Below are 51,184 nucleotides of genomic sequence, written 5' to 3'. Positions count from 1 at the left end.
CACTTCCTGCGCTTATGTTGCACAGAAGGAGTAAGTACGGAATCTCTTGTCTTTTTTCGCGCACGGGTTATACTCCCATACAGAAGCAACAACTTCTGCATGATTTGTTAAGGACCCCGTTAATCTCGCGATGCCGCCAAGTATCTAAGATTATCGGGGTTTTTGCTTTTCTGGGCTTTGCTAACTAACCACCCAGAACCTGCCACCTTCTTCGGCGTGACAACCTAATAAATTCATTTAGAACAATAAGTTCTCCGACTTTATCACCACAACAATGCAGGATCAATTTTTAGGATCTATCCGGCAGCAGGATCAAACATCACCTCTGGAGCGATGCGCTTCTGCGTCTCGTTTTAAGCTTTCGAACAGCTCAAGTGGTACAAGATAAAATGCCGGCGCGCTACGGTTCAGAATAGCAATAGCATCACCCTCTGCTGACTCGACAGTCCCTAACGGATCCCTTTTGAACTCCGTGATACCAGCGACTTTCGTGCAATGTATCGGATGTGCCATAACTCCTCCTGATTTACAGATAGCACCTACGAATTATTGTATCGTAGCATACAATCAGACACTTAAAAGCATCATTAACTAATATTATGATCGCAGATCAAATCCAGTTAAGTGTCGCCTTACATGATATAGTACATCAACACACAGAATATATCTCTAAATTTCAAATACATACGGCTCTTAGTGGATGATGTCTAAACTCGTTTCTTCAAAAAAAAATTCCAACTCGCTCCCCAGGTTTTAAACCTGATATCCAACAGCAGAGAACCGATGACAATCAAGAACGGCAATCTGCAGTATGTAGCGGTAAACCAAGCTTTTCTTCGATTATTAAAACTCCCCAACGATTATCCGATTGTAGGAAAAACGTTGGACCAGCTCCCTACCTCCTTAGCTTACCTCTCACAACGAATACATAAGCAGGAGGAACTCGTTATGGAACATGAAGATAAGTTTTCTTCAATCGTTACGCATCCAATAGGTGAGAGCAACTCCATACATGCCCTATGCTTCGAATCTAGACCCTATTACGACGATGACGGGATCTGCTCAGGAACGATGCTTCAAGTTAGGCCTGTTGATATTTTTGGGCCAGACAGCTTGCTATCGGGAGACGTTCCCAAATCGTTGGTATACAGGGTACCGTCTGAGATATTCACAAATGCTGAATGGGAGGCCATCTTCTTAATCTCTCTAAAATACAGCAGGAAAATGATGTCTCGAATATTAGGAACCTCTCTTAAAGCGGTAGAACACAGAATCAGCCGATGCCTGCAGAAAACCGGGACCTCGTCTGGAGCCGAACTATTAGACTTTTGCAAAAAGAATAACTGGGATGCATATGTTCCCCCTCGTTTTTTAAAGCCTCGGTTTCGACTATTCAGAGCTGCTCCTGATGCGTATCTAGTTGACTCATCACTAAGCAGACAGTAGTCTTCAAAGGTCACAGTAAATCCTGTGATCGGGCGTGAGAACCCGTATCTACACGTGCACATAGACACGCACAAGCGTGTTTTTTTGTGTACTGAACCAGCACATCTTCGTAATGGCGGTTCAGGTAGGGCAACCGTAAGGTTGGCCGGTACCGTGTAGGCCGGTTTCTCACCCCTGCCTGGGCTGCCACCAGAGCGTGAGAACTCCTTGGTAGCCGACATAGTATCTACACGGGAGCTTCATCTATGATGTGCAAGAACCTATCAAAAATTTCTATATCCCCCTTAGCAAATGAACATGCCTTTATAGGCCTAGCTGCTAAAGCTCACCCTCATCAGAAATCCTTCGCCCATACCACATGTCGCGACAAGGTCCATGGGGTTTCTCCCCATTAAAGGGGATGCATATTGCGCGTAAATTTACTACGTATAGATTTGCTAGGGGACTTAACGATGATTAATGAAAACACTATTAACGCCCTGCATAGCGTATTTCCTGAGCTTTCCAGAAAACAGTTAGAAATCGTTACTCTGTATGCTCACGGTAATGCATATGAGACAATCGCTGACATTTGCAATATTTCTGTTGAGACAGTCCGCTCGCATCTGAAGCGAAGTACTAAAGCTCTGAACTTAAAAAGTAACGATGCAATGCGTGCAGTTATATTGTCACGCTCATACTTTTTCATGATTTCATTGATGATCACAAATTAATCAAAAAATGCACCCTTGAGGGTGCATTTTTAGGATTCAGCCTATTTACACTTTACTTCATTATACAGAGAAACAAAAATACGCACAGTTCCTTAAGTATTGCCGCCAATTTTACTTAAGGGACTAACCTACAAGAGCATCCTGAGCCATGAAGGCGCTCGAACTACAGCATGCAAACTTAAGTGTTTGTTAGTAAGACTGTTTCGCCTTCATGGTTGAGTATGTTCGACCCCATTGAACTTGAATTATCCTTTCATGGATCAATTCTGCGCGAAGCGTTCAAAAATGAATATTGAGACTGTATGTAACCAACAATGGTATCTTGCTCTCTATATTACCGGGGGCAAAAACCGCGAGAACTTATTCGACTGGCTACACGACAGGAGAATAACTCCATGGACACCTTTATCCTTAACGCAAATACGGCGTGCGGATGCCCCGCATGTTTTCAGAAAAAGGATCTCGGCCGTTTTCCCAGGATATTTCTTCCTTAAGGCAGATTTCGAATCACAGAAAATAGATATGATTCGGGCGCACTCTGCATTCTGCGACTTTGTGAAATTCGGCAGTAAAATTGCCCCTGTGAATACAAGGGTAGTCGAAGCATTAATGAAGAAATACCCCGACCCGACTCATCACCCTGCTGCAAGAGCTGAACTCGAAGCGGCATCAGATATCTGGCTGACAAAAAGCCAATACAAACGCCTTACGCAGTTAGATAAAACGGATCATCCCATATCCCGGACTGCAATGCTGTTCGATATGATCACCCATGCTGATGCGTGGGGATTTTAAAATGTACTTAACCGAGCCTCTTAAGCTGGTTCAAACCAGTTTTACACCATCCCTTTAGTTTCCCCCGTTCACGGGGGCTTTTTTTCACCGTTTTCCGGCAATGACGTCTGGGCTGGCCCTGCCCAATGAACACCCTCTGTTCCTGTAGCCAGCCTGCTTTCAGGCTTCTTTCATTCTGGCGGAATGAAGGTACAGACGTCATTGCCAGAAACCGGAACCAGAGAGAGACAAACCATGCAATCCACCCAGGAACAGGTCAGCCATCTCTTGTGGTGCATTCTCGTAGCCTTACGTACGGCAGTCGAAAACCATCACATAACCTCAGAGCGTGGCAAACGTAGATTCATCACAGAATGGCTAAGCGGAGCACGAAGAATACCAACATTCAAAGGGATGAGTAGCGAGTTTATGACTATCCGGCAGTTGCTCGAAAACGAACGAAATCGTCCCATTGATGACGTCCTGACTGCGCTCTGGACCAACGCTGTTTCAACCGGGAACTGTGATCTGTTTCGTTTTCGGGCAGTTCTTAATTCACTTCTCGGCCTTGGCTGGAAGCACTGCCTTTGCCCCTGGCCTGAGCAGGTTGTAACTGAAATCATGGAACGCCAGCGAAATCGTAAGAACCACATCCTACAGTTCACCCGTATGGAAGAAGCATTTACCGCGACAGGCTCAATGGCTTCCCCCGTCACGCTTCAACTCCTCCTGAAAAAAAATGAAGATGATGAGGTAGAAAAGTCTTTCTATCTCGATCGTTTCTCTGTTGTCCGTGGCCGCGATATCTCACTACCCAAAGCCACTCTTCGCACACTCTATATCGGACATCACACACTGCCGGAGTCAGCATGGGGTGCCCGTGAAGGCGTCCGCTACGGAGATGTATGGCGCCCTGACCTTCATTAATCTTTTTGCCGAGGCTTAATCATGAAAACGCATACATTGGGCGTGCTATGTTCCCTGCTGGCGTTATATGGCTGCAACGGAGCTACTACTTCAAACCAGGCTCATCACCGTAATGAAATCGGGCAGTATCAGAAAAACGAAACTGCATACATTCCTGTCAGAGCCAGTATTTACGAGCTTTCCACTCCCGTAACGCCTGAACTAAAGGAATTGCTTGAACAGCCAGGTGCAAAAATATCTTTAAGACCGGTCAGCGCTTCACTGGGAGACGAACTCACGGAACTGGTCGCTAAAGGGGACGTCAGACTGCTCTACGATATGTCAGGAGTCACAACCAACAACAAGGCATTACTTTTCTCTGTTTCAAATTACTCCGCTCAACAACACGCAACGACAGGGGAGAAGAAGAAAGAAAATGTCGTGGATGATCTCTCATTAGTGATAACGCCGGCTCTTTCCGCAGACTCTGCATTAATGCAGATGACCGTAGAGCTTTCCCGGACCACTGGCAGCTCAAAAAATGAATATTCCCGTTACGCTATCAACTTCCGACAACTTCTCAGATTAAAAGGTGGACAGAAGCTCAGTGTTGCTCTTCCCCTCAATGACGAAACGAACCGCCTCATTATCATCTCTCAAAAAACATAACCGTCCCGACTCGTCACTTCCTGCTCCCTTTCATACCTGTATTTCACTAACAACTAACTCCGGAGTAAAAAACATGAAACATATTACCCTTGCCGTATTGCCGCTTATCCTGAGCGCCTGCTCATCCTCACAGCCCGATCAGCGTATTGACATTACTCACGGCAAACCAGCCTCTGTCCAAAAAGTGGTTTCTCTCAGGATGGATGCGCCGCTCAGCCAACCTGTTACTTTCGACAACTCAGACAGCGTACGCTATGTAAATTCGGTCACTACGGAAGATGGGAAAATCGTCAGTAAGGAATACCGCACTCTCTCTTATGGAACCACGGTCAGGGCTGTCGTCAGCGATGCAGGGGATGACAAACAACTCGTTTCACTGGCGGTACGACACGCCTGCCATCCCGAATTATCAAAACTCTCAGCTGGCTCAGCCGAGGAAGGGATAGACCTGCCCTCGCAAAATTACATAACTCAACAGCAAAAAATTCTGATAGCGCGCGGAGACGATGTTCTGATCAGCGGTATCGGTTTTGACGCGAACTGTGCTTTTCCACGTATTACCGTTCACCCCACCGAATAACCCCGGGGATCATCATGAAAAAACTTGCCCTGCCCCTGTTAATACCGTCGCTGTTAAGCAGTTGCGCGGGATTTAATAACCGTAACATTGCTCCTGACACACCTGCGCTCGTGTTTGTCGACGGCCAGATCAGCGATAGTGCCGATATCATTACACAGACACAGCGGCGAATTGCGCCTCCGGCGGCCACTCCCGTTCCCGTACGCCAGCCGACATCTGTAGCGGTAACATCGCAGACCTCCCCGCTGCCGCAACCAACAATGATGGCCTCCTCCGCAAAACAAGTCAGCTCAGTGAGCCCCATCATGAATCCAGCGCTGCCGGCACTCACATTTACCGGCACACCAGGTCCCGTTGCCGTTCTGTCATTATCACAGGTGCGTAACCTCACTTTCGAACAGTGGGTCAGGCGCATCATTCCGACTGGCTGGACGCTGAACTATGAGAATGCCCTGCGACCTGTACTGAATACCCGTATCGTCTCGGTCGACACCAATGACCAGTGGACCAGGGTGCTCAACCGTCTGCTGACAGAGCAATCCATCCAGGGTCAGCTGGACTGGGATCGTCATGCCGTCACATTGCAGCGAAAGGGGCAAACCGCTCAGATGACCGTCCCTGCACTGTCCACTGGAAACCTCCCTGCGCCGCCACAGGCGTCTGGCGCGCCGAGAAATCCGTTCAGCGGACCGGAGGTGACCCAACCCATACCGACGGCAGCGGTTAAAACCAGCACATCCTCTGTAACAACAAAACCGATGAAGGCACCAACAGCGGTAGTTAAAGCACAACCAGCCACCGGGGAACCAGTCGCACCTGTGGTTCAGGGTAAAACCTGGCTGGCGCCATCGGGAACGACTCTTCGGGAAATGTTGATGAAATGGGCGCAGGATACCCGCTGTGAATCAGGCGCATCATCGCACTGGACGGTTATCTGGCCAGTATCCGTGACGGATTATCGGCTTGACGCACCACTGACCTTCCGCGGCTCATTTGAAACCATGCTCGGTCAGATGTTCGACCTTTACCGTTCAGCACAGAAACCGCTTTATGCTGAAGCTTCCCGCATGCAGTGCGTGGTATCTGTCACAGACACTCCGGCAGGTCGGTGATGGGCTGGGTCATACTGGCAATCAGCATGATATTTTTCCTGATTGTCGGTGATATAGATTCGCAACAAAATCAGACCAGCCGGACTGCAATACAGACGCAGAGCGGCCAGCTTTATGCCTCCCAGATCCTGACTATCGCCAACCGCGTTAACGACTGGCGTTACAAAACTGGCCAAACGAATGGCACAGTTCCAGTTGACCAGCTGGGTCTTCCCTTTACTCCCGACGCCCGGATCCAGTACCGGTTACTTCAGAGTAGATTGTGGGTCTGGATGCCGGAACAAGCTGGACTCGTTGATGCCTTACGGGCACAGAGTCGCGGTTCGGCACTCATCGGCACCATGAGAAGCGGCCAGTTAATCTGGCTTTCCGGTCTGGCCACCGGGCTCACGGCTCCACAGGGCGTTCCTGAAGGCGCTGTGGTTTACCTCAACTAATCCGGATTTCCCCCATGAAGAAAACCCTTTTGCGGCGCCTGCTGATGGCGTCCTGCTTTGCCATGCTCGCAGGTTGTACCTTCTCTGAAATCAACAAAATGCAGACTAAGGCACAATCTGACGCCACGGTAGCCCGCGCACAGGCACAGCTCCCGCGAACACAACATCAACAACCACTGACCTGGACGGAGCGTCAGTGGATTAATCCGAGTCCTATCCCGGTCGCCGTTCGTGAACGGAACCACCAGGCTCCGTCATGTAATATCACCCAGGCAAAAAATACTATTACGCTACAGGAACTGGCACAACGCATCACCGCGCTGTGTGGAACCCCCGTTATTTTTACTCCTGACGCCCTTGATATCAGCCAGAGCAGCGTCAGTACCGGCGTCACACGCCAGATGAGTGGCACACTACCACCACCTGATGACAGCGGTCGGACGCCACTGGCCAGTCTGGGGGGCGTAACTTCTTTGCCGACTGGAGGAACCAGCCAGCCCCTGAACCTTACCGGACTGATGTGGCAGGGAGACCTGGGCGGACTTCTGGATCTGATGGCCAGCCGTAGCGGTCTCTACTGGCGAATGGATAATGGAACTATCGTGTTCTATCTGATGGAAACCCGGACCTATTCGCTGGCCATGCTGAACACTAAAACGTCCAGCACGTCGAGCGTCAGCTCAGGGACGACCAGCAGTATGGGAGCCACCAGTGGTACAGATAACTCCGCCTCCGGCGAATCCACAACCTCCCAGAGCACAACCACGGGGCAGGAATACGATTTGTATGCTGATCTGCGAAAAGCTGTGGAGTCGATGCTGACCCCGAACAAAGGTCGCTACTGGCTGTCCTCCTCCAGCTCATCACTGATTGTGACAGACACGCCGTCAGTACAGGCCGCTGTGGCCCGTTATGTGAACGAGCAAAATCTCATCATGAACAGACAGGTAGCCCTGAATGTTGAAGTCCTGAGCGTCGGTAACTCACGAAACGAAGATTTCCGGATTGACTGGAACCTGGTGTACAAGTCACTGCACTCTGCTGGCGCCACGCTTAACAACGCGACAGGGGATCTCACTGGTGGTATTTCTGCCGGCGCGTCCATTCTTGATACCGCTACTGGTAATGCCGCGAAGTTTGCTGGCTCCAGCCTTCTGCTGAAAGCATTGTCAGAACAGGGCGATGTCAGCGTCGTCACTTCTCAGTCCAGTACCGTGACTAACCTGACGCCCGTGCCTATTCAGATGGCAGATCAGACGGTCTATGTAGCGCAGTCGGCTACAACGACAACCACCGATGTCGGCGCCACCACAACGCTGACGCCTGGGATGATCACCACCGGTTTCAACATGACCCTGTTACCGTTGATTCAGGAAACAGGTAACGTTCAGCTACAGGTAAACTTCAACCTGTCAGATCCACCGACCATCCGTAACTTCACGTCAAAAGACGGGAACTCTTACATCGAGATGCCATATACCAAACTGCGCTCTCTGAGCCAGAAGGCAAATCTCCGGGCCGGGCAATCGCTGATCCTCACTGGTTTTGATCAGAACAATACCTCCGTCAATAAATCCGGCACCTTTACGCCAGGGAACCCGCTCCTGGGCGGAAGTCAGTCAGGTAAAAACGAACGGACCACTCTGGTCATCGTGATCACACCGACATTCCCGCAAAGTTCCGGAGGCTGAAATGAAGGATGAGGATTACCTGTTTACAATCCGGGATGGAAAATCCCGCAGCCGTTACTGGCTGGCGGGGATGGACTGGGCGCCAACGGAAAGACAAAAATTTCGGCTGCCGCCATTTCAACCAATAAAATCACGTTCCGGAAGAACAGACGGCATCGGCGTCCACACCTCAACAGGACAGTTCAATAAACGGGACACAGGGCAATCAGTCGCTGGGAGTGGCAGATTGCCCGTCCGTCATCGCCGTCACCAGCTCTTTTCGCTGGCACTCGCGTTCTGTGCCAGCACACGAAATGGATACGGCATTTATCGGTTGAGTAGTACCGACTTCGTGTTTCTGGCCAGTATTAATGGTGTGCCTGCCGTCACTGCCGATAAAACAGGGAGTGCGGACAAAATGCAGGGGCTGCTGACACTGTTCCTGAGCATGAACGAACCGCCCCCAGAAGGCTGGGTCTGTCTGGCATCAGTGGAAAACCCCCTTGATGCTAACAGCCTCTTTGCCGGACTATCTGCACGCAGGCGACAGCAATGCCGTGTGCATGTAGATGGACTCCGGAGGCAGCGCTGGTTACTGGCTTGCGCGATACTGCTGCTCAGCACAGGCGCCATTGCCTGGTGGCAGACGGCCACACCACCGGAGGAACCGGTACTCACCGCTGAAGAAATACAGGCCAGGGCGCGCGCAATGTTCGCCAGTCAGGCAAAACCTAAGGTTTTGCCTCATCCCTGGGCACGCGAGGTAACAGCCCAGGCTCTGATTGATGATTGTCAGAGAAAGACCGATCCGGCGCTACATGTTCTGGGGAGCTGGAAACTGGCATCCGGGACCTGTTCTCCTGACGGTATAACCCTTTTGTACCAGATTATGCCCGGTGGCACAGTCGAGGGGTTTCTCGCTCGCAGTCAGGAAGTCTTCGGTGTCACGCCAGTATTCAATCTTAAGGAGGGGGGGCGGGAAGCCCGAATTTCATTACCGCCCCCGGACAGACCACTCAGGGATGAAGCAGTGCCTGACAGTTCATTGCAGCTCATCCGCATCCTATCCTGGTTCCAGCGTCAGCAAATCACACTCAACATCACCGATGTAGCCATGCCTCCAGTCCTGCCGGGGTCGAACGGAGAACCGCCTCCTGTGCAGGACTGGCAGGAATACGCGTTTAGTTTTTCCGCGCCCCTCCCCGCCATCATCTTATTCGACGGTCTGGATGAAACTGGTATCCGACTTACCCGTTTAACATTCGAGCTGAACGGAAGTGCGTTCAGCTATACCACTGAAGGTAAAATTTATGCGTCAGCAAAGTAAATTTCTTCGGCAGGCGACACTCTGGCTCCTGCTGCCAATATTCGGGCCTTTACCCGTTCAGGCCTCTCAGTCCACGAACCAGCAGGTATCACCGCCAGCAGGGAACGTGATACCCGGTGTGACAAAGGGACAGCTTGAACAGCTGCATATCCGAAACGTCATTCTTCAGGCAGAAGTTCAGGGCGCGCAACTGCAGCGCCAGCTTGAGGAAAATCAATCCAGCGTCGGCACTCCTGCCACCGCTCTTCCCGGTGCCTCCTTCGGCGATACTTCACTGCCTGGCCAGCCTGCACGTCCGGTTACTGTGAGTAATCGCCCTGTCGTGCTGGAGATTAACGGCCGCGATAAAAACCTCCGCGCCACACTACAACTGCAATCAGGACTGTCATTGGTCGTATCACCCGGAAGCCGTATTCCAGGAATGGAGAGCACAGTCAAAAGCATTACCTTAGCCGGAGTCACACTCAGCGATGGCACACTGCTTGCCTTTGGGGACTAACCATGAGCGCTATTACTGCAGAATCTCTTCTGCTGTTTGATGACGGTGACAGGAAAGAAATCCTCATTGATACCAACCAGCGAGTCGACCCAGGTGTACAGGCCGCGCTGATGGACTTAATGAACAAACATCCGGGGATCAAACATCGGTTTGTCACTCTCTCAGACTTACGAGAGGCGCGAAAAAAGCAGGAAGCTCAACCTCAGGCCAGCGATAAGACAGGATTAACTCTGGCAGACCTGGATGGAGACAGCAGCCAAAGTGAACAACGGATCCTGAACTATTTTTCAGTGGCCAAAAAGCTCGGTTCCTCAGATATTCACTTTCTCATTTCAGATTCACTCTTCCAGGTCAAAATGCGCGTCCACGGCTATTTGCATGTGGTGGATGAACGTCGGCGGGAGGAAGGTATATCCCTCTGTGCCACCTGTATTCTCTCGATGTCGGATGTGTCAGAAACCAGCTTCTACCCACACCGGGAACAGGATGCACGACTCTCCCCGGCAATGATGCGGAAAATAGGTCTGTTTGGTGCCCGCTACAGTCACCGCCCAACTGGCGATGGGCTGATTGCGGTTATGCGACTTATTCCGGATGACGGTAACAACGTACCTGACTTCCTGCAACTGGGTTATCTACCCGAACAAATCAAGCTGCTTAAACGCATGATTGACCGACCTGAAGGTAAGATCATCCTCTCGGGGCCAACTGGTTCCGGTAAATCCACCACGCTCCGTACCGCCTGCCGTGAATATCTGGATACCAACCCCGGGCAACACCTTCTGACCATCGAAGACCCACTTGAGGGGCAGGTCGTGGGAGCTGTTCAGACGCCAATCATCTGCGACAAATCAGATGAGGAAGCAGTACGTATCGCCTGGGGAAAAGCTATCTCGTCAGCGCTGCGACTGGATCCGGACGCCATTATGGAGGGTGAAATGCGTGACCTTGTCTCGATGCTGGCCACCATTTATGCCGCCCAGACCGGACACCTGGTGATGACAACCCTGCACACAAACTCAGCACTCGGCATCCCGGAGCGTATGGTTACGCTCGGTGTTAACGAAAATCTGTTGTGTGATGCCCAGCTTTTAATCGGATTAATCAGTCAGCGTCTGGTACCCACACTATGTCCGGAATGCCGTATATCCTGGCAGGATAAGGTCAACACCTTAAGTGACGAGGAAAAGAACTGGCTGGAGAAATACTGCAATATTGAAGGCGTCTGCTCGACCGACAGGCTCTATTTCCATAACCCGGACGGGTGTGAAGCATGCACACAGGTAGTGGAGATCAACGGCCAGGTGCGTGGCAAAGTCGGTCAGGGTATCAGGGGACGTACCGTCATTGCTGAGGTTATCGAGACCAATAACCGTCTTTTTAAGCTGCTGAAAACTGACGGCAAGGTTGCGGCTCGCCAGTTCTGGATAAACAACATGCAGGGGATCAGCCGTGTCCGGCACGTTCTGCATAAAATCAACGAGGGGCTGGTCGACCCGCTGATGGCCAACCGGATCATTCCACTCGATGAAGATGAACGTCTGGAGGTGGATGATGCGTGAAATGCACTTCCTGAAACGACTCCGATATAACCTGGTCCGTAAGACGTTCAGCGGTCAGTATCGTGTTCAGTTCTATGATGCGCTGCGGTTTCTGATTGAAAACCGACAGAAACTAAAGCCTTCACTGGAGAAAATGCGCAATGCATGGACGAACTTCGGCCAGAACTGGCATCCCTACGTTGAGCTGACGGACGACTGTATTGATGCGTTAAGGGAAAACAGCGGCGAAAAAACGCTGGAGCGCACCCTCACCCGGTGGCTACCTGCCGCAGAAGCTTCCGTTATAAGCGCCGGCATACGCAGTGAGTCACTTCCACGCTCACTAAGATACGCCTGTGCCCTGACCCACGCGGGTAAGCGTATTCGCGCAGCTGTATGGCAGATGGCCATCTATCCGATTGGTTTTGCCATCATGTTGTCCAGTTCCATCTATGTACTGAATGCCGAACTACTTCCTACGCTGACAGAAATCAGCCCGCCAGAGAACTGGACCGGGGCGCTAGGGTTTCTTTACGGGATCTCAGTGTATTTCAGTGAGTATGGAGTGATAACCGGCATCGCCGCCACCGCTTTAATTATCTGGACGGTCTGGTCACTCCCGCGCTGGCATCGCCCTGACAGGCTTCGTCGTATATTCGACGGGCTGATGCCATGGTCGGTTTATAAGGATATTCAGGGCGCGACCTTCCTGTTGAATATCGGTGCACTGCTACAGTCCGGCGTAAGAACCAAAGACGCGCTGGAGATCCTGCTGGAAACGGCATCCCCCTGGCTTGCTGTGCGTATTGATGCGATTACCGAACATGTGCGTGAAGGTAAACATTTCGGACTGGCCCTGAAGGACTGTGGTTACGATTTTCCGTCGCAGGAAGCGGCCAACTTCCTCTCCCTTTTGCAGGGTGATGGAGACGATGAAATCATCATTAACTACGGACAGCGCTGGCTTGAACAAACCCTGGAGCGCGTAGCAAAGCGCGCTGTTGTAATCCGCGGACTCATGTTCCTGGCAATGATCCTGATGCTTCTGCTTCTGGTCCTTGTCGTTATGGATATTAATGCCCTTAACAGCTCGTCGGGCTCTTTTTAAATGAGGAAACATCATGCAATTTAATTCTGAACCAACTTCTCAGCCATACAAACCAACTAAGGCGCTTTCGCAACACCGCGGCTGGGGCTTCCTGGAGCAGGGCAGCATCGCGCTAATCGTACTGGTCGTCATCGGGATCGTCCTGGCGGGATACTTCGCCCTCAAAAATAACGTCAACGTAGGTAAGGAGTCGTCGAACATTCAGTCGCTCATCACAAGCACCCAGAACATGATGAAAGGAGGAGATGGATACACATTCACTTCCGGTGCCAAAATGATGGGCTCGCTTATCCAGATGAAACTTCAGCCTAAAAGTATGACTGTACGTGGTACCCCCTCTTCCGGCACCGCCACGCTTTATAATGGATGGGGTGGAGCCGTGACACTGTCACCTGTCACAGTCTCCGGGTTCTCAAATGGATTCTCTTTGACCTACGAAATGGTTCCTCAGGGTGCCTGCGTCTCGCTCGTCACAGCACTCAGTCGCGCCAAAATTGCTGATGCGATCACCATCAACTCCACGGCGCACAGTGATGGGGTTGTGACAACTGAAGAAGCCAGCGCGCAATGCACAGCTGACAATGGCAGCACAGGTACCAACAAGCTGATCTTCACGATGAACAGCTAAGGAGACAACATGCGGAGAGAACGCATTCTCTCCTGCCGCCTGGTAATGACGCTGCTCATTCTGTCCTTTTCCTCCGGCCCATTGATGGCCAGCACGAACTCCCCGCCTGCGACTTTTGATGCCTGCTTTAACAATGCCGGTGCCCGATACCAGATCGAGCCACTGCTGCTTAAGGCAGTGGCCAAAGGGGAGTCTTCGTTCCGTCCATGGGTCACAAACACCAACCGGGATAAAAAGGGTAATCCGGTCAGCACGGACTATGGGTTGATGCAGATTAACTCAACCCATGTTCCTAAGCTCGTCCGGATGGGTGTCATCCAGGGGGCAGAAGACCTGCTGAAGCGCCCCTGTCTGAACATTCAGATAGGGGCGTGGATCCTGGCCAGCCACTTTCAGGTATGTGGTGTGACCTGGAATTGCCTCGGGTCTTACAACGCTGGATTCCGTAAGGATCGGCACGAAACCCGTGAGCAATATGCCAACCGTATCTGGGGGTTCTATCTGGAGCTGAAAGGTCTTCGAGTCTGTCGACAGGTGAAAGGAAAGCGAATATGCGAACCATCATAGTTACGAGTCTGACGACAGCATGGAGTCTGCCGTTACTACTGGGGTTCGCAATCATTGGCAGAGTCCTGATGTGCCGCGTGCTCGAATTTCTGGAGGAGCACCCGATAAACGTTAAGGAACAGAAAACAACCTTGACGGCAGGGATTTGGTTCTTCGCTACTTTCAGTATGATCGCTGCCCTTGCACCGGTTCCTGTTGCTGATCGGGCAGCTGCCATAGTGATGATGGCCTTCCTTCTTCAGGCCGGGAGCACAGACGCAGTCAGTGGATATCTGCCACGAACCTTCACAGTACGGCTGTTACTTGGGGGATTGCTCTGGGGAGCAGCATCAGACGTTTCAGTTGAAAGTATATCTACACAACTGGCGGAGATCGCAGCAACAGTCAGTCTGATGGCACTACTGAGTGTCCTGGTAAACCGGGGCACTCAGCGTCTGGGTCAGGGGGATTTATGGCTGATAACTGGCCTGACTGCCTGGATGGGTGGGAAAGATGCTGCACTGGTCACTCTGTTTGGAGCAGCAGCCTTTGTTCTCTGGCTGCTAACCTGGAATGTATCGGGGAAAAAAGAGGGACCGCTGGGACCCTGGCTTTGTCTTAGCGGGAGTATTTTCCAGCTCACTCTTCTGTATCAACCTGTATGGATATCGATTCTATGAAAAAGCATGATCGTGGCTGGGCAAATCTTGATGTCGCTCTGTCGCTCCTTGTTGTGATGGCAATGGCCGTCTTTGGACTCACTAAATACAAGGACTGGCAACAGGAGAAAAACTGGCAGGTTGAAGCAGCCCATATCAGTACCTACGCAGCAGCTGCGCGTGGCTACGTCGGGCGAAACTATGCCACGCTGTTAAGTGCAACCAGCACTACCGCGCCGACAGTGATCACCACAGCCATGCTTAAAAATACCGGTTTTCTGCCGTCCGGTTTTACCGAAACAAACAGCCAGGGTCAGCGTATGAACACGTACCTGGTCAGAAACGGGCAAAACACGGAATTGTTGCAGGGAATGGTGGTATCAAGCGGTGGAAGTGTATATCCGGCCAAAGCATTGAGGCTGATATCGAGGGACATCAAAACCGGATTCGGAGGATACATCGATGACGGTAAAACTGCCACCGGTGCCTTGCGGACTTGGAAAATCCCGCTGAGTAGCTACGGAGCTACTTCCGGAAATGGACATATCGTCGTGCTCCTCTCAACAGATGAGTTATCTGGTGCACAGGAGGATAACGACAGGTTGTACCGTTTTCAGGTTAATGGCCGCCCCGACCTGAATAAAATGCACACAGCAATAGACATGGGGGGAAATAATCTGAACAGCGTCGGTACCATTAATGGTAAGACAGGAACATTCAGCGGAAATGTGAGTGGTTTAAATGGTATTTTTTCCCAGAATATTACAGCGGGAGCACAGGTAAAAGGAGCTACAGTCCGTGCTGACAGTGACATCAGCGCCGGACGCAATATTACGGCAACAAACGAGGTCTCTGGTGCCACAGTTAAAGCAACAGGCAACCTTTCAGCTGGCGGTGTTTTGCAACTGGGTCAGGTAAACGTTGCAGGTATAGCCTGTTATCCGAATGGGCTGATAAGCCGTGATGCCAGTGGTGGCGTACTTTCCTGTCAATCCGGTGTGTGGAAGGGTACAGGCATAACCGAGGGTAATTACACTGTTCTCGGGACATTTAAAGGTTCTTACTCCGGTACGAATAATACAGGAAAGCAATATCGCCTGTACGTAACAGGCGGCAATCCACCTAGCAAAAAAATCAACTATGGAGATGCTGATAACTGCGTTAATACATACTCGCTCGTCGCTGAAGTTGGGGGGCTGTACGTTGCAAGAGATTTAAATGGCAACTCTCAGTGGCAAAAATCAGGGACAGTGAACTTTGAAGTCCCGGATGGGTCTTCATTTTCTATTGTCTCAAATGGAATGATGTCTTACGGCTGTGACTACGGATCGTTCACTGTCTTTCGTTTCCAATAACCTTGACAGTCTGATATGAGAAATGTGCTGGTTGTGTAACGTGTTGCAGATTATTTACCTGTACTCTGTCGTCTTAGCTTACCAACAGTCAAACTCCACAACTCTGAATGTTAGTGGGATTTAGCGATAAATAACGGCAGTTAAGCAGCCTTTTGATCAGTGGTAGGTGACGAGATTGAAACTCCCAGGTGAGCATCCGTAAGAGGGTAAGGGGTTTGACGTTACACTAAACGTCGATCCCGCTGGGATAATGAAGTTTATAGTTCCGGATTTACTCCAATCTGAGTTAGCGGTACCAGCCGATGTAATGATACGTCCGTCAACCATACCTTTAAGATCCCATGTATTACGGCAATTGTCACCGTCTTTAATTCCTCTATCTATAGTGGAAACGCCGCCGGAAGCGTAAACCGTCATCGGGCGGCCAGTATCGTTAACCGATGTGTAAGTGGAAACAAATGCCCCTAGCGAAGAGTAACTACCGTTATAAATGGAGCCGGAAATCCACACACCGGATTGACAGTGTTATTGCATTTTTCGCACAAGGCTTTATTTTCTTCGCCTTTTGGGAGTAATGATGTCTTCTGTTGCGCGTATTAGAAAAATGTCTCTCAGTCGGGGCCTCGATAAGTATTACGAGTCGGTATCAGTTCACAAAAAGGGACATCTTCAGGAATTTTACCGGGTCAACGTCATTAAGCGTCACCCACTGGCTAACCGGAACATGGATGAGATCACCACAGTTGATATTGCAGCCTACCGTGATGAAAGGCTGATGCAGTTCAACCCAAGGACTGGGAACCCTATCACTGGCAATACAGTAAGGCTTGAACTGGCGCTTTTATCATCTCTATTCGGGATCGCTCGCGTGGAATGGGGAACCTGTCGAAGCAACCCAGTCGAACTGGTACGTAAACCTAAAGTATCCAAAGGTCGTGATCGCCGCCTGACATCCAGTGAAGAGCGCAGACTGTCCCGTTATTTCCGGGAACGAAACTTAATGCTGTATATAATTTTTCATCTCGCGCTTGAGACAGCCATGCGGCAGGGTGAAATCCTTAACCTGCAATGGGAATACATCGACCTGCAGCACGGCGTAGCACATCTGCCCGATACCAAGAATGGCTCATCACGAGATGTTCCTCTCTCACGTAAGGCTCGTAACCTGCTTCAGATGATGCCGGCCCAGCTAAAAGGTAAGTTGTTTTCCTATACGTCATCCGGTTTCAAAAGCGCCTGGCGGAATGCCCTCAAGGAACTCTCTATCGAGAATCTGCATTTTCATGATCTACGGCACGAGGCCATCAGCCGTTTCTTCGAACTCGGTACGCTGAACGTTATGGAGGTCGCAGCTATATCAGGCCATCGCTCGATGAATATGCTAAAACGCTACACCCATCTGAGAGCTTACCAGCTGGTCAGCAAGCTGGACGCGCGACGGCGCCAGACTCAAAAGATCGCCCCCTACTTCGTGCCCTATCCTGCCCAGGTCGAGCAGGACAGCGAAGAATCAGGTGACATCAAGGTAATGCTATGCGATTTCGAAAATCTGACAGTATCAGCGCCGACTCGCGAACTTGCTTTGGCCCGCGCCAGCGAACTGCTACTGCGGACACTGGCTCTTGCAGCCCAGCGCGGCGAACGAGTCCCCGCGCCGGGAGAGCTTCCTGTCAGGACAAACAATCACATCATGATATGTCCGCTTAACCCCGACCTGGCACTGTCGGCCCAGGTATAACTTTTCTTCTGGAGGGGCTGTGTTTCTGATTTTCCTTTCAGCAGTACCACTAACGCTACTGCTGTATTGCCCGATAATGACAATCGTCAGTGCCGTGACGCCCTGGAAAGGGTTCCGAACGGCCTTGGTTCGACATCGTAAGAAGCATTACACAACCCTGCATCTGTCGACATTTGACCGGGTTGGCCATCTTAATCTCCGGCGTGCGGCACGCTTTCACCGGAGCTTTCTGGTCACGTTGCAGCTGGCGCTACAAAGAGACAGCTCGCCGGTGTACTTCACATCCCATCTGATGCGACCGGCACACCTGAAAAGCATGACTATCCTGATGTCAAAAATGGGGGAAACGCACCGCTGGCGCTGCACCACAGTCACGATACCTCCAGCCATCAGAAACGGGATACGGCTGCAAACATTTTTACAGGAATGGCGCTGGATAACCGTACCTGAAACCGGCGTGCTTGTACTCATTCGGCCGCGCCGGAAAGCTCGCTAAAAAAGCAAATACACAAACGTAATTAAAACGAACACGCAAACGCAGTCGATCTACACGATCGAATTAACTCGTTATACATACGCGTCACGATTAATTATTCTTTAACCCACTGAGTAACAAAGTTTAATTTCACTTAAGGGGGCCATGTGGCAAACAGTCTCACAGCAATTTTCACCTCGCTTCTGGCGCTCCCCGACCTTGATCGGAACAGGATTGCAGAACTGCTTCAGCGCAATGATAAGAAGCCCATGCAGACCACATCACTTCGGTTGCGACCTGGTACCCGTCAACTGATTGATGAGCTGTCAGGCAAAATTGGAATTTCTCAGTCAGAGTTGCTGAGTATGGTAATTGAAGGCTCTTTTCGCGATATCTTCCTGCCATTCAGTAATACTGCAATCAGCGTTATAGACCGCTTTGAGCTACTGATGCAGTCACACGAGCTTAGCCCGACAGACATCGCAGAACTGCTGTCGTCATGGAATGTTCGGGTTAGTGTGCTACAGGACAGGGAACGTACAATGGACTATCTGTCCACCCCGCTTCTCCAGGCGCTCGCTGACTGGTTTTTCGTTTCTCCTGGCTGGTTGCTTGGAAGCAACGTTCCCCCTGTCGACACAGGCAGCGCGAGTCATCAATGGCCACAAACGGAAGAAAATTTCCGGGAGGTAATTATTCCTTCAGCCGAAAATAATAATGACAGCATTATTTTCTGGAAGACTGAAAATACAACTGAGGATAAAGATCAGGAACGAAACGGCATATTAATTAAGAAGAAAATATCTTCATCTCAGCTGACATATTTTCCGGTGCTATCCATTATTACGCGCACCCTGAATACAGAGCAGGAATGCTGGAAAGAGCGACTCCTCAGGGAACACGCAGCAACAGGTACTATCCGCCTCGTCACCTTAGGTGCAGGGCTGGCAACAGCACTTGAACACGGAACAACGTTACCCGTACTTATATTCAGACAGCTTTAAACCACGCTGAAAATCTGAATTAAAAAAGAAAAAGGAAATTTTGATGCTGCCGCATCAGGACCTACTTTTGCCCTAAATCCAGACAGGACTACAGGAAATTTACTTATGAAAAAGACTCACATTGCAAAAACACTGATATCTTTCGCCGTCATGATGGCATTTCATGCGGGAGCTGCAACCTCTTATATGGAAGCCCGCAGCGATGCGATGGGCGGGACTGGCGTAGCTTCCGCACATTACGGTACAGCTGCCTTATCCAACCCGGCACTCCTGACGAAATTTGGCGCGAACGATGACTTCAGCCTGGTGCTGCCGTCCGTAGGTGTCCAGGTAGCAGACCCAGATAATGCCATCGATAATACCGATGACGTAAAGGATCTGTGGAACAATTTTGACAATGCAGTTGACCGCCAGAGCGGTGTCAGCGAAAGTGCAGCCGCATTACGCAACAAGTTGGAAGACCTGAAGGACGTAAAAGCAAACGGACAGGTCGGGGCATCTGTCATTGCTACCACTCCTAATAAAGTGCTTCCATTTGCGGTTGTCGTGAAGTCCTGGGGCACCGTTTCCGTAAACGGCAAGGTCAGTGATCACGATCTACAGTATCTCGATAATATCGCCAGCGGCGCCATCCCGTCAGATACGGTAGACAAGGATGCACTAACGTCCCGCGCTTATGGTCGGGCTGCCGTTATCACCGATGTCGGTGTGGCTATGGCGCACGAATTTGAAACAGCGGGACATAGCTGGTCACTGGGGATCACGCCCAAGTATCAACGCATCGATCTTTTCAACTACAGCGCAAAGGTAAACGACTTCGACAAAAATGACCTGAATTCGGATGACTACCGCAATACTAAAACCGGATTTAACGCCGACATCGGTCTGGCAACAAACCTCGGCGACAACTGGATGCTGGGTCTCGCGGTACAGAACATCATCGCCCGCACCGTTGACACTAAAGCAGTGAATGGTGAGAAAGAAACATTCAAAGTAAAACCACAGGCCACTGCAGGCGTGGCATGGAGTAACAGTATCCTGACCACCGCTCTCGATGTGGATCTGACCGAAGCAAGCCGCTTTGAGCGGGATGACAAACGCCAGTTCGCCAGTGTGGGTGCCGAACTGAATGCCTGGAACTGGATGCAGGTACGCGCGGGTTATCGTCAGAACATGGTCTCCAGCGAGGGCAACGCTTTCACTGCGGGTCTGGGCTTCTCTCCTTTCGACGTAGTACATCTGGACCTGACCGGTATTGCAGGAACCGATCGTACCTACGGTGCGGTCGCACAGTTGCAGTTCACGTTCTGATAGTTTAGGGGAAGCCCGCAATGGGCTTCCTCTGCCGTTTCTTTGTGTGTTATCCCCTGTGCACTGGCTGTAATCCCCCCGAACTTTCTCCCGCTGAGACCGTTGAAGATGAAATCTTTCCGATATGTACATGTATTGCATCAGATCAGCAGTGTTGCTTTCAGCAGCCTGATAACTGCGCCAGCCACCGGTTTTTTTATTCTGTTCATGTTATTTGGATTCAACCACTCGCTCGCCGACACCTTCCTTGAACAGGCCCGATCACTTACCGGTGATGCACCACCAGGCATGGTAAGAGAATGTAAACAATCAAACGATAGCGGCCCGCCATCTCCTCTTGTAATGCCTCAGGTATGCAAAACGGTATTAATTGATGAGGATGACTGGAAAGAGCGTGTTGACGATACCATCAGGCAGTTTTATCTCACTTTCTCTGTATTCGGACTTTTATTCTGGATGACCGCAAATAATCAACCATCTGAATTAATTAGCTGGATACGCAGGAAAAGTAAACATCAAAATTAACGGCATCATAAGCCTCGCCCACTGAATCTTCTGGCTTTAATCTCCGTCGCCCCCCGGCAAGGTAACTACCATGAATTGTTTAATGCTTCCCGGCGTGTTGGCCATCTCCCTGCTCGCCGGCTGCCAGTCCTGGACTACGCCATCAACGTCTCCAGTTTCTCCTTCCCCCGACCGTTACGGCGCGGCCTCATCCGTTTCCGTTACCCGTCACACACAGTATCAGATGTGGAATAACGGTGTCTGGTCCGGTTCGAAAACCGCGCCATCATCCATGGAGATCGTTCGCTCCAACAGCGCTGACGTCTCTTTCGACTGGGAAGGTGATGCTGTGGAGCTACTGGATGAACTGGCGCGGGCACGTGGCCTGCAGTTCAACTACAGCGGCGTTCGCCTGCCCTTGCCCGTAACATTGCACGTTCGTGGCATGACGTTCAGCAATGTGTTGCGCGTTATCGAAGCGCAGACCGCATGGCGCGCAACCCTGAATCAGTACCCTGGGCTGCTCCAGCTCAACTTCATGCAACCGGAGACCAGAAAGAAATGAAATGCTTTCTCTTGTTACTATTCCCTGCTCTGCTCCTGACTGGGTGTGCAGGAGAGCGGCCGGCTTCACCGACAGATACAGGGGCACCACCTCCGGATATGCAGGCCTGGCTCAACCCGGAGCGACAAAGACCAGAAGGTCTGTCCGAAACGCGCTGGCAAATGCTTACTGATGCTGGCAGAACACTGGGATTCCGGGGAGGAAAATCCCAGCGGGCATGGGAGTTAACCCAGGCACTCAACGCCCGCGAATCCACCCTCAATGCCCTTTACGATTTCCGTCCACTTATCAGCCCTGAAGGCTGGCTTCCTCCGGTTATTGATGAAGCGCAGGACGTAGCACACATCACTCCTGATCAAATTCGCACAGCCTCAAAAGTCTGGACCATCATCCGACCGGAGCGATTCGTCAGTAACCCGCCCAGCTGGCGCAGCTGGTTACTACGCGGTCTGGCCACCACGGCAACCCCTGGCACAGAAGGTCTGGTTGTGCCGGAAGACAGCGCCCAGAGAAAGGTCTGGGAAGACGCACTGAAAAAAGGCTGGCAGGAAGGTCGCGAAAATGCCGATCTGACCTTTGAGGCCAGCATGAATCAACTCACCCGGGACTATCGCGGCATGATGCTTTATTCCCTGCTCTGGCGACGGGGCATGATTTCCCGGCCGGAAGTCACCGAGCAGCAGCAGACTGTTACTGGCAGTGGTCAGAAGCTCGTTACCGGCGATCGTGTTCGCCGACTCAAATCACATGCATCGTTTGAGCTACAGAAATCACGCTGGCGCCCGTCCGTTACCATCCAGTAAGGAGTTTTCCTCGTGAACATATCAGCTATCCCTGACTCGTTCGGGCTTTTCCCGTTCAGCGGTGCCTATACCGCCGACGAGTTCAGGACATTTTTTGCCTGGTGTTCGGCACATGGAGTCAGTGATGTGGATCTGGTTGGCGGCTCACCAGTTTCAGTGAGTCGTTATGGCCGACGTGAGAGAGTCTCAGACACCATACTGCCGAATATCATGCTGGGAAATATGCTTGACGACCTGCTGGGGCCAGAAGTGCGCCCCCGAGTGCAGGGTGGAAGACCGCTGGACAGAGCCATTCAAATCGACGGCGACATGCATGGGCGATATGGCCTGGAAAGGGGGGAACGCGTGCGGCTACGCGCGCACATCATCCAGGGGACATCTGCCCGGGAAGAAAAGGCTCTCTCCGTCACTCTGCGTGTGATCCCCCACATCATTCCCGATTTTCTGAAGCTGGGTATCGAGCCCGATCTGGCGGCGGCAATGCTGCCAAAAACCGGGCTGGGTCTTATTTGCGGTGAAACGGGTTCGGGTAAATCAACGTTGCAGGCGTCGTTGTATCGCCACTGCCAGGACACACAGCCCGATCGCAAAATTGTGACCTACGAAGATCCAGTAGAGTACATTCTCGGCCGCCCCGACGACCTTCTGCCGCCGCATCAGGCTCAGGTAAGACGTGACGTCGCAAGTTTTGCAGATGGGCTTCGCTCCGCAATGCGCCGAAACCCGGAGGTCATCGGTATCGGGGAAATTCGTGACACGGAAACAGCAGAGGCTTCTGTCCAGGCTGGTGAAAGCGGACATTTAACCATCGGTACACTGCACTCTAAATCACCAGGTGAAACCCTGAACCGACTGCTTGGTCTGTTTCCGCCTCAGATTCGTGATGCACGCGCCTGGGAGATGCTTGGGATGTTACGGTTTATCGTAGTCCAGGTACTTGTCAGAACGACAGACGGCAAACGCCGGGCTCTCCGGGAATACATCGTCTTCGACGATGAGCTACGCGATGCACTACAGAATCTCCCGTCAGAGAAGTGGCCGGCCCACATCGATAACATCCTGAGACTGGAGAAAAGGCGCATTATCGATCAAGTGCGTGAAGGTTACGTAACGGGTGATATAGACAGACACGAAGCGGCACTCTACCTACCGACACAGGAGCTTAGACATTGAAACGAGAAGGATTCTGGCGCTATGCCACACCGCCTGTCACCTTTTTTGGTATCCCGCTGCCGTTCCTTTTGCTGTATCTGGTCTGGTTTCGCTGGCCGTCCATGAAGACGCTGTATATCTGTTCCGCCATTCTGGGATTCTTTGTTGCCCTGAATTTCTTTGGCTGGAGTGTACGGGCTATCTGCCTGCGCGTAATAAGTACCTTCAGGGGAAAGATTGCCTCCGGTCGCCCCTGGTGGTACCGGCATTTTGTTGAAAAACCACGAGACTGGACTGGTCTCTGAACCCGATGTAACCCGTTCGTTCCCCATAGCGCTCCCGCGCTACTCCCTCAATATCTTCCAGGAATGTGACCATGCAAAAAAGTCACCGCGTATGGCTTGCCGTACCTCACGAAGAGAAGGACGACGCCATCAACGCCCACCCGCGTCTCAGCGATGGGCAGAAAGCCCTTAAATGGGACGATGAGCACCGCCTCTGGTATGCCCGACCAGGAGCCGACCTGACCAGGTTCGAGCGATGGATGCCCCGCCCCCATGAACTGTCGATGAATGCGGACGATCCGGTAACAGAGTTTGCTCAAAAACTTGAAGAAGCAGGGCTGCTAGTTAAGGGGCTCCCCGTGATGGATGGAAGCCTTCAGCGCGTACCGACGAAACAGGACAAGAAAGGTTCGAAAAGCGGAGCTTACAAGGCTTACCTGGACGGGCGCCCTGCCGGATGGTACCGCGATTATCGCAGCGCCGACGCTAAACCGACGCAGTGGGTGTTTTCAGGTGGTGGCGAGATGGATCCGCTTGCGCGTCTTCATCTCCGTGCACACGCCCAGCAAACGCGTGAAGACAATGCCCGTGCTCTGGAGCAACAGTACAACCGGCAGGCGGAGTACGCCGCCCGATATGTTGACCGCTACCCGCAGGCTACAACGAACGCCTATCTGACCCGTAAGGGTGTGGAGGCTGCGCCGGGTATAAGAATCAACGATAAGCAAGAACTTGTGATCCCCTTCAGCAATGCGCATGGCGACATACGCTCTTACCAGCGTATTCCGCTCACCGGCGGAAAAGACGCCCGCATCCTTAAAGACAGTGAAAAAACAGGTAACTGGTTTGCACTGGGGACGCCACAGAATGGCCTGCCTTTGCTGTTTGCTGAAGGATATGCCACAGCAGCCTCTCTGCATGAGGCATCAGGTCTGCCGGTACTGATGACGGTTGATGCGGGAAACATGATTGCCGTTGGCCAGAATGCTCGTGCCGTTTGGCCTGACAGTCCTTTTATTTTCTGTGCAGACAATGATCATCAGCTGAAGAATGCGCAGACAGGACAACCTGAAAATAAGGGCATCCTGAGCGCTGAGAAAGCGGCAGAACTCACGGGCGGCAGAGTCATCGCCCCTGATTTCACCGAAGAAGAAAAAGCACGCTTGCTGACGGACTTCAACGATCTCGATATCAGCAGGGGCAGAGAAGCCTTCCGTGAGCACATCAGCGACCGCCTCAGGTCTGCCGGCATCGATATCCGGACAGACTACGCACCCAACGATGCACAATTTCTCTCACAACAGGACCCAAAAATGGAAAATCTGGAAAGTCAGGAATCCGGCCAGTCTTCGATTGCCCCGGATGAACCTGTCGTTATTCCGTCTGAAAGCCACAGGCAGGATGAGTCAGTAAACCCAGCGCCTCCCGCCCCGCCTGAACCTGAAATAATCTCTCCGGCAGCGGTGATGCCGCCCGATGAAGCCAGTATCAGTGCGGCACCGGTTGAGAATAAGGCTGAACACGATGAACCCGCCCCCACGTCCCTGCGAGACGCTGATGTTTTAATTCCTGATACGCAGAGCACCACGGACGTGACGATCGCGACATCTTCTGCGGATGCCGGTCAGCGTAGTCATAGTGCCATCGAATCAGGATCGAATATACCGGTCCCTGGCCTCGATGATTATGCAGACATACGCGCGCAGATGGACGACCCACAATTTGCTGAATGGGTGAACAGTCAGTCTGATGACATTCCCCATATGCCTGCTCAGGAACGACAGACAGACCATGAACTGTCAGAAACGGGCAAACAAACCCTGAAGCCTGAGGCTGCGTCACATGAAACAGACGCTGAGTCTCCGGAGCCGATCGTTCCTGAATTACCAATCCCTCCACAGTCCCCCGGAGCAACATCAACCGGGCAAAAACAGGAGCAGACGCAAACTGCCGATGTGGATCCAAACACGTCAGAGCCCTCCCCGGGCAGGAAGGAAACGGCAGAGAGTGAGATGCATGAAGCGGATGGGCTTGTCTACGGACCGCGAAGGCCGGAACCGCTTCAGCGAGAAGATCTCGATGAAATCATTAAAGCCCTGTCAACGGAAGAACAGCGTGACAATAAGGTGCTTTACCGTCTCGACGGGGAAGATGCGTTTCACGATCTCGGCAACCGTCTCGAAATGTGTAACGGTGCGAGTGAGGACAAGCGCAAGGTGCTCGCCGCGCTGGCCGTGGCATCACGCTATTACGGCGGTGTGGTGGAGCTCACCGGCAGTACGCAGTTTAAAGAGCAGGCCATGCGGCTCATTATTGAATATGACCTCGATATCCGAATGAAGCTGCCTGCGCAGCGCGCGCAGCTTGAGACTATGCGGCAACAGTTTGGGGCAACCAGGGATTCAGTCACAACACATATTCCTACGCCGGATCTGAACCGACAGACTCCATCACCTGATGCCGCATCGCCAGTGTCACCGGCAACAGCCGCCCCCGAAGCTGTTACCCCTGACGCTCCGGGCATACCCGTGCCCCCCGTATCACCCACGCCGTCAGCACAGGCAACTGCCGCAAAGCAGCCTGCCGTTTCACCCTCAACAGAGCCTGTAGCGCCTAAGCAGGCCGACAGCATCCGGGTCCCTGATATGCCCGCTGAGCCCGCCCCCTCTGCACTGAAACCAGGCCAGAGCGTCACGGCGGTCCTCAAGAACTTTGGTGAAGCGATGTACGAAAATAAAGAGCAAAAGGGCAAGAGCTTCTTTATCGAGCTACAGAACCGCGGTGGAAGTCATACCTACTGGGGGCAGGATTTACGGGAGTTGATCGCGCACCACAAAACCGGCGATGTGGTCACGCTGACGCTCAATTCCCGTGACAGCTGGCAGGTACCTGGTGAGGAAAAAGAGCGCGTAAAAAATAACTGGTCATTGACGTCCGCCTCAACAGGTCTTGCCGTGGCACATGATCGACCGGAGCAGGGACAGCCTCTTCAGGCTTTCCCGGTCGATACGTTTGGCCGCCTCACACAGCAAATCCGACAGGCTTGGCCTGAGTACACCACAGACCTGAAGCTGCCACCTCGCCTGGAAGAGCGTCAGTTTTATCTGGGCGAAGACAGGCATCCTGTAAAGTCACCGGTAGCCGCGGCCAGCATTTCGCCACCGTCCACGGAAGCACCAGACAGGCTGGTACCCGTCATGGCCTCTATGGACACACAGTCAAACCAGTTAGATCTGCTGCTTGTCCAGTCTGCGGGGGAACACCTGCAGGGGATGGTTCGTCTGGATGGCACGCTGTATCCGGCACTGGCCACGCCAACCACAGACAACAGTCAGCTGGTTATTAATGCCATCACCGATGACGGTCCCCGCTTTGTAGGCTACGGACAGGCGGTGAATTTCGAACCCGACGGCACCACCCGTGCCGCACCTCAGCTGATGACGTTCCACCTGAAAGGTCGGGAAGAGGATACACCGCTTCCCGCCCGGCTCTACACACCGGAAAAACAGGCAGATACCTTGTTCCAGCGCCTCGGTTTTGAACAGACCTGGAAACAATGGGATGACGCCCGAAAGCCGGAGGGCAGACAGGAAAAAGCGCTTCATCAGGAACACTCCCACAGCCCCGGCCGCTAAGCCGATAAGGAGAGAGAATGCGATATCACATGCTTAAAGCCGGACTTTTGTCCGGCTTCATGCTTTTTTCTGCCGCCGCTGCGGCGGCAACCTGCCGAGCAGGAAGTGCTGCTGAAGCGGGTAGCCAGGCTGGTTATGAGCGAGCCAGGGCGGCCGCAACAGCCTGGGAACAGCGCGAAAGCAATGTCTCATCCTCCCTGCAGTCCTGTCTGTCCCGTATCAAGAACGTCAAGGTGACCCTGCCGCAATTCCCCGGGCTCGATGAAATCATTTCGCAACTGGAAAATAAGGTCTGCGAAGCGGCCCTGGATAAAGTCAACGAACAGATCCCAGACAACATCGATCCCTGGAAAAACTTCAACTCCTGAAACCTATGACAAAACAGACACAATCAGCCCCCCCTGCAAAGGGGCGGGCCCCCTCCCCTGCGGAGGATCCGCTGAAAAACGCCGTGAACATGATGAAAACGGCAGAAAAACGCCAGAAAATGGCACCAGAGCTGATGAAGAGTAACCTCCTGCTGGGGAGTGGCCTGCTTATCAGCATCATCCTCAATGCTGGCCTGACCTGGGCTCTGATACAACAGCCACGGGATTACTTTGCCACCGACAGTGGGCGCCTGGTTCGCCTGGCTCCCACTTCCGAACCAGCATGGAGCCAGGACGATGCCATCGCCTTTGGCAGCAAGGCTCTGATGCGGGCCTTTAACCTGGACTTCGTTCATTATCGTGAACAGGTATCCTCTACAGCATCGCTGTTCTCTGAAGCAGGACACGCCAGTTACATCCAGGCGCTAACCAACTCCAATATCTACGATGCCCTGAAACGCGAGCGTATGAATCTTACCGGTTCCGTAGGGGCTGGTGTCGTCATCCGGCGTGGGCGTCTGTCTGACGGAACCTGGTTCTGGACAATGCAGTATCCGGTACGTTTGCGCCTGGTTGGGCAGACGACCAGCAAGCCTGAACAACCGTTTGTTTTCGAAATTACCATCCAGCGCGTAGATCCACGACAGAAACCCGTCGGGATGGAAATCCGCCAGATGATCTCACGCAACGCTCCCCGCAATCTCTGAGGCTCCCGCCATGAAACTTCGTTATCTCATGACCACACTACTGCTGTGTGGTCCGGCCCTCGTAGCCGCCGCTGACAATACTGGCTGGCAGGATGCCAGGACGCCTGGTGCAACAACTGCCGCCGCTCCTCAGGGGGCAGAAGCGCAAACAACAGGTGTACCGGCAACCCGGATTAGTGGAGAGCTCCCGCCCCCGGAACAAAGCTCGCCGCTGGTAGATGAGGCAGCAGGTTTAGACTCGCCTCTGTCAGCGGATGAGATACGCGAATTGAGGCTTCGACTGACCGACAACGAGCGTTCTGTAAATGCCCCAATGATAAGCGTGGTTCCGCGTATCAGTTCATTAACCCTCAATCTTTCTCCAGGCGCCAGTATCCCGCTGGTACGCACGGCCATGAATAACCAGAGCGTCGTCACCCTGACGGACATCAATGGCGCACCGTGGCCACAGTCAGATCCGCCAATTAATGCCAGCCCGAAGAGTTTTGATGTGAAGTTCAATGCTGGAACCAACATGCTGGCCATAACACCACTGCGCCCGTGGGCTGCGGGGAATATTTCCGTATATCTGAAAGGGCTTGATGTTCCAATCATGATCAATGTGACAAGTGGTGAGACAGACACCCGTACTGCCAGTCAGGAGATCGACAGTCGGCTGGATTTACGCGTCCCGCGTCTGGGTCCTGGCTCAGCAGCCCCGGGCGTACCCGTCGATAAAATCGCACTCCACAGCGCCACGTTGCAGGCTTTTCTGGATGGCACACCACCAGAAGATGCCCGTCGCCTTAAATTCCAGGGCAACGTCCCTGACACTGCGATCTGGCAAAGCGGTGATGATCTGATGGTCCGTTCCCGCGCAATGCTGCGCGACGAGTTTGAACAGACACTCTCTTCAGCGGATGGTACGCATCTCTGGAAACTCCCCGTCACCCCGTTACTGACCTTCTCAGTAAACGGGAAATCCGTTCACGTCACGCCGGAGCTTCAGTAATGAGCGCAGAACAGGATGCCGGTAAGAACGGCAAAAAACTTTTTTCAATAATTGGATTTAGTGCCCTGGTTTTAGTGACCGCGGGTTATCTGGCCATGTCGTGGCTGACACATGACCCTTCAGGAACAGATTCTGCCGTCAACCTTAACGGTACGGCCTCAAGTGCCGTAACCACCACGACGGAGAGCCCGCGTTACCGTGAACTGCTTAAAGCCTCAAACGATTTAGGCGCGCAGGAAGCCGCACGGACCGATTCATCCTTCATCGCCAGTCTCCCGGTCGGCCTTGAAGTCACGGAACCCCCTCCGGATAAGGTGCCAGAAACAAAACCGGTGGACCTGCCACCTCCGCCGCCAGCAGCATCACGCCATGCGGAAAACCCGGCCGGAGAAGAGCAGGCAAACGAAAAGCGCCAGGCTCAACTGCAAAAACTGCTTAAGCGGATCAGTGACGCACAGACTGGCGGCGATGCACCGGTGCTGGCAACTGCCCTGGCAAGTGTTACGCAGACATCGCCAGCGACTGGCACAAGAAACCTGGCAGAGACAAAAACTGAAACAGAGAGTGCACAGGTCTTCATCCACGCACTTACGCGTGCGGCCGGTTATATGGAGACTGCCGTGGATTCAGATAACCCCAACTCAGAGGTTGTTGCGGTTATTCCTGCCGGGCCGCTGGCTGGCGCAAGACTTCACAGTTCGTCAGCAAAACTTGCCGGCAATGGACTGGATATCAGATTTACCAGTATGAGTTGGAACGGCATGGAGCTGAACGTCAATGCAAGCGCACAGAGTGAGAAAAACCTGATGTCTTCTGTGGCCTCCGATGTTAACCATCGATGGGGAACACACATCGTTCTGCCCGCTGTACTGGGAGGTCTTGGTGATCTTGGCGGTCTGTACAAGGATGCTAACACTCAGGTTATGCAGTCCAGTGTCGGTACCGTCACCGGACGAGTGGGTAAACCTGATGGCAGCACAGTGGCTGGTGTAATGGTTGGCGGCACAGCCCAGACCGGGGCGGAAGTCATCAAACAGGAGATGGCCCGTGAGCCGTTCCGCCAGGTCACCGTGAAGCAGAAAGAAGTTATCTCCATTCTCTTCGTTGACTCGGTTACTTCTGACGACATTGTCAGCAGTAATAAAGCGGCTCGTCCCGCAATCAATAGCACCTTATCAGCACCCGCTGCCGCAGAGCAGCAAACCGAAACCCGCCTGCAGGAAGCCATCGCGCGCCGCCAGGCTGAAATCCGTCGTCAGTATGGCGATACCGTACCCGTGAGGAACAATGATGAACCAGAAAATTGATATGCCTGAAGAAGAAACACTGGAAAGCGAGGATGATTTTGGCGCGCCAGATCCTCGCGAGAAACCGCCCTTCTGGAAGCGAGACCTGCTGTTTGGCTATTCTCTGCCGTGGCTTCTCGGGATAACGCTTCTGGCAGTGGCCAGCCTCTGGTACCTGTTCGGTCCATCACTGTCATTGACGAATAATACGCCGTCTGAAACCAGCTTCAGTGAAGTTGAAAATACACTCGACGGTGCACAGCATAGTACGGTTGAGTCTGTTCCGCAGCAGGCTGTCTCGCCAGCCGCGGCGCAACCGGCGGCACATACGTCCCTGCCAATGGCTCAGGACGACAGGGCGAGCATGATGACGGATATCCGTGACGAGCTGAACGATCGTGACCGCAAGATAAATGACTCTCTGACGTCGCTTAAAGACAGCGTTACGCGCCTGTCTGATGCTATCAAAAGGGATGAGGCTTACGCAGTAGAAACGCGTGCACAGCTTAATGAGCTGACACAGAAGCTGGCTGTTCTGGAAACCCGCGTAAGCACCTCTGATGCCTCAAAAACAGCTTCCCGGCCCCAAAAACGGCAGACAACCAGTGCTGTTGCAGGCATGAAAATCATGTCGCTGGAAGCAGGAATGGCGTGGATCAAATGGCAGGGCAGTACCTGGTCAGTCCGGGAGGGGGATACGCTGGGTAAAGTCACTATTCGTCAGATTGATCCTGCCACGCGCTCTGTGGTGACAACCGGAGGAACCCTGCGCTAATGGCACTGGATGCCGTCACGCTAATAGAGAATCTTGCTTCGGGCATCTTCACCGCTGGGCTGGATTTATTATTCAGCTGGTCCGAGATGATTGGTTTTTTTGGCCTCATCGCACTTCTGACCCGGCAACGTTCCAGTCGAAGTCCATTGTCCCCGGGCAAGTTTGCTATTGGCCTTTTTTCCTGCGCCGCGCTGGTATCTCTCCCCTCCATCATTAATGCCAGTGGTGCGCAGCTTGGCTTTGGCGCCACATCTTTTGATGCAATCGCGTATGTGCAACCCGCCACCTACGGCGTTGCTGCCGGGGCTGCTAACGCCGTACTTTCTCTGGTCCGGCTAGCAGGAGTGGGGTTTGTCTATGCGGCACTCGATATGTTTCGACGATCAGAGCTTGAGGGGCACACCGCACTCAGTTCAAGTGAAAGCATTCGCGCTGCGACAGTAAAACTGTTTGCAGGGACCGGTATGGTCTTTTCACCTCAGCTCATCGATGCCGCACTTGCCACTCTCGGCCTCTCTTTTTAACACACTTCGTTTTTTTATAACCCAAGGAGACACTATGTCACTTTTCCGTGCTATTTCCGCGCGTCTTTATGCCGTCGTTATTTTCTGCCAGCTGACCATGATGCAGTGCCGCGAGCGCATGATTCAGGGGCTGTGTGCTCTGGTCACGTTCCTGTTACCCGGCATGGCCTTCGCTGATGGCGATCTCGCCGATATGTTTGGTAGCGCCGCCTCTGGTGCCAAAAGCGGTAAAACTTCCGGCCTGGAAATTGCCCAGGCGATCGGTGTGTTCATCTTCATCGGTTCCCTGCTGTCCTTCAAAAAAGTGGGCACCAATCCGCAGATCACTGTGGGCCGCTGCTGTGCAGGTCTGGCCATCGGCGCACTACTGGCCGTAGTCCCTGAAATTATGGGACGAACCCAGAAACAGCTCGGTACCAGCTCTGTCAATATCAGCTAACCACAGGAAAGGGTCGGTGTTTACCGACCCTTTCAGGAGAAAACGATGAGCAAAAAGAAAAAGACACCTGACTGTCCATGGCTACATCCGCTTCCGGTTCCTGATGTTGTCCATTCCACAGCCCCTTTACTTCCTCCCCCCGAGAGCGTTTCTGGAGGGCGGTGTTATTGCTGTAGTGCTGACATGAAACATCTGTTTGTGTTACCGGAATCCCTGCCATTATCCCGACTTGCGGAAGACGCGCAGGATGCCAGGACCCGACTTGTCAGAGCGAAAGACACGCTGGCTCAGCTGGAGTCACGTCCCACCCCGCAGGTACCGGTTGAATATGAGAAACACGCCCGGGCTCTGAAAGCTGCCCGGACCGGGATGCAGCACGCATCACTTGCCGCCCGCCGGATTGCTTTGCGACACATCCCCAAAACACTGCTGACCGACACCAGTCTGCTGTCTGACATCGAACATGCTGAATTAGAACGGCTCACGACACCGTTTCACCTCTGTTACCTCTGCCATGCCTGGCATGCCCTCAACGGATTTGCTGCTGCTCAGGGGGTCATGGTCTGGCTACCGGACCTGCACCCACGTAATGTTGTTGCCCTGAACCGAAAAGCCCTGCAGGCCGTCTTCAGCACCAGACCAGGCGAGGTTCGGGAAGGCCGTCGGGTACTGTCGGAACTGACCCGCCATCGTCTTCCTCTGGAAGAACGTTTCGGGGGATGGCGACCAGCTGACTATGCAGATGCGCTTAAACGTTTCCCGCCAGTCATGCGCGATGAAATGCGACAAAAAATGAACGGAGTGGCGTTGATCCTGACACCTGATTCAGTGACGGACAGTGACGTTCTGTCAGGAGCCTCGCAGACAACAATATTATCCTCACAGTCATCTGGTACCACTGTCACGTAAACCTAACGCAAGCCTTATCCCGCAGATGCGCCCACAGAAGCGCCTCGCCCATCAATACACGCCATTCCGGTGGAGTCTTCGCAGCTATGAATATCAACCGCCTTGTCTTCACTATTGAAGACGTTATGAATACCTGTTCCCGTTTCGCCGTCTCTGCTGACTTTGTCGACTACTGCGACATTCGTACGGTGATCGGACTGGACAAACAAGATCTGGAGCTCAGACCCTGGCTGGAAGCCCCTTATATAGGTGTCACCCATCATGGCTATTTCCTTTCTGTATTCGAAATATCCGGGGCATTGCGTGAAATGTCGGAAACAGCCTCAGACGATCATCCGGATGCGTTTGAAGGAATGATCGCGCACCTCGCGTCCACGCTCAGCACCACCTGGAAAAATATCGGCCATAAACTGGCCTTCATTTTCGAACGTGACCCGGAAAAAGGGCGTGACGAAGTCAGCGCCATGATCGCCCCGCAAATGCGTTCAATTCAGCACATCGGCGTCCAGCTGGATGACCTGCTTAATGAGAAGATCAATGTCATTTCTCCGTGGCTTGTTCGTGAGCGCTGCTGGCTTGCCGTCTGGAGCTCTCCGACACTGGTGAGTCATCAGGAACGAACCGATTTTAACGCCACCGTTCGGGCCATTCAGGATAAAGCACCTGTCGCGCGCTTTGGTCAGGAGCCCTGGCGCTGGCAAATGTCTGGTCTGAAGATCCGGCACGACAGCTTTATCACCACTCTTGAAAAAGCACTCGTACGCGGTGGAGACGGCTTGCTTGTCCGCCTGCTTGATGTGCCTGAGTTCTGTAATGAAATCAGACGTGAAACAGCACGCAACAGCACATCGGCCGCATGGCGCCCGGCATTACCGGGGAAGGCTGCGCCAGCGGGTGCGCTTCAGGAGGGCGACGCTACAGCACTGCTAGCTCCCTTCCTGAATCTTCAGGTATTTGGTTGTACGCCAGAAACAGAAGGTAATCTGGTGCATGCAGGGGGGCTGTGGCACGGCATGGTGGCCATAACACTTCCGCCTCAGCATCCCCGCCCCTTCAATGAGCTTGTGAAATTGGTTCCACGTTCCGTTCCCTGGCGCATACGAATCGACATCATGCCTGGCGGGATGAAAGCGCTGGGCTGGAAAAAGACTATTTCATCATTTGGACAATTTATTCCCTCTATTCGCCCACTTTACGACGCTTTCACACAGCTGGCTGCAACGGATGAACGCGATCCGGTCTGCGTGATGACCATTGTGGCGTCCACCTGGGGGCATACCCGGGAAATATGCTCCCGTAATCAGATGCTGCTTGAATCAGCGTTGCAGGGTTGGGGAGTCTGTAACACGACCACCACATTCGGTGATCCTCGCAGGGGATGGGTCAACAGTATGCTGGCCGCGTCAGCGGGCTCCGGCCCTGTTCCGCTTTACCCGCCACTCTCCCATGCGCTATCGATGTTGCCCTTCAACCGACCAGGTACCGTCTGGCGAGGGGAAGGCAACCTGATGCTGCACACGGAAGACGGATGCGCCTGGGAAGTCGGGCTGGGGTCTTCTCGACAGAACAAGCATACCGAACTTGCCCCTGGCGATTCGGGTCTGGGTAAATCGGTACTGATTAATACCCTGACGGAAATACAGGTATCTTCCGCCCAGGTTTCGCTTCCTTATGTGGCTCACATTGATAAAGGATTCAGCGCGATGGGGTTAATCCAGCTGATACGTGACAGTCTGCCAGAAGAGAGAAAGGACGAAGCAGTCGGCATCATACTCAGCAACGACCCGTCTAAGTCACGCAATGTCTTCGACATCCTGTACGGCGCTCGTAAGCCAGTGACACCAGAGAAGCAATTTATCGCGTCCATGTTGACGGCCTTCTGTATCGAACCGGATAAAGGGACCCCGCCTAACCCTACAGATACCCGGCAAATAGTGAATCGCCTGATTGATCTGGCGTATGACATGCGTAGTGGTATTGAGCCAAACATGTTCCGTTCAAACGTAGAGCCAGAAGTGGATGCGGCACTGGAGTCATCCGGTTTGTGGGGTGAGCACGATCCGGAGTGGTGGACCGCGACACCATGGTACGAAGTACGTGACCTCCTGCATGAACGTGGACAGTTATCTGCAGCTCAGCGGGCACACTACCAGGCGGTACCAGAACTTGCTGATATGCCCGCGCTACTACGCAGTGAGGTTATTCAGGAGACTTTTGGCCGAATACAGCGTAACGGCTCACAGGAGCCCCTGGTGGAGTACATTGAGCGCTGCATGATTCAGGCCCGACAGGACTACCCGATGATGGCCAGTCGGACTCGTTTTGCGCTGAACCCGAACACACGCATTATTGCCGTAGACTTAAACAACGTAGCCGGCGATAAGACCCCGGCAGGCAGACTGAAAACCGGCATCATGTTCCTCTTTGCTGGCCACATCACTGCGGGTGATTTTTTGCTGCCGCAGTATCAGGATGAGGTAATGCAAATACTGCCGGAAGCCTACCTCCCGGGCATTATGCGACGCATCAACCAGCTCGATAGTGAAATGAAAACCAAAATCTATGACGAACTGCACAACGTCAAAGGCATTGATTTCATCTTCGAAGCACTGGATACGCAGGATCGTGAACAACGTAAGTTTGGTATCCGCACGGTGCTGAGTACCCAGTTCCTTACCGACTATCCGAAAAGCCTGCTCGACTCTGCCAACACCCTCTGGCTGCTGCGCTTCCGCCAGGAAGATATTCCACTTTTACGGGACAGTTTTAAGATCCCCGAACACAATCTTCATGCATTCCTGCGTATGCCAGCTGGTCCGGCTGCAGACGGTAGTGGCGTACCGATGCTATGTATGATGCGCACAACCCAGGGGACGCTGGCACGGATTGTCCGGTTTACGCTCGGACCGCTGGAGCTGTGGTCGCTTAACTCAGACAAAAAAGACGGCGCGCTACGCAGAAATCTCTCGGATACGATCGGTACTGCCCGTGCCCGTCAGTTACTGGCGGAGAAGTTCCCTCGCGGATCCGCAAAAAAACTCATTGAGTACAGGGAGCGTAACAGTGGCGCCCGTGGTGATAAGGGCGTCATCGAATTGATGGCAGACGAAATGATAAATGAGCTGGGGTATGACCTTTGATGTGTTCCATCCACCTGACGCCACGCTGTCGCCGCCCGGTAAAGGGCCAGGTCAGTCTTTCCCGCCTGGTGATCGATGCCGACGGCGTGGAGTTCGTCCTGCCGTCCCGGCACTTCCGTACAGACAGTGCAGTGAACTCCCGGGCGGTATACGCGACCGATCGCCGGGCAACGCAAGAGGCCTGTGGCGTGCTTCTTTCACTCAAAGCGCGACCACGCCAGCTGGTCACAACAGCCATCTGGCAGGTCAATGAGCCAGGCGAACCGGTGCGGGAATCGCGTCATGTGGTCCAGTGGTTGCTACCTGAAAATACAGGGGCGGTGTTAACTGATGATACCTGGTTATGGCCGGAGGGGGCAGATACCCCACAACTCAGCTCGGGAGACTGGCCGGTACTGGATATCACCCCTCCAGCTCATGCAAGAATCACGCGTCGTGGGCTGACAATCATAGACACCCGCAGCCGGGAAGGACGTATCAGCAGACGCTTTCAGACCTTCCCTCTGGTCGCCCTCGCCCCCGGCACACAGTCAACCCGCCTTCCCGGCGTGTTTACCCCGCTCAAATAAACGGAGAATCTCATGCTACAACGTCATCTCCCCGCGCTGGCGCTGGCCATCGCGTCCAGCCTTCCCACTGTTGCCAGTGCTTTAACGGTCAACGTGAACTCCAGCGTTCCGATCACGACTCAGGTTCTGCCTGAGATGGCCACCATCCAGGCAACTCTGGTCGAAATACTACAGATGCAACAGGCAACCGGCACAGCCATCACACAGAACGCCGACAAGCTCGGCGCCCTGATTAATCAGGATGGGCAGGCTACTCGTCAGCAAATGATTTTCAATAATGAAACCCAACGTCTGGAGGAGGCACGGCAGAGTTTTTCGGTACCGGATTCGATCTGTAGTGATTCCGCATCCGGTGTGGCAGCACAAAGTAAAAGTGCATCAGGCAGCGCCGCGTCAAAACTCTCATCAGGCAAAGGTGTTTCCAGTTCAGCGGTGCGGAAGAGGATTTCTACAGCATCGGAAGAACAGGCCCGCGACGCTTATGACGGTGCGAACGTACATGCCGCGTACTGTACGGCAGCAGAATATGAACGCTTTGGCGGAACCGGTATCTGCCCTGCCGTCAGTAATTTGCCCGGAGGTGACAGTCAGGTACGCTCCATCTATGGCGGCGCGGGACCTGAAGGGCAGGCACCGGCACTTTCCTGGTCACAGGAACAGATTGATGCCGCTATGGCCTACATGAAAAACACGGCTCGACCTTCAGCAGGCCGCACGCCAGGCAAAGGTGAAGTCAACACTGTTACCGGTCGTACGTATGTAGGGTTGCTCAACGAGTACAACGGTATCATCGATGCCGCGTCTGAACCTCAGCTCTCGCTGATTGCCGACAGTAAGACCAGTGAAACCACCCGTGATGCCCTGAAAGAAGCACTGCAGTCACCTTCCGCAGCGCAGTATTTTGACAATGTGGCTTCGCCGGAGGCGAAGGCGAAGGGCTACATGAGCCAGCGAGAATTTGAATCGTTTGAGGCCGGACGTCGATATGCCAACACAGCCTATCTCTCCGACCTGCAGCAAATGGACGGAGATAACCTTATGCGCGAACTCATCCGAACTACGGCACAGATGAACTGGCAACTTAACGACATTAAAGAGTTGCTGCGCAAAGGGAACGTGATCGACGGCCAGCTACTCGCCGCCTTTGCCCGCCAGTCCTACGCCCCACGTCTGAAACAACTCGAATCAGCCATGAACCAGGGAGCTGCCAAATGACACTGGAAAAAACAGTCGCACGGAAAAAAGGACTACCTGGACGTATTACCCGGGGACTGCTGAGCATATTTCTGCCATTGCAGGAAACGAAGTGGTATTTGCGGGCTGCCCGGCACATGACATCACGAAATATTGAGCGAATGCGTGATGCTTTTCCGGAGCTCATTACTGACGACAAACCGCCGGCTTCTCCTGACTGGGAAAAAGCCGTTGCGGAATCAGGTTGTACCCCCGCACAGTTGGATGAGGGGTATGTGAGCCAGCGCAGGCGCTGGCGAGTGCTGTTCTGGCTTATGGCCATACCGGTTCCGCTTGCAGCACTGACACCATTCATTATTGGTGGGAGTATCTCCGCGCACCAGATCAGCACCTGTGTGGTGCTGTTTTCCGGTGCTGGCGTGGCATGGTCAAAAGCGCTAATCGTAACCTACCGACTGTGGCAGTTACGCAACCGTCGCGTAAGTCTTGCTGAAAGAGGCACCTTTCAGCATTTCATGGCGGAAACCCATGCCGTACGAGATGCCATTCTCGGGAAATAGCTGCCCTTCTCTGCCTCCTGCCGACATCCCGGCATTCATGCATTATCCGGAGTTACCGTGAAAAATCTCATTCGTGCGCTTTGTGCAGGGCTGCTTATCTCTGTTACCCCGGCACGCGCAGGTGTCACTTACGATGACATAGTCTCTGCTGCAACCAATGCACAGGACCTCTCCCGACAGGCACTGGTCACTATCTTCGGCGATGTGGTGCTGGACCCTCTCGCCGCCGGCAATACCACGATGATCGGGAATCTGTTTGCTCTGTTTAACGGAATTATCGCCGTCCTTGCCGTCGTCTGGTTTGTATTTATTGGTCTGAAGCACATTAATAAAACGGGGCATCAGGGCAAGGTATTCAGCGGGGATCGCGATATCACCAGCACACTGAGCACAGTGTCAGGATTTTTGATGATTATCCCGACCGCCAATGGCTGGAGCATGTCCCAGCTCATAATTCTCTGGGGCGCGTCGATTATGGGCGTAGGTTCTGCCAACCTGATGGTGTCCAAAGCAGCCAGTGATATTGCCAGCGGCTACTCCCTGACTGTCCAGCCCACACAGGCTTCGACCCGAACTTCTGCACGCGGTATTTTTGAGATGCAGCTTTGTAAATATGCCATCAATACTGCGCTGGACGATTACAACAGCACGGCAAATTCGACCACAGCCAGAATGGCAGGGGTATCCGGTTCTTCTGGAGGGAATTATACCTACCGGGTCACCAACGGCAGCGGTGTGTGCGGCACGGCGACGATACCGGAACAACAGAAATCGGACTCCTCGTCTGGTTCCGGAAGCTTCTTTAACCCCTTCAGTAACCGCGATACAAGTGAAGTGGTGGATGCGCAAAACAAAGCTATGGAAGCAATGATCCAGGATATGGACAGCGCGGCCAGCGAGTTTATGGCAGGGTTTATGAATAAACGAACAACCGGCAACGGCACACTCCCGGATATTGAAACCCGCATTCAGAGAGCAGCCAGTACGTACGAACAAACTGTTCAGCACGCACTACCGGCGCAGAGTGAACAAAATGGCATACAGGATGCTGTCAGGAATTACCTCGACACTTATGGTTGGGCGGCTCTCGGTGCCTGGTACCAGACTTTTGCAACGGCCAATCAACGCCTGACAGAAGTTGCCAGTCGCGCGCCGGCAACCAGTGGGATGTCATCCCTTGGGGAAATTGGCAGCGGAGACCTGTTCAGTGCGGTAATGAGCGCCTACCGTACCCAGTTACAAAACTCTAATTATGCACCTCCAGCAGGTACAGCAACATCACAAAACGAGTTAAGTGCTTCTGAAGGTAATGACCCAAATAGCATATTAATGAACTCGTTCGCTCCATTTTTCGTCAGTTTAACCAGCAACATCGCAACAAATTATAGTGGGACAGGAACCTCAACAGGGCAGGTAAACCCATTAGTTAAAATGAAAAATGTTGGAGATTACACGCTGGTTGCAGCGGAGGGAACTTTAACAGCATACACGGTCATACGGGCTGCTGTTGCGGGTGGAGAGTCATCCCTTCTCGGGAAGGTTGTCAATATGACAGGAGCAATTAGCGCTGTAGATAAAGGGCTTGATGCCATTTCGCCAGCAGTATATTTCTTGTTACTACTTATGTTTAGCGCTGGATTTACACTTTCAATCTATTTGCCATTTATTCCGTTTATCTTCTGGATGACTGGTATTGGTAACTGGATTGTCAGTGTTCTAGTAGGTTGCGCTGCGGGACCTCTATGGGGGGCAACTCACCTAGGTACGTCTCAGGATCGAGGCAGTCGTGCGGCTTATGGTTACATTTACTTTATAGATACCATGATTCGTCCCGCACTTATGGTTTTTGGATTTTTCTTTGCATCTGTTGCGATTGTTGCTACTGGCACTATCCTTCATGCACTTTTTGGTGTCGCACTGGTCAATGTTCAAGCCAACTCGTTAACAGGTTTATTCAGCATGGCTGGTTTTTTAATGATCTATGCTCGAATTTGCACGACACTGGTATCTAGCATATTTGCCTTACAGGCATATTTACCTGACTACGTCATTTCGTTCCTTGGCGGTAGAGATGCAGCAAATACTCTTGGAAGCATGGCTGGTTCTGTCAAAGATATGTTCGTAGCCGGTGGGAGGAATATACGGCATACCCCTGGCGTTAATACGAAGGGTATGAATGGTCCAGGGGAAACAAATAATGATGGAATAAAAAGTTGAGATGTGGACATCTATCCAGTAGTGCTATAACATTGAGTGAAATACCTAAGGAGGGTTTACTGTGAAAGATAGATTCCCTAAGTGGTGGGTTTTATACTCTGTTGCAAAGTCTTTATTTTTAAAGTTCGGTATAATCTCTTTCTTGCTGATTTTTTTTCTATGCTCCATTTCAATCATCATGGATGAGTACGTACGCCCGGAGGCATATCTATACGCCATAACAAGTTGCTTACTGTTATTCGGTCCATTTGCCATCAATTATGTTATAGCCAAGAAACGCAAAAAAAAGATCCTTGCTGTTGTTGAGAAAATCAAGGAGACGGGTCATTTCAAACCGGAAAGCGGTTCTGAGGGCTGGCTCTTCTGGAAAAGTACCTACCTGGGTTTCGACTTTCAGCAAGGAACCTTTTTGTACGTCCGAATCTACCCGGGCAATGTCATGGATGTCATTGGCTTCGATGCTTACAGCCTGACACGTACAGAGGTTGAAGATTCAAAGTTGCGTCTCTTCACAAGGTTCACATCATTGCCGATGATTCCTATCGATACCGGTGCTGCATCCAGTATTGCTAACCATCTGCATGCAATGAACAACAAAGGATACACCTATAACTTCAACTTTAACGATGTCGTGAATAAAAAACGTGCCGAGATCGAATCTCTGACAGGGCTACCTGTTCCCGTTCTTGCCTGAAACACATCCAATACCCTCCAATAAATAGCCGGTTTAATTGCCGGCTATTTTCATTGATTTCATTAACGCAGATCATCGCTCTGAAAATTCACTTTAAAACAGATGATGATAATAAAAACCACAACCCATCTTATTAATGACCCTCACTAAAACAAAGGAGATCCGTATCAGATCCTCAACAATCTAATATTTGACCAATCAATATAATTTCACCTGCCGTTATCACCAGTAAATACGCTTGCTAACTTTTCGTAAGCTCGGGCTCTGCTGCCCTCTTTTATTCAGTTAGTCTTCATCGTTTTTATTTAGGGAGCTTTTCCATGACATCCGCTCGCGCGGGAACGACTGATCCGCTTGAATTTCTTGGAGCCCTCGCCATCCTGGGCATTATGCTTCTGCTTGTTGCATGGCTGTTCTTGCCTGAGTTTGTGTACTGGTCATGTTTCATTTTGCATACCCTGTGGGGCATGGCTGATTTTGGCCCCTTCCACACCTGGGCCGCACCGCGTTATAACCTGCTGGCCGTCACCGCCAACAATGCCGAAAACATCACTTACGATCAGTGGATCAACGTGATGAAGCAAACGACGGTGATCCTGATGATATTCCTCATTCCCCTGTCTACCGCTTCGCTGTGGAGCTGGTTATGCCATCCTGCACGAAACTGGCAAACGCGACGGGTACTCAATATCAGCACGCTGCCCTTCGCTATGGAAACCATTTCTCCTGCAATTGCCCCCATTCTTAATGAGGGGAATTCCAGTCGCCTGTTGCTTGATAAACGTCGTCAAGAAAGACGTCCGGCACAAAGCCCTGAGGGTTTCGCTGAAGAGCATGAACTCATCAGTAATATGCAGCTCGATGTTGCCCGCTGCAGGGCTGTTTTTATGGCCCAACTGGGGCGTCCACTTAATGGATGGAAAAGTCTCGCCCCTCATGAAAAGGCATTATTCGCAATATTCGGCCTTCAGTTTTTCCTGGACGACCGACCGGCCGCACGTCAATTAATGGATGCCCTGAACCGCTCCTGTCGGATAAAAAGCCGCCGTGATAAGGGGAAATTCTCAGTTCCGGTCTATGCGCTGGCGAGAACCGCTTTTAAGCGCGTCATCCAGAGCGAAGGCGCGAAACAGTGGTTGCGTGAGCACCGTTACGTCAGAAGTGGTCTGGTCTGGCTGTACGCACATGATTTACGGCTGACACCACCTAACTGGCTATGGCTAAAGGGGGTAGACCGCCCACTCTTCTATGCCCTGCACCGGGCAAACACCACCAAAGGATTTATTGAAGGTGCAGGTATCGTCGCCGTCGCCCGCACCGAGAGTGAGGCTATCCGACTTGGCCTCCCCTGCCCGCAAGCCTGCGTCGATGAAGCCATTGAGGGATTGCGCATCGATATGCTGTCCCTGGGGCTAATCTGGAACGAACCTCAGCCAGACCGCGACCGCAAGCGTCGCATCCGGACCAACTGGTCACTCACGGAAGACGTCATCACTCGCCCGGGTGACGATGACGATCTCATCTTCTGAAATTTCGCTCATTTCTGACGCTAATTATCTTACTGTCTACTGGAGTCTCATTATGTCGCTGGAAAGCACCTACACCACCTTTCGTTGTAACGACACCATTGTGGTTTTACATCAACACGGACATGGTGTTCCTCAGGCTCTGTTCACCTTTCGTGAGCCTCAGCGTATGGCCATCCACGATAAAAAGCTCATCGCTTTTTATCCATATTCAGCAGAAGCCGTGACACTTCTTGATGACCCGATGCACGATGCAGCGGAAGTCTTCAACACCATAGCGCGACACCTCAAAACCCAGAGTAAGGCAATAATGAAACGCCGTATGAAGTCCCTTGCCCTGTTTGTGAGCGGCGCGCTGATAGCATCTTCGTTATGGCTCCTGGGTACGGACAACCATTTCTCACTCAATGTGGGAAACCAGACACTGACTATCCCGGCAGAACCAGGCGCAATCGCACCGGCCCGGCCGCGGCAGACTGCCGCTGTTCAGGAGCCAGCCAACCCGGCGGCAGGCAATACAGTCATTCAGGCTGCCCAGGCTGAATCCGACAACATGCAGAATATTATGAAGGAAAGTCATAAATCCTTACCGGCTTCGCCTTCTGAAGCCCTGAAAACAGCACCGGCAGCGGTAACGTCAACCACATCAGTAAAAAAAGAAGCGACGGAACAGTCAGCGCGACAGAAGATGGTGGAAATACTGAAGCGCAGTACCGATCGAGGTCTGTTCACCATCCAGCTCTCAACCGGGCATGAGCGTACGCTGTATGCATTCCTCGATCCAACCTGTGCGGTCTGCAGAAGTATGGAGCCGGCAATCGAACAGCTGGCGCAGCGTTACAACGTTGTTGTATTCCCTGTATCAGTCGTGAATGACGGCGGCGATGCTGTAGAGAAGATCATTCCGGTTTTATGCGAGAAGGACCAGACAGCTCGTGCTGTTGCATGGAGTGTTCTTTTCCGACCGGACGCAGGTATGCTGGTTCCGGGACAGACAACACCTCCACAGGTGAGCTCAGACTGTTCCGCGTCGGCTCAGGCCGTAGTAGCCGTAAACGATACTGGCTTCCGCACCTTTGGTTTTTCAGGTACGCCGACAGTGCTGACTGACACGGGCATTCGCCTGGCAACGGGCATGCTGACCGCGCCGGATAAAATTGATCACTTCCTGAAAATTACAGATCCAATGTCACCAGAACAGGTCGACCGCTTTGTGAGTTCCCTCAGTATCCAGGAGTAAACCATGAATTATACGCCCGTTAACCAGGCGCTCATGAAGCGCAATGCCTGGAACTCCCCTGTTCTTGAGCTTTTGCGCGACCACCTGCTGTATGCCGGAATTATGGCAGGAAGTGTGGTGGCGGGGTTTATCTGGCCACTCGCCATACCGCTTTTGCTTTTGCTGGCCATCGTGGCCAGCATCAGCTTTGGAACACACCGCTGGCGTATGCCCATGCGAATGCCTGTCCACCTGAATAAAGTAGACCCCTCTGAAGACCGGAAGGTACGACGCAGCCTGTTCAGAAGGTTTCCCTCACTGTTTCAGTATGAAACAACGCAGGAAAGTAAAGGTAAGGGAATATTCTATCTCGGCTACAGGCGAATGAATGATATCGGTCGCGAACTCTGGCTCACCATTGATGACCTGACCCGTCATGTGATGTTCTTTGCCTCGACCGGTGGAGGGAAAACCGAAACCATCTATGCGTGGATGCTCAATTCATTTTGCTGGGGTCGGGGCTTCACCTTTGTTGACGGTAAGGCGCAGAACGACACGGCGCGCACCTGCTACTACCTGGCCCGCCGCTTTGGGCGTGAGGATGATGTGGAATACATCAACTTCATGAATAGCGGCATGTCCCGCAGTGAGATGATCCACAACGGTGATAAAAGTCGGCCACAGTCTCACCAGTGGAACCCCTTCTGCTATAGCACTGAGGCCTTTGTTGCTGAGACGATGCAATCAATGCTGCCGACCAACGTACAGGGGGGAGAATGGCAGTCCAGAGCAATTGCAATGAACAAGGCGCTGGTTTTTGGCACAAAGTTCTATTGCGTCCGTGAAAACAAAACCATGTCGTTGCAGCTGCTGCGCGAGTTTATGCCACTGGAGAAACTGGCAGAGCTTTACTGCCGTGCCATAGACGATCAATGGCCAGAGGAAGCTGTCTCTCCGCTCTATAATTATCTGGTAGACGTACCGGGTTTCGATATGGCCACCGTTCGCCAGCCTTCAGCCTGGACAGAAGAGCCGCGCAAGCAGCACAGCTACCTGACTGGGCAGTTTCTGGAAACCTTCAACACATTTACGGAAACGTTCGGTAATATCTTCGCTGAGGATGCCGGTGACATTGATATTCGCGACAGCATTCACAGCGACCGGATACTCCTGGTCCTTATCCCGGCAATGAACACCTCTCAGCACACAACCTCTGCACTGGGGAGAATGTTTGTTACCCAGCAGAGCATGATACTGGCCCGGGACCTGGGACATCGTCTGGAAGGGCTAGATTCCGAAGCTCTCGAAATCACCAAATACAAAGGCCCCTTCCCCTACATGAACTATCTCGACGAGGTGGGAGCCTATTATACCGAGCGTATTGCCGTTCAGGCCACACAGGTACGTTCCCTGGACTTTTCTATCGTCATGATGAGCCAGGACCAGGAGCGCATTGAAAGCCAGACCTCAGCCACAAACGTTGCCACCCTGATGCAAAACGCCGGCACTAAGGTTGCGGGTAAAATCGTAAGTGATGATAAAACGGCAAAGACAATCACTAATGCCGCAGGACAGGAAGCCCGGGCGAACATGGTCAGCCTGCAACGGCGTGACGGTATCATTGGTACCTCCTGGATCGATGGCGACCACATCAATATTCAGATGGAGAACAAAATCAATGTGCAGGATCTGATTAAATTGCAGCCAGGTGAGAACTACACGGTGTTTCAGGGCGATCCGGTTCCGGGAGCATCCTTCTACATCGAGCCGCAGGACAAAACGTGCAATGCACCCGTCATTATCAACCGATACATCACGATTAACCCACCGAACCTTAAGCAACTACGTAAACTTGTTCCACGAACAGCGCAGCGACGTCTTCCTGCTCCGGAGAACGTCAGCAAAATCATTGGTGTTCTGACAGAAAAGCCCTCGCGTCGGCGTAAAGCGGCAAAAGCTGAACCCTGGAAGATAATCGATACCTTTCAGCAGCGTCTGGCCAATCGCCAGGAAGCGCATAATCTGATGACTGAATATGATACGGACCACCGTGGACGGGAAGAAAACCTCTGGGAAGAAGCGCTGGAGGTAATCAGAACAACCACTATGGCAGAACGTACAATACGGTACATCACGCTTAATAAGCCTGAATCGGAACCGACGCAAGTAAGCGCTGAAGAAATTCAGCTCGCACCAGATGCGATACTGAGAACGCTGACACTCCCGCAGCCGGCTTATATTCCTCCTTCCAGATATCGAAACGAGCCATTTATCTCCCCGAAACTGCCTGATTCACCACATCCGGATATGGAGTGGCCAGAGTGATAGTTCAAAAAAATTGTCTTGTTTCAGGAACAGCTGCCGATAAACAAAATGATATAGAAATGAAGGAAATGAAATGAAGAAACTACTATTTGCCGCCCTCTTTGGTTTTTCATGCGTTGCCGCTGCAGCGCCCCAGCCCGTTATCGACACCGATGCCGTGGCGCAGCTGACTGAAATCCGTAACATCCTCCTCACGAACCAGCAGAAGGTGTACGCCTGCTCCGATGGCGAGAAGCTTTATACTGTTGGGTTGCAGATAAAACACGATGGTTCTGAATACAAATGTGTTTTAAAGAAAGACCATGCTGAATGGGAATTAGTCCCACGCATCGCATTCAACTAAATAAGGCCGCGAAAGCGGCCTTTTTTTTGACCTGATTATGCTACCCTCCGGATTGGGCACAGATTCACACTATCCCGTTCTGCTGGCAGTACGAGAAATTGATAAGTATGATTGATAAAACAGGGGGCAGAGAATGAACATTCCTAAACAGACACTGGTTTTATCTATTGCAGGTTGCTCACTTCAGTTATTCTTTATTTTCGCTTCTTTCATAGGTGCTGATGATAGTTTTGCTGTCTTCTGGACATCATGCGGCTTTGCCTATGTATTGCTTGCGTTCCATGTAGTCACGGGCGTTGTCGCTTGTTATGACATAAAACATCCTCTAAAAGTTTAAAAGGCCGCATTTGCGGCCTTTTTTATTTCTTATCTGCGGGCTAAATTCCATCTGGTCCCCGAATGCTTATAACGGTGAAGGTGGTTTCCAGTTTGGTCCTGACTCATTGCGCACAGCTTCTGTATTACTCCCCTGATTCGTCATTTCAGCAAAGCGCATCTCGCTTTCAACACGCACCTGGTCGACCTCCGGTCGCGAGATCTGGTATTCACCTTCATCACGGTGGTTCACATTGTGCCATGCCACCATTTTGGCAAAAGCTGTATTGAACTGTTCATTATTCCCTTCCGGAGCCATCGCGACGCTCGGAGAACGGCTGAAGAGAACCGGCGCGACTTTGACCATATCCCGCTTAAGCGCATCGTAATCGCCACTGTTCCGGAAAATAACCCTGTCGCCATAGTCGGTACAAATATGGCGGCCTGTCTCCGGATCGCGGAACTGGACGCGACCGTTCTTCTTCAGTGAAGCCCGCAGGCCAGGAACACCGGAATACATCGGCGTTCCGCCTGGCTCACAGATAACGACACATCGGTTGTCTGTTGTAGATTTCACCGCATTACCACGACGATCCCTGTAATCCCATCCTCTCAGCTGCGATATCGCAGCCTTGTCACCTTTCACCGCTTCAGCTTCAACCCACTGCCGGTAAGACGGCGGATACCATTTCCCCTGCCCGATAAGCTCAGCTCGTTCAGCCTTCATGGTTTCTTTCAGCGCAATCAGTGCCTGCATGCGCTGAAGCTCTGCAATATGATAATGCAGCTTCCTCACCAGAGGGTCACGATGTTCGATACGGATGCGCGCTTTACGTATCCTGCATTCGTCATGAATCGCCTGGTAACGTTCACGGCCATGCAAATCAGGGCGCTGCCAGTTAGCCCGCCAGGCTGCATAACGGGCTTTCAGATCTTCTCGCGCAGCTGCGCGCGCTTCGCGACGCTGGCGACGCAATTCAGGATCACGCTTCATACCCGGAATATCGCGGTCGCTCACGGCCAGTTCCGGATTGTAACGGCTGGCCGGCTTAACACGTTCAAAGATGTCTGCCGGCACCGAAACAAACGAACCAGCATGGGGTTCCGCACGCGCAAGCGTCAGATCAGGATGAACGTGGCTGGCCTTTACAGGGGTCTGTTCGTGATTGTAAGCGTCCATCACAACCAGGCCCTGCTGCTCGCGCATCAGCAACAGCCCCTGACGCGCCAGTAGCTCATGACAGCGTTCCCAGGTAAATTCACCACTACCGATAAGCGACTCAATGTCCTGACGGCAGTGTGAAACCGCATAGCCCCAGAGGCTTTCCTTATCAGAGAAAATCTCACGTTTCAGCGCCCCCTGCGGGCCCGAACCTGTTCGCAGTTTTCGCCATTCCCGGTCGGATACTGGGGTGGCTTCCAGACTGCCGCCGGTGAACTGTTCCGCAGGGGGAACCTGCTGGAAAATGTCTTTCGGTACCGGCTGCCAGCCTCCTTTATACGAGTCCAGAATAGCCTTCGTTAGCGCAGGCCACACACGTTCCGCCCTGACAGGTGTACGCGTTGAGTCATACCCGTCACAGATAACCAGACGGTCATGCTGTTCTTTCAGATACAGTCCAGACTGTGCCAGAAGCGTATGCACTGACTGTATGGTTCGCTGCGTTGGATCCTGATCAAGTGCAATCAGCGGCGCCCGTAAACGTGCGATCGCATAGTCCGATAAGGATTCTTTCTCTGTCATCCGTTCAGGGCGAGACGGCATAATAATCTTGTCTGGTTCATAGCGGCCGACAGCCGGAACTTGCGAGAAAATGTCCTGTACAGGAGGAACAAACTCACCCAGTTTACGAATAAGTTTATCGGTATCAAAGGCGTGTCCAAACGCAGAAAGCGTAACGCCAGGACGTTCACTGTCCCAGCCATCCTTCACTTTTAGCTCGCCGCTCTCCTTTGTCAGGAACAGGCCTTCTTTCGCAAAACGCTGATGGAGAGAAGACCAGTCGGTCACCGGTGACTCCCGTAAACCAGCTATTGCCGTGTCAGCGATATATTCTCTCAGGCTCTGATTACGGCCACGTTTCCAGGCACTTTGACGATCGCGTTCAACAGAGGTACGACGAACAATACGATTATCAGGGGCAATCACATAGCAGCCATTGTCAGGTGAAAACCCATGTTTGAGCTCCAGTTCACGACAGGCCTTACTCAGTTTTTCCTGGCTGTAAGCAAGACGGTTAAGATAACCAGTCTCCGGATGTACGCGATTTACAGCGATGTGAACGTGGAGGTTATCCGTGTCAGTGTGAACGGCAGCAACGAACTGATGGCCCGCTAAACCGAGACGGGAAAGTGTATGGCTGACCGAATCGTAAATCTGTTCAGGGCGCGGACTTTCGTGCGACTGCCAGCTCAGAATATAGTGGAATACAGGGTCGCTTTTGTTATGGGCAAACTTCGTTTTACGTGCGGAGAACTCCATTTCTTCAGCTGCACTTTCAATTGATGTGCAATTGTGGAAACAGGTCACACCGTAAAAATTCACCCATTCCCCGCCGTCAGGCATCACGTCAACCAGCGAGATAAACGACTCATCACGCAGTTTAGTAGCGTAGTCAACCAGACGGGAAAAGCGGCTGCTGTGCGGCATTTCTGGCTTTGTTCCGGAAGCTCTAACGGCTTCCATTAAATCATCATCGCGCGGCTCATCACGAACAGAAACGTACGAAACCAGGTCCCCAAAGGAGGACTTGCCGTCTTGTCGTTTCGGTGGAATAACCGGGATCATGATGTTGTTCTTCTCTCCGTGCTAACCGTTGTTCATGAGTTTATTTCTGAGCGTGGTCGACAGTTCTGTTATTGCGACAAGGACCGTGGAGTATTCCTTATCACCCACTCGTTTCCCTTCAACAAAGAGATGCTTTTGCAGTCTCCCCAGCCTTAAAAGCTCGGTCATAAAGCTGTCGTCGATGAGTGAAATCATCTTTCTGTTCATCGCTGCGTTACGGATATAAGCCGATACGCTTTGCCCCACTGCTTCCGCTTTCTGTTCAATCTCTTCGATTTCATCCGGCGTGAATCTCAGGGTCTTGATTACGGTTTTCTGCCGTTTATCACTTCCCCTTCGGGATGCTTTGTCGCTCATGTGTGCTCCTTACTCGGGTGTCGGGGCGGAGCCCTGACCAGGTGGCATTTGTGATATCGTGCGTGCGCGGTATTACAAATGCACATCCTGTCCCGTCTTTCGAGTCATTATACGCTTCGCTGGCTGTTTCGCCTAGTGGCGATTTGACGGCATAGGCAGTGCGGAGCACTGCCACTTTTGAGTGGTCAATGTTATGATTTGGATGACAATATTCTGAAAGGGGTAAGAAGATGAGTAAGAAGGCGTTTTATTCAGATGAAGATATCGAGCTAGCAAAGGTTACTCTGGCTGGTTTACCGGATCTGACACCTCAGCGCAAATCACAAAAGGAATTTCTGGATGCAATCCGTGATGACCTGTTAGCACTGGTAAAAACCAAAGGTTACACGGTCTCAGACATTAAAGAGACACTAAAAACCACGGGGTATGAAATCAGTGAGAGAGCACTTCGTGAAATCGTTCGTGATGCTGATAAAAACAAACCAGCCCGTAAAAAT

49 protein-coding genes (1 of these 49 running past the window's edge) are annotated in these 51,184 nt (G+C 52.3%); 47 read left to right on the top strand and 2 right to left on the bottom strand.

Going from position 1 to position 51,184, the window contains the following annotated elements:
• The first annotated feature begins 783 nt into the window (after positions 1 to 783).
• From FY206_RS25895 to FY206_RS25005, 46 genes are all read left to right on the top strand, one after another.
• On the top strand, positions 784 to 1,446 hold the full coding sequence (locus FY206_RS25895) for a helix-turn-helix transcriptional regulator (RefSeq protein ID WP_022650063.1): 663 nt from the start codon (positions 784 to 786) through the stop codon (positions 1,444 to 1,446).
• A gap of 452 nt (positions 1,447 to 1,898) precedes the next feature.
• Positions 1,899 to 2,159 (top strand): helix-turn-helix transcriptional regulator, encoded by a 261-nt coding sequence (locus FY206_RS25220; protein ID WP_022650064.1) that lies wholly within the window; start codon positions 1,899 to 1,901, stop codon positions 2,157 to 2,159.
• A gap of 285 nt (positions 2,160 to 2,444) precedes the next feature.
• Positions 2,445 to 2,954, top strand: coding sequence for a transcription termination/antitermination NusG family protein (locus tag FY206_RS25215; RefSeq protein ID WP_032623570.1), 510 nt, complete (start codon positions 2,445 to 2,447; stop codon positions 2,952 to 2,954).
• 234 nt (positions 2,955 to 3,188) lie between these two features.
• Complete coding sequence (locus tag FY206_RS25210) at positions 3,189 to 3,860, top strand: hypothetical protein (RefSeq protein WP_022650066.1); 672 nt, start codon at positions 3,189 to 3,191, stop codon at positions 3,858 to 3,860.
• Positions 3,861 to 3,881: 21 nt separating this feature from the next.
• Positions 3,882 to 4,508, top strand: coding sequence for a hypothetical protein (locus tag FY206_RS25205; RefSeq protein WP_022650067.1), 627 nt, complete (start codon positions 3,882 to 3,884; stop codon positions 4,506 to 4,508).
• Between the two features lie 73 nt (positions 4,509 to 4,581).
• Positions 4,582 to 5,088, top strand: a complete 507-nt coding sequence (locus FY206_RS25200; RefSeq protein ID WP_022650068.1) for a hypothetical protein — start codon at positions 4,582 to 4,584, stop codon at positions 5,086 to 5,088.
• Between the two features lie 14 nt (positions 5,089 to 5,102).
• Complete coding sequence (locus tag FY206_RS25195) at positions 5,103 to 6,200, top strand: toxin co-regulated pilus biosynthesis Q family protein (RefSeq protein WP_032623573.1); 1,098 nt, start codon at positions 5,103 to 5,105, stop codon at positions 6,198 to 6,200.
• Complete coding sequence (gene pilM / locus FY206_RS25190; protein ID WP_022649971.1) at positions 6,200 to 6,637, top strand: type IV pilus biogenesis protein PilM; 438 nt, start codon at positions 6,200 to 6,202, stop codon at positions 6,635 to 6,637. Before FY206_RS25195 ends, pilM begins: the two co-directional genes overlap by 1 nt.
• Before the next feature lie 14 nt (positions 6,638 to 6,651).
• Complete coding sequence (gene pilN, locus FY206_RS25185) at positions 6,652 to 8,328, top strand: PilN family type IVB pilus formation outer membrane protein (protein WP_022649972.1); 1,677 nt, start codon at positions 6,652 to 6,654, stop codon at positions 8,326 to 8,328.
• Position 8,329: 1 nt separating this feature from the next.
• On the top strand, positions 8,330 to 9,634 hold the full coding sequence (gene pilO2, locus FY206_RS25180) for a type 4b pilus protein PilO2 (RefSeq protein WP_022649973.1): 1,305 nt from the start codon (positions 8,330 to 8,332) through the stop codon (positions 9,632 to 9,634).
• Positions 9,618 to 10,133, top strand: coding sequence for a type IV pilus biogenesis protein PilP (gene pilP / locus FY206_RS25175; protein WP_022649974.1), 516 nt, complete (start codon positions 9,618 to 9,620; stop codon positions 10,131 to 10,133). Before pilO2 ends, pilP begins: the two co-directional genes overlap by 17 nt.
• 2 nt (positions 10,134 to 10,135) lie before the next feature.
• Positions 10,136 to 11,695, top strand: coding sequence for a GspE/PulE family protein (locus tag FY206_RS25170; RefSeq protein ID WP_022649975.1), 1,560 nt, complete (start codon positions 10,136 to 10,138; stop codon positions 11,693 to 11,695).
• Positions 11,688 to 12,782, top strand: a complete 1,095-nt coding sequence (locus FY206_RS25165; protein ID WP_032623575.1) for a type II secretion system F family protein — start codon at positions 11,688 to 11,690, stop codon at positions 12,780 to 12,782. The genes FY206_RS25170 and FY206_RS25165 overlap by 8 nt, the downstream gene beginning before the upstream one ends.
• Positions 12,783 to 12,795: 13 nt before the next feature.
• Positions 12,796 to 13,410: a type 4 pilus major pilin gene (locus FY206_RS25160; RefSeq protein ID WP_022649977.1), complete on the top strand. Its 615-nt coding sequence runs from the start codon at positions 12,796 to 12,798 to the stop codon at positions 13,408 to 13,410.
• Between the two features lie 84 nt (positions 13,411 to 13,494).
• Entirely contained in the window at positions 13,495 to 13,977 is a 483-nt protein-coding gene (locus FY206_RS25155) for a lytic transglycosylase domain-containing protein (RefSeq protein WP_045261878.1), read from the top strand.
• Complete coding sequence (locus FY206_RS25150) at positions 13,962 to 14,636, top strand: prepilin peptidase (RefSeq protein WP_022649979.1); 675 nt, start codon at positions 13,962 to 13,964, stop codon at positions 14,634 to 14,636. The genes FY206_RS25155 and FY206_RS25150 overlap by 16 nt, the downstream gene beginning before the upstream one ends.
• The gene (gene pilV / locus FY206_RS25145; RefSeq protein ID WP_022649980.1) at positions 14,633 to 15,970 is read left to right on the top strand and encodes a shufflon system plasmid conjugative transfer pilus tip adhesin PilV; all 1,338 of its coding nucleotides are present in this window, start codon (positions 14,633 to 14,635) and stop codon (positions 15,968 to 15,970) included. Before FY206_RS25150 ends, pilV begins: the two co-directional genes overlap by 4 nt.
• Before the next feature lie 574 nt (positions 15,971 to 16,544).
• On the top strand, positions 16,545 to 17,708 hold the full coding sequence (locus FY206_RS25140; protein ID WP_301741653.1) for a site-specific integrase: 1,164 nt from the start codon (positions 16,545 to 16,547) through the stop codon (positions 17,706 to 17,708).
• Between the two features lie 19 nt (positions 17,709 to 17,727).
• Positions 17,728 to 18,204, top strand: a complete 477-nt coding sequence (locus FY206_RS25135; protein ID WP_022649982.1) for a hypothetical protein — start codon at positions 17,728 to 17,730, stop codon at positions 18,202 to 18,204.
• 146 nt (positions 18,205 to 18,350) lie between these two features.
• Positions 18,351 to 19,187 (top strand): ribbon-helix-helix domain-containing protein, encoded by an 837-nt coding sequence (locus FY206_RS25130; protein ID WP_022649983.1) that lies wholly within the window; start codon positions 18,351 to 18,353, stop codon positions 19,185 to 19,187.
• A 105-nt stretch (positions 19,188 to 19,292) separates the two neighbouring features.
• On the top strand, positions 19,293 to 20,498 hold the full coding sequence (locus tag FY206_RS25125) for a conjugal transfer protein TraF (protein WP_022649984.1): 1,206 nt from the start codon (positions 19,293 to 19,295) through the stop codon (positions 20,496 to 20,498).
• A gap of 108 nt (positions 20,499 to 20,606) precedes the next feature.
• The gene (locus FY206_RS25120; protein WP_123839394.1) at positions 20,607 to 21,023 is read left to right on the top strand and encodes a hypothetical protein; all 417 of its coding nucleotides are present in this window, start codon (positions 20,607 to 20,609) and stop codon (positions 21,021 to 21,023) included.
• Positions 21,024 to 21,093: 70 nt separating this feature from the next.
• Positions 21,094 to 21,567 (top strand): DotD/TraH family lipoprotein, encoded by a 474-nt coding sequence (locus FY206_RS25115; RefSeq protein WP_022649985.1) that lies wholly within the window; start codon positions 21,094 to 21,096, stop codon positions 21,565 to 21,567.
• Entirely contained in the window at positions 21,564 to 22,370 is an 807-nt protein-coding gene (locus FY206_RS25110) for a type IV secretory system conjugative DNA transfer family protein (RefSeq protein ID WP_022649986.1), read from the top strand. The genes FY206_RS25115 and FY206_RS25110 overlap by 4 nt, the downstream gene beginning before the upstream one ends.
• A gap of 12 nt (positions 22,371 to 22,382) precedes the next feature.
• Positions 22,383 to 23,543: a plasmid transfer ATPase TraJ gene (traJ, locus tag FY206_RS25105; RefSeq protein ID WP_022649987.1), complete on the top strand. Its 1,161-nt coding sequence runs from the start codon at positions 22,383 to 22,385 to the stop codon at positions 23,541 to 23,543.
• Complete coding sequence (locus FY206_RS25100) at positions 23,540 to 23,827, top strand: hypothetical protein (RefSeq protein WP_022649988.1); 288 nt, start codon at positions 23,540 to 23,542, stop codon at positions 23,825 to 23,827. The genes traJ and FY206_RS25100 overlap by 4 nt, the downstream gene beginning before the upstream one ends.
• Positions 23,828 to 23,898: 71 nt before the next feature.
• Entirely contained in the window at positions 23,899 to 27,441 is a 3,543-nt protein-coding gene (locus FY206_RS25920) for an LPD7 domain-containing protein (RefSeq protein WP_032635082.1), read from the top strand.
• A gap of 17 nt (positions 27,442 to 27,458) precedes the next feature.
• Positions 27,459 to 27,809: a hypothetical protein gene (locus FY206_RS25090; protein WP_022649990.1), complete on the top strand. Its 351-nt coding sequence runs from the start codon at positions 27,459 to 27,461 to the stop codon at positions 27,807 to 27,809.
• Between the two features lie 89 nt (positions 27,810 to 27,898).
• Positions 27,899 to 28,516: a DotI/IcmL family type IV secretion protein gene (locus tag FY206_RS25085; protein ID WP_179297403.1), complete on the top strand. Its 618-nt coding sequence runs from the start codon at positions 27,899 to 27,901 to the stop codon at positions 28,514 to 28,516.
• A 10-nt stretch (positions 28,517 to 28,526) separates the two neighbouring features.
• The gene (locus FY206_RS25080) at positions 28,527 to 29,507 is read left to right on the top strand and encodes a DotH/IcmK family type IV secretion protein (RefSeq protein ID WP_022649992.1); all 981 of its coding nucleotides are present in this window, start codon (positions 28,527 to 28,529) and stop codon (positions 29,505 to 29,507) included.
• Positions 29,507 to 30,814, top strand: coding sequence for a conjugal transfer protein TraO (gene traO, locus FY206_RS25075; RefSeq protein WP_022649993.1), 1,308 nt, complete (start codon positions 29,507 to 29,509; stop codon positions 30,812 to 30,814). The genes FY206_RS25080 and traO overlap by 1 nt, the downstream gene beginning before the upstream one ends.
• Positions 30,795 to 31,568, top strand: coding sequence for a conjugal transfer protein TraP (gene traP, locus FY206_RS25070; protein ID WP_123839398.1), 774 nt, complete (start codon positions 30,795 to 30,797; stop codon positions 31,566 to 31,568). The genes traO and traP overlap by 20 nt, the downstream gene beginning before the upstream one ends.
• Complete coding sequence (traQ, locus tag FY206_RS25065; RefSeq protein ID WP_022649995.1) at positions 31,568 to 32,092, top strand: conjugal transfer protein TraQ; 525 nt, start codon at positions 31,568 to 31,570, stop codon at positions 32,090 to 32,092. The genes traP and traQ overlap by 1 nt, the downstream gene beginning before the upstream one ends.
• A 34-nt stretch (positions 32,093 to 32,126) precedes the next feature.
• Positions 32,127 to 32,531, top strand: a complete 405-nt coding sequence (locus tag FY206_RS25060) for a DUF6750 family protein (RefSeq protein ID WP_022649996.1) — start codon at positions 32,127 to 32,129, stop codon at positions 32,529 to 32,531.
• A gap of 183 nt (positions 32,532 to 32,714) precedes the next feature.
• Positions 32,715 to 33,440: a hypothetical protein gene (locus tag FY206_RS25055; protein ID WP_063864836.1), complete on the top strand. Its 726-nt coding sequence runs from the start codon at positions 32,715 to 32,717 to the stop codon at positions 33,438 to 33,440.
• An 86-nt stretch (positions 33,441 to 33,526) separates the two neighbouring features.
• The gene (locus FY206_RS25050; protein ID WP_022649998.1) at positions 33,527 to 36,580 is read left to right on the top strand and encodes a hypothetical protein; all 3,054 of its coding nucleotides are present in this window, start codon (positions 33,527 to 33,529) and stop codon (positions 36,578 to 36,580) included.
• Entirely contained in the window at positions 36,580 to 37,149 is a 570-nt protein-coding gene (locus FY206_RS25415) for a hypothetical protein (RefSeq protein ID WP_022649999.1), read from the top strand. The genes FY206_RS25050 and FY206_RS25415 overlap by 1 nt, the downstream gene beginning before the upstream one ends.
• A gap of 12 nt (positions 37,150 to 37,161) precedes the next feature.
• Entirely contained in the window at positions 37,162 to 38,364 is a 1,203-nt protein-coding gene (gene traW / locus FY206_RS25045; protein WP_022650000.1) for a conjugal transfer protein TraW, read from the top strand.
• Positions 38,361 to 38,903 (top strand): conjugal transfer protein TraX, encoded by a 543-nt coding sequence (gene traX / locus FY206_RS25040; protein ID WP_022650001.1) that lies wholly within the window; start codon positions 38,361 to 38,363, stop codon positions 38,901 to 38,903. Before traW ends, traX begins: the two co-directional genes overlap by 4 nt.
• Before the next feature lie 57 nt (positions 38,904 to 38,960).
• Complete coding sequence (locus FY206_RS25035; RefSeq protein WP_022650002.1) at positions 38,961 to 41,120, top strand: DotA/TraY family protein; 2,160 nt, start codon at positions 38,961 to 38,963, stop codon at positions 41,118 to 41,120.
• A gap of 61 nt (positions 41,121 to 41,181) precedes the next feature.
• Positions 41,182 to 41,814, top strand: a complete 633-nt coding sequence (gene excA, locus FY206_RS25030) for a plasmid IncI1-type surface exclusion protein ExcA (protein ID WP_022650003.1) — start codon at positions 41,182 to 41,184, stop codon at positions 41,812 to 41,814.
• Between the two features lie 320 nt (positions 41,815 to 42,134).
• Complete coding sequence (locus tag FY206_RS25025) at positions 42,135 to 43,343, top strand: secretion/conjugation apparatus DotM-related subunit (protein ID WP_022650004.1); 1,209 nt, start codon at positions 42,135 to 42,137, stop codon at positions 43,341 to 43,343.
• The gene (locus FY206_RS25020; RefSeq protein WP_126530067.1) at positions 43,324 to 44,580 is read left to right on the top strand and encodes a hypothetical protein; all 1,257 of its coding nucleotides are present in this window, start codon (positions 43,324 to 43,326) and stop codon (positions 44,578 to 44,580) included. The genes FY206_RS25025 and FY206_RS25020 overlap by 20 nt, the downstream gene beginning before the upstream one ends.
• A 3-nt stretch (positions 44,581 to 44,583) precedes the next feature.
• A complete protein-coding gene (gene trbC, locus FY206_RS25015; protein WP_022650006.1) occupies positions 44,584 to 46,884 on the top strand; it encodes an F-type conjugative transfer protein TrbC in 2,301 nt (766 codons plus the stop codon).
• 73 nt (positions 46,885 to 46,957) lie between these two features.
• Positions 46,958 to 47,227, top strand: coding sequence for a hypothetical protein (locus tag FY206_RS25010; RefSeq protein ID WP_022650007.1), 270 nt, complete (start codon positions 46,958 to 46,960; stop codon positions 47,225 to 47,227).
• Between the two features lie 133 nt (positions 47,228 to 47,360).
• Positions 47,361 to 47,564, top strand: coding sequence for a hypothetical protein (locus FY206_RS25005; protein WP_123839396.1), 204 nt, complete (start codon positions 47,361 to 47,363; stop codon positions 47,562 to 47,564).
• A 66-nt stretch (positions 47,565 to 47,630) separates the two neighbouring features.
• On the opposite strand, the gene FY206_RS25000 is transcribed toward FY206_RS25005, so the two are convergent.
• Together FY206_RS25000 and mobA are read right to left on the bottom strand one after the other, a co-directional pair.
• Positions 47,631 to 50,330, bottom strand: a complete 2,700-nt coding sequence (locus tag FY206_RS25000; RefSeq protein ID WP_022650008.1) for a relaxase/mobilization nuclease domain-containing protein — start codon at positions 50,328 to 50,330, stop codon at positions 47,631 to 47,633.
• 21 nt (positions 50,331 to 50,351) lie between these two features.
• The gene (gene mobA / locus FY206_RS24995) at positions 50,352 to 50,687 is read right to left on the bottom strand and encodes a plasmid mobilization protein MobA (protein WP_022650009.1); all 336 of its coding nucleotides are present in this window, start codon (positions 50,685 to 50,687) and stop codon (positions 50,352 to 50,354) included.
• Positions 50,688 to 50,917: 230 nt separating this feature from the next.
• Between mobA and FY206_RS24990 the strand changes: the two genes are divergently transcribed.
• Positions 50,918 to 51,184, top strand: the 5' portion of a protein-coding gene (locus tag FY206_RS24990; protein WP_022650010.1) for a hypothetical protein. Its footprint extends 42 nt past the window's final position; 267 of the gene's 309 nt are visible here — the first part of the coding sequence; its start codon is at positions 50,918 to 50,920; the stop codon falls past the right edge of the window.

It is taken from the genome of Enterobacter chengduensis (assembly GCF_001984825.2).
GTDB lineage: Bacteria > Pseudomonadota > Gammaproteobacteria > Enterobacterales > Enterobacteriaceae > Enterobacter > Enterobacter chengduensis.
The sequence above is the reverse complement of the archived record's forward strand: the minus strand, read 5'-3'. Positions and strand labels throughout refer to the sequence as shown.

Excerpts from the sequence above, each read along its gene's own strand:
- FY206_RS25170 (WP_022649975.1), top strand. The coding sequence starts at position 10,136 with ATGAGCGCTATTACTGCAGAATCTCTTCTGCTGTTTGATGACGGTGAC.
- FY206_RS25005 (WP_123839396.1), top strand. The coding sequence starts at position 47,361 with ATGAACATTCCTAAACAGACACTGGTTTTATCTATTGCAGGTTGCTCA.
- FY206_RS25160 (WP_022649977.1), top strand. The coding sequence starts at position 12,796 with ATGCAATTTAATTCTGAACCAACTTCTCAGCCATACAAACCAACTAAG.
- pilO2 (WP_022649973.1), top strand. The coding sequence starts at position 8,330 with ATGAAGGATGAGGATTACCTGTTTACAATCCGGGATGGAAAATCCCGC.
- FY206_RS25000 (WP_022650008.1), bottom strand. The coding sequence starts at position 50,330 with ATGATCCCGGTTATTCCACCGAAACGACAAGACGGCAAGTCCTCCTTT.
- FY206_RS25090 (WP_022649990.1), top strand. The coding sequence starts at position 27,459 with ATGCGATATCACATGCTTAAAGCCGGACTTTTGTCCGGCTTCATGCTT.
- pilM (WP_022649971.1), top strand. The coding sequence starts at position 6,200 with ATGGGCTGGGTCATACTGGCAATCAGCATGATATTTTTCCTGATTGTC.
- mobA (WP_022650009.1), bottom strand. The coding sequence starts at position 50,687 with ATGAGCGACAAAGCATCCCGAAGGGGAAGTGATAAACGGCAGAAAACC.
- FY206_RS25920 (WP_032635082.1), top strand. The coding sequence starts at position 23,899 with ATGCAAAAAAGTCACCGCGTATGGCTTGCCGTACCTCACGAAGAGAAG.
- traP (WP_123839398.1), top strand. The coding sequence starts at position 30,795 with ATGATGAACCAGAAAATTGATATGCCTGAAGAAGAAACACTGGAAAGC.
- FY206_RS25125 (WP_022649984.1), top strand. The coding sequence starts at position 19,293 with ATGAAAAAGACTCACATTGCAAAAACACTGATATCTTTCGCCGTCATG.
- FY206_RS25895 (WP_022650063.1), top strand. The coding sequence starts at position 784 with ATGACAATCAAGAACGGCAATCTGCAGTATGTAGCGGTAAACCAAGCT.
- traQ (WP_022649995.1), top strand. The coding sequence starts at position 31,568 with ATGGCACTGGATGCCGTCACGCTAATAGAGAATCTTGCTTCGGGCATC.
- FY206_RS25020 (WP_126530067.1), top strand. The coding sequence starts at position 43,324 with ATGACGATCTCATCTTCTGAAATTTCGCTCATTTCTGACGCTAATTAT.
- FY206_RS25025 (WP_022650004.1), top strand. The coding sequence starts at position 42,135 with ATGACATCCGCTCGCGCGGGAACGACTGATCCGCTTGAATTTCTTGGA.
- FY206_RS25200 (WP_022650068.1), top strand. The coding sequence starts at position 4,582 with ATGAAACATATTACCCTTGCCGTATTGCCGCTTATCCTGAGCGCCTGC.
- pilV (WP_022649980.1), top strand. The coding sequence starts at position 14,633 with ATGAAAAAGCATGATCGTGGCTGGGCAAATCTTGATGTCGCTCTGTCG.
- FY206_RS25010 (WP_022650007.1), top strand. The coding sequence starts at position 46,958 with ATGAAGAAACTACTATTTGCCGCCCTCTTTGGTTTTTCATGCGTTGCC.
- FY206_RS25210 (WP_022650066.1), top strand. The coding sequence starts at position 3,189 with ATGCAATCCACCCAGGAACAGGTCAGCCATCTCTTGTGGTGCATTCTC.
- FY206_RS25220 (WP_022650064.1), top strand. The coding sequence starts at position 1,899 with ATGATTAATGAAAACACTATTAACGCCCTGCATAGCGTATTTCCTGAG.
- FY206_RS25110 (WP_022649986.1), top strand. The coding sequence starts at position 21,564 with ATGAAATGCTTTCTCTTGTTACTATTCCCTGCTCTGCTCCTGACTGGG.
- FY206_RS25415 (WP_022649999.1), top strand. The coding sequence starts at position 36,580 with ATGTGTTCCATCCACCTGACGCCACGCTGTCGCCGCCCGGTAAAGGGC.
- FY206_RS25115 (WP_022649985.1), top strand. The coding sequence starts at position 21,094 with ATGAATTGTTTAATGCTTCCCGGCGTGTTGGCCATCTCCCTGCTCGCC.
- FY206_RS25215 (WP_032623570.1), top strand. The coding sequence starts at position 2,445 with ATGAATATTGAGACTGTATGTAACCAACAATGGTATCTTGCTCTCTAT.
- FY206_RS25150 (WP_022649979.1), top strand. The coding sequence starts at position 13,962 with ATGCGAACCATCATAGTTACGAGTCTGACGACAGCATGGAGTCTGCCG.
- traW (WP_022650000.1), top strand. The coding sequence starts at position 37,162 with ATGCTACAACGTCATCTCCCCGCGCTGGCGCTGGCCATCGCGTCCAGC.
- FY206_RS25055 (WP_063864836.1), top strand. The coding sequence starts at position 32,715 with ATGAAACATCTGTTTGTGTTACCGGAATCCCTGCCATTATCCCGACTT.
- FY206_RS25195 (WP_032623573.1), top strand. The coding sequence starts at position 5,103 with ATGAAAAAACTTGCCCTGCCCCTGTTAATACCGTCGCTGTTAAGCAGT.
- FY206_RS25155 (WP_045261878.1), top strand. The coding sequence starts at position 13,495 with ATGGCCAGCACGAACTCCCCGCCTGCGACTTTTGATGCCTGCTTTAAC.
- FY206_RS25085 (WP_179297403.1), top strand. The coding sequence starts at position 27,899 with ATGATGAAAACGGCAGAAAAACGCCAGAAAATGGCACCAGAGCTGATG.
- FY206_RS25205 (WP_022650067.1), top strand. The coding sequence starts at position 3,882 with ATGAAAACGCATACATTGGGCGTGCTATGTTCCCTGCTGGCGTTATAT.
- FY206_RS25120 (WP_123839394.1), top strand. The coding sequence starts at position 20,607 with ATGAAATCTTTCCGATATGTACATGTATTGCATCAGATCAGCAGTGTT.
- FY206_RS25165 (WP_032623575.1), top strand. The coding sequence starts at position 11,688 with ATGCGTGAAATGCACTTCCTGAAACGACTCCGATATAACCTGGTCCGT.
- traX (WP_022650001.1), top strand. The coding sequence starts at position 38,361 with ATGACACTGGAAAAAACAGTCGCACGGAAAAAAGGACTACCTGGACGT.
- trbC (WP_022650006.1), top strand. The coding sequence starts at position 44,584 with ATGAATTATACGCCCGTTAACCAGGCGCTCATGAAGCGCAATGCCTGG.
- pilN (WP_022649972.1), top strand. The coding sequence starts at position 6,652 with ATGAAGAAAACCCTTTTGCGGCGCCTGCTGATGGCGTCCTGCTTTGCC.
- FY206_RS25050 (WP_022649998.1), top strand. The coding sequence starts at position 33,527 with ATGAATATCAACCGCCTTGTCTTCACTATTGAAGACGTTATGAATACC.
- FY206_RS25060 (WP_022649996.1), top strand. The coding sequence starts at position 32,127 with ATGTCACTTTTCCGTGCTATTTCCGCGCGTCTTTATGCCGTCGTTATT.
- FY206_RS25140 (WP_301741653.1), top strand. The coding sequence starts at position 16,545 with ATGATGTCTTCTGTTGCGCGTATTAGAAAAATGTCTCTCAGTCGGGGC.
- FY206_RS25080 (WP_022649992.1), top strand. The coding sequence starts at position 28,527 with ATGAAACTTCGTTATCTCATGACCACACTACTGCTGTGTGGTCCGGCC.
- pilP (WP_022649974.1), top strand. The coding sequence starts at position 9,618 with ATGCGTCAGCAAAGTAAATTTCTTCGGCAGGCGACACTCTGGCTCCTG.
- traO (WP_022649993.1), top strand. The coding sequence starts at position 29,507 with ATGAGCGCAGAACAGGATGCCGGTAAGAACGGCAAAAAACTTTTTTCA.